The sequence below is a fragment of the Thermomonas sp. genome (assembly GCF_029945965.1).
Lineage (GTDB): Bacteria > Pseudomonadota > Gammaproteobacteria > Xanthomonadales > Xanthomonadaceae > Thermomonas.
This window is the reverse complement of sequence record NZ_JAQSDO010000008.1, coordinates 57672-115342: the sequence shown is the minus strand read 5'-3', so window position 1 is coordinate 115342 and position 57671 is coordinate 57672. Positions and strand designations below refer to the sequence as shown.

47 protein-coding genes and 1 pseudogene (2 of these 48 cut by a window edge) are annotated in these 57671 nt (G+C 63.5%); 36 read left to right on the top strand and 12 right to left on the bottom strand.

From position 1 onward, the window contains the following. Positions 1-836, bottom strand: partial view of an FAD-dependent oxidoreductase gene (locus PSV05_RS03645; protein WP_300061621.1) — the 5' portion only. 685 nt of this gene lie to the left of the window's left edge; only the first 836 of its 1521 coding nucleotides appear in the window; it begins with the start codon at positions 834-836; the stop codon falls past the left edge of the window. 165 nt (positions 837-1001) lie between these two features. Between PSV05_RS03645 and folE (PSV05_RS03640) the strand changes: the two genes are divergently transcribed. The 4 genes from folE (PSV05_RS03640) to PSV05_RS03625 are packed head-to-tail and all read left to right on the top strand — an operon-like array spanning position 1002 to position 3171. Beyond that, positions 1002-1625 carry a GTP cyclohydrolase I gene (gene folE, locus PSV05_RS03640; protein ID WP_300061618.1) on the top strand — a complete coding sequence of 208 codons (624 nt, stop codon included), beginning with the start codon at positions 1002-1004 and terminating at the stop codon, positions 1623-1625. A 19-nt stretch (positions 1626-1644) separates the two neighbouring features. Beyond that, positions 1645-2358, top strand: a complete 714-nt coding sequence (locus PSV05_RS03635; protein ID WP_300061615.1) for an RNA polymerase sigma factor — start codon at positions 1645-1647, stop codon at positions 2356-2358. Positions 2359-2404: 46 nt separating this feature from the next. After that, entirely contained in the window at positions 2405-2746 is a 342-nt protein-coding gene (locus PSV05_RS03630; RefSeq protein WP_300061612.1) for a hypothetical protein, read from the top strand. Then, complete coding sequence (locus tag PSV05_RS03625) at positions 2743-3171, top strand: DUF2231 domain-containing protein (RefSeq protein WP_300061609.1); 429 nt, start codon at positions 2743-2745, stop codon at positions 3169-3171. Before PSV05_RS03630 ends, PSV05_RS03625 begins: the two co-directional genes overlap by 4 nt. Here PSV05_RS03625 and PSV05_RS03620 read toward each other — a convergent pair. Beyond that, positions 3172-4086, bottom strand: a pseudogene (locus PSV05_RS03620) (patatin-like phospholipase family protein); the annotation flags it as partial. 236 nt (positions 4087-4322) lie between these two features. On the opposite strand from PSV05_RS03620, the gene PSV05_RS03615 reads away from it, so the two are divergent. After that, complete coding sequence (locus PSV05_RS03615) at positions 4323-4985, top strand: DUF2238 domain-containing protein (RefSeq protein ID WP_300061606.1); 663 nt, start codon at positions 4323-4325, stop codon at positions 4983-4985. Between the two features lie 11 nt (positions 4986-4996). Here the strand turns inward: PSV05_RS03615 and PSV05_RS03610 are convergent, their stop codons facing one another. Together PSV05_RS03610 and PSV05_RS03605 are read right to left on the bottom strand one after the other, a co-directional pair. Continuing rightward, on the bottom strand, positions 4997-5782 hold the full coding sequence (locus tag PSV05_RS03610; RefSeq protein WP_300061604.1) for a rhomboid family intramembrane serine protease: 786 nt from the start codon (positions 5780-5782) through the stop codon (positions 4997-4999). Between the two features lie 51 nt (positions 5783-5833). After that, positions 5834-6805, bottom strand: a complete 972-nt coding sequence (locus PSV05_RS03605) for a TerC family protein (protein WP_300061601.1) — start codon at positions 6803-6805, stop codon at positions 5834-5836. Between the two features lie 254 nt (positions 6806-7059). Here PSV05_RS03605 and PSV05_RS03600 point away from each other — a divergent pair, with 254 nt between their 5' ends. From PSV05_RS03600 to PSV05_RS03575, 6 genes are all read left to right on the top strand, one after another. Further along, positions 7060-8229 (top strand): class I SAM-dependent rRNA methyltransferase, encoded by a 1170-nt coding sequence (locus PSV05_RS03600; RefSeq protein WP_300061598.1) that lies wholly within the window; start codon positions 7060-7062, stop codon positions 8227-8229. Positions 8230-8233: 4 nt separating this feature from the next. After that, positions 8234-8941, top strand: a complete 708-nt coding sequence (locus PSV05_RS03595; protein WP_300061595.1) for a VIT family protein — start codon at positions 8234-8236, stop codon at positions 8939-8941. Continuing rightward, positions 8938-10272, top strand: a complete 1335-nt coding sequence (locus PSV05_RS03590) for a patatin-like phospholipase family protein (protein ID WP_300061592.1) — start codon at positions 8938-8940, stop codon at positions 10270-10272. Before PSV05_RS03595 ends, PSV05_RS03590 begins: the two co-directional genes overlap by 4 nt. 147 nt (positions 10273-10419) lie before the next feature. Next, the gene (gene rmuC / locus PSV05_RS03585) at positions 10420-11694 is read left to right on the top strand and encodes a DNA recombination protein RmuC (RefSeq protein WP_300062249.1); all 1275 of its coding nucleotides are present in this window, start codon (positions 10420-10422) and stop codon (positions 11692-11694) included. A gap of 166 nt (positions 11695-11860) precedes the next feature. Beyond that, a complete protein-coding gene (locus tag PSV05_RS03580) occupies positions 11861-12088 on the top strand; it encodes a hypothetical protein (RefSeq protein ID WP_300061589.1) in 228 nt (75 codons plus the stop codon). Between the two features lie 157 nt (positions 12089-12245). Beyond that, positions 12246-12707 carry a hypothetical protein gene (locus tag PSV05_RS03575; RefSeq protein ID WP_300061586.1) on the top strand — a complete coding sequence of 154 codons (462 nt, stop codon included), beginning with the start codon at positions 12246-12248 and terminating at the stop codon, positions 12705-12707. Between the two features lie 102 nt (positions 12708-12809). Here PSV05_RS03575 and PSV05_RS03570 read toward each other — a convergent pair whose 3' ends face one another. Beyond that, positions 12810-13970, bottom strand: a complete 1161-nt coding sequence (locus PSV05_RS03570) for an aminotransferase class V-fold PLP-dependent enzyme (protein WP_300061583.1) — start codon at positions 13968-13970, stop codon at positions 12810-12812. A 101-nt stretch (positions 13971-14071) separates the two neighbouring features. Here PSV05_RS03570 and egtB point away from each other — a divergent pair, with 101 nt between their 5' ends. Together egtB and egtD are read left to right on the top strand one after the other, a co-directional pair. Beyond that, a complete protein-coding gene (gene egtB, locus PSV05_RS03565; RefSeq protein WP_300061580.1) occupies positions 14072-15376 on the top strand; it encodes an ergothioneine biosynthesis protein EgtB in 1305 nt (434 codons plus the stop codon). Next, positions 15373-16335 (top strand): L-histidine N(alpha)-methyltransferase, encoded by a 963-nt coding sequence (egtD, locus tag PSV05_RS03560; protein WP_300061577.1) that lies wholly within the window; start codon positions 15373-15375, stop codon positions 16333-16335. Before egtB ends, egtD begins: the two co-directional genes overlap by 4 nt. A 36-nt stretch (positions 16336-16371) precedes the next feature. Here egtD and PSV05_RS03555 read toward each other — a convergent pair whose 3' ends face one another. Beyond that, a complete protein-coding gene (locus PSV05_RS03555) occupies positions 16372-17448 on the bottom strand; it encodes a type II CAAX endopeptidase family protein (protein WP_300061574.1) in 1077 nt (358 codons plus the stop codon). A gap of 63 nt (positions 17449-17511) precedes the next feature. Here PSV05_RS03555 and folE (PSV05_RS03550) point away from each other — a divergent pair, with 63 nt between their 5' ends. The 5 genes from folE (PSV05_RS03550) to PSV05_RS03530 all read left to right on the top strand — a co-directional run bounded on the left by folE (PSV05_RS03550) (position 17512) and on the right by PSV05_RS03530 (position 23032). Then, on the top strand, positions 17512-18105 hold the full coding sequence (gene folE / locus PSV05_RS03550) for a GTP cyclohydrolase I FolE (protein WP_300061572.1): 594 nt from the start codon (positions 17512-17514) through the stop codon (positions 18103-18105). A 75-nt stretch (positions 18106-18180) separates the two neighbouring features. Next, complete coding sequence (locus PSV05_RS03545) at positions 18181-18768, top strand: DUF2239 family protein (protein ID WP_300061569.1); 588 nt, start codon at positions 18181-18183, stop codon at positions 18766-18768. 58 nt (positions 18769-18826) lie between these two features. Continuing rightward, positions 18827-20089 carry a TCR/Tet family MFS transporter gene (locus tag PSV05_RS03540; RefSeq protein WP_300061566.1) on the top strand — a complete coding sequence of 421 codons (1263 nt, stop codon included), beginning with the start codon at positions 18827-18829 and terminating at the stop codon, positions 20087-20089. 125 nt (positions 20090-20214) lie between these two features. Beyond that, complete coding sequence (locus PSV05_RS03535; RefSeq protein ID WP_300061563.1) at positions 20215-22104, top strand: hypothetical protein; 1890 nt, start codon at positions 20215-20217, stop codon at positions 22102-22104. 106 nt (positions 22105-22210) lie between these two features. Beyond that, entirely contained in the window at positions 22211-23032 is an 822-nt protein-coding gene (locus tag PSV05_RS03530) for a murein L,D-transpeptidase catalytic domain family protein (RefSeq protein WP_345782232.1), read from the top strand. Between the two features lie 79 nt (positions 23033-23111). Here PSV05_RS03530 and PSV05_RS03525 read toward each other — a convergent pair whose 3' ends face one another. Further along, a complete protein-coding gene (locus PSV05_RS03525) occupies positions 23112-26822 on the bottom strand; it encodes an indolepyruvate ferredoxin oxidoreductase family protein (protein ID WP_300061559.1) in 3711 nt (1236 codons plus the stop codon). A 270-nt stretch (positions 26823-27092) separates the two neighbouring features. Here PSV05_RS03525 and PSV05_RS03520 point away from each other — a divergent pair, with 270 nt between their 5' ends. The 11 genes from PSV05_RS03520 to PSV05_RS03470 all read left to right on the top strand — a co-directional run bounded on the left by PSV05_RS03520 (position 27093) and on the right by PSV05_RS03470 (position 39197). Next, the gene (locus PSV05_RS03520) at positions 27093-28151 is read left to right on the top strand and encodes a hypothetical protein (RefSeq protein WP_300061556.1); all 1059 of its coding nucleotides are present in this window, start codon (positions 27093-27095) and stop codon (positions 28149-28151) included. A 90-nt stretch (positions 28152-28241) separates the two neighbouring features. Continuing rightward, on the top strand, positions 28242-29438 hold the full coding sequence (locus PSV05_RS03515) for an EAL domain-containing response regulator (RefSeq protein WP_300061553.1): 1197 nt from the start codon (positions 28242-28244) through the stop codon (positions 29436-29438). A gap of 9 nt (positions 29439-29447) precedes the next feature. Next, a complete protein-coding gene (locus PSV05_RS03510) occupies positions 29448-32363 on the top strand; it encodes an ATP-binding protein (protein WP_300062243.1) in 2916 nt (971 codons plus the stop codon). Between the two features lie 58 nt (positions 32364-32421). Continuing rightward, a complete protein-coding gene (locus PSV05_RS03505) occupies positions 32422-33051 on the top strand; it encodes a ParA family protein (protein WP_300061551.1) in 630 nt (209 codons plus the stop codon). A 42-nt stretch (positions 33052-33093) separates the two neighbouring features. Further along, positions 33094-33567 (top strand): histidine phosphatase family protein, encoded by a 474-nt coding sequence (locus PSV05_RS03500; RefSeq protein ID WP_300061548.1) that lies wholly within the window; start codon positions 33094-33096, stop codon positions 33565-33567. A gap of 7 nt (positions 33568-33574) precedes the next feature. After that, positions 33575-35515: a phospholipase D family protein gene (locus PSV05_RS03495; protein ID WP_300061545.1), complete on the top strand. Its 1941-nt coding sequence runs from the start codon at positions 33575-33577 to the stop codon at positions 35513-35515. Positions 35516-35612: 97 nt separating this feature from the next. Continuing rightward, on the top strand, positions 35613-36230 hold the full coding sequence (locus tag PSV05_RS03490; RefSeq protein ID WP_300061542.1) for a YkvA family protein: 618 nt from the start codon (positions 35613-35615) through the stop codon (positions 36228-36230). 82 nt (positions 36231-36312) lie between these two features. After that, positions 36313-36675 carry a hotdog fold thioesterase gene (locus tag PSV05_RS03485; RefSeq protein WP_300062240.1) on the top strand — a complete coding sequence of 121 codons (363 nt, stop codon included), beginning with the start codon at positions 36313-36315 and terminating at the stop codon, positions 36673-36675. Between the two features lie 46 nt (positions 36676-36721). Further along, on the top strand, positions 36722-37498 hold the full coding sequence (locus PSV05_RS03480) for a lysophospholipid acyltransferase family protein (protein ID WP_300061539.1): 777 nt from the start codon (positions 36722-36724) through the stop codon (positions 37496-37498). Continuing rightward, positions 37495-38577, top strand: coding sequence for an alpha/beta fold hydrolase (locus PSV05_RS03475; protein WP_300061536.1), 1083 nt, complete (start codon positions 37495-37497; stop codon positions 38575-38577). Before PSV05_RS03480 ends, PSV05_RS03475 begins: the two co-directional genes overlap by 4 nt. A gap of 11 nt (positions 38578-38588) precedes the next feature. Further along, the gene (locus PSV05_RS03470) at positions 38589-39197 is read left to right on the top strand and encodes a YbhB/YbcL family Raf kinase inhibitor-like protein (RefSeq protein ID WP_300061533.1); all 609 of its coding nucleotides are present in this window, start codon (positions 38589-38591) and stop codon (positions 39195-39197) included. 3 nt (positions 39198-39200) lie between these two features. On the opposite strand, the gene PSV05_RS03465 is transcribed toward PSV05_RS03470, so the two are convergent. Then, entirely contained in the window at positions 39201-40007 is an 807-nt protein-coding gene (locus PSV05_RS03465) for an undecaprenyl-diphosphate phosphatase (protein ID WP_300061530.1), read from the bottom strand. A 211-nt stretch (positions 40008-40218) separates the two neighbouring features. Here PSV05_RS03465 and glnA point away from each other — a divergent pair, with 211 nt between their 5' ends. The 3 genes from glnA (at position 40219) to PSV05_RS03450 (ending at position 45728) form a co-directional block, all read left to right on the top strand. Continuing rightward, positions 40219-41628, top strand: a complete 1410-nt coding sequence (glnA, locus tag PSV05_RS03460) for a type I glutamate--ammonia ligase (RefSeq protein ID WP_300061527.1) — start codon at positions 40219-40221, stop codon at positions 41626-41628. A 522-nt stretch (positions 41629-42150) separates the two neighbouring features. Next, complete coding sequence (gene amt / locus PSV05_RS03455; RefSeq protein WP_345782231.1) at positions 42151-43683, top strand: ammonium transporter; 1533 nt, start codon at positions 42151-42153, stop codon at positions 43681-43683. Between the two features lie 668 nt (positions 43684-44351). Beyond that, the gene (locus tag PSV05_RS03450) at positions 44352-45728 is read left to right on the top strand and encodes a tetratricopeptide repeat protein (RefSeq protein ID WP_300061524.1); all 1377 of its coding nucleotides are present in this window, start codon (positions 44352-44354) and stop codon (positions 45726-45728) included. 119 nt (positions 45729-45847) lie between these two features. On the opposite strand, the gene PSV05_RS03445 is transcribed toward PSV05_RS03450, so the two are convergent. Further along, positions 45848-47335, bottom strand: coding sequence for an FAD-dependent oxidoreductase (locus PSV05_RS03445; protein WP_300061522.1), 1488 nt, complete (start codon positions 47333-47335; stop codon positions 45848-45850). Continuing rightward, complete coding sequence (gltB, locus tag PSV05_RS03440) at positions 47332-51819, bottom strand: glutamate synthase large subunit (protein WP_300061519.1); 4488 nt, start codon at positions 51817-51819, stop codon at positions 47332-47334. The genes PSV05_RS03445 and gltB overlap by 4 nt, the downstream gene beginning before the upstream one ends. A gap of 160 nt (positions 51820-51979) precedes the next feature. Here gltB and PSV05_RS03435 point away from each other — a divergent pair, with 160 nt between their 5' ends. Continuing rightward, positions 51980-52744, top strand: coding sequence for an N-acetylmuramoyl-L-alanine amidase (locus tag PSV05_RS03435; protein WP_300061516.1), 765 nt, complete (start codon positions 51980-51982; stop codon positions 52742-52744). 26 nt (positions 52745-52770) lie between these two features. On the opposite strand, the gene PSV05_RS03430 is transcribed toward PSV05_RS03435, so the two are convergent. Together PSV05_RS03430 and PSV05_RS03425 are read right to left on the bottom strand one after the other, a co-directional pair. Beyond that, a complete protein-coding gene (locus PSV05_RS03430; RefSeq protein ID WP_300061513.1) occupies positions 52771-53526 on the bottom strand; it encodes a M23 family metallopeptidase in 756 nt (251 codons plus the stop codon). A 4-nt stretch (positions 53527-53530) separates the two neighbouring features. After that, a complete protein-coding gene (locus PSV05_RS03425; protein WP_300061510.1) occupies positions 53531-54523 on the bottom strand; it encodes a L,D-transpeptidase in 993 nt (330 codons plus the stop codon). A 113-nt stretch (positions 54524-54636) separates the two neighbouring features. On the opposite strand from PSV05_RS03425, the gene PSV05_RS03420 reads away from it, so the two are divergent. From PSV05_RS03420 to PSV05_RS03410, 3 genes are all read left to right on the top strand, one after another. Continuing rightward, the gene (locus tag PSV05_RS03420) at positions 54637-55716 is read left to right on the top strand and encodes an ATP-binding protein (protein WP_300061507.1); all 1080 of its coding nucleotides are present in this window, start codon (positions 54637-54639) and stop codon (positions 55714-55716) included. Beyond that, positions 55709-57133, top strand: coding sequence for a nitrogen regulation protein NR(I) (gene ntrC / locus PSV05_RS03415; protein ID WP_300061504.1), 1425 nt, complete (start codon positions 55709-55711; stop codon positions 57131-57133). The genes PSV05_RS03420 and ntrC overlap by 8 nt, the downstream gene beginning before the upstream one ends. A 76-nt stretch (positions 57134-57209) precedes the next feature. After that, positions 57210-57671: the 5' portion of a superoxide dismutase family protein gene (locus PSV05_RS03410; protein ID WP_345782234.1), read on the top strand. The gene runs 132 nt beyond the window's last position; only the first 462 of its 594 coding nucleotides appear in the window; its start codon is at positions 57210-57212; its stop codon lies beyond the right edge, outside the window.

Below are 57671 nucleotides of genomic sequence, written 5' to 3'. Positions count from 1 at the left end.
CCAATCACCGCGACCGAAGCGGCCTCGGCAACGCCTGCGATCAGTGCACGGGCATCGGCGAGCGAGCGCAGGATATGGACGTTGGGGTGATCGAAGCCGGGCAAGTGGAGCCGGATTGGCTCGGCGCCCTGGGCGAGCAGGAGTGCGTCGTATTCGAAAACGTTGCCGTCTTGTGTGGTCACGCTATGCGCAGCAAGGTCAATCGCGGTTACCTCGCAACCCACGCGCAGGTCGATGGCATGTTCGGTATAGAAATCCGCCGACTGCAACGGAATCCAGTCTTCCGACGCAGTCCCGGCGAGATAATCCTTCGACAGGTTCGGACGGTCGCAGGGTGGATCGCTATCTGCGCTGAGCATGCTCAAGCTGCCAGCAAAACCACGGCTGCGGAGTCGTTCAGCGGCGGCAAAAGCGGTCGCGCCGCCGCCCACCAGCACGATGCGCCCGGGATGATGCGGGCATGGCTGCGAGGCGTCGCGCACTATTGCAGGCGTCTCGGTGGAAGCGGGATGTACGAATACCTGCGCGCCGACAGTTTCCACCCGCCAGGTTGCCAGCGCCGCGAAAGCGGGTGCGTGCAATGCCTCACCCGTGCGCAGGCTGAAACAGGCGTGATGCCAGGGGCAGCGGATTTCATCGCCTACCCGCAAGCCTTCGGCAAGTGGCGCGCCGTAGTGCGTGCAGGTGGCGGACACGGCATGCAGCTCGCCAGCTACGCGCGCCAGCAGCACCGGCGTGTCATTGACGTGGCCCGCGAGGACGCCTTCATCGGGAATGTTCGATAACGGAATGCCCTGGCCGAAGTCGGGACCAGAAATGGCGGTTGGCTGACTCATGCTGCCTCCTAATGTTGCGCTTCACGCATCGTGTCCATGAAGTATTGGATGCGGCTGGTGCGAACAGGTTCCCGTGAGCGCTCGTCAAGCAAGTCATCGAAAGGGCGGGAACCTTTCATGCACTGCTGCATCTGCTGATATGAGATCGCAAGAACGGAACCCGCCATGCTTGAAACCCATCCACAATCTATCGTATCGCTGGCCATGCCCGATCCCGGTGACGACGACCCACGGCCCAGCCGCGAACAGGCGGAAGCGGCGGTCAGGACCCTGATTCGCTGGGCTGGCGATTCACCCACGCGGGAAGGCCTGCGCGACACGCCAGCGCGGGTAGTGCGTGCATACGAAGAGTGGTTCGCCGGTTATGCACGTGATCCCGCGTGCATCCTTGGGCGCCGGTTCGAGCGCGAGGGCTACGACGACATCGTCCTGTTGCGTGACATCCCGGTGCGTTCGGTCTGCGAACACCACATGGCGGCGATCGAAGGCGTTGCCCACGTGGCCTATTTGCCCAGCGATCGTGTGGTCGGAATTTCCAAGCTCGCACGGCTGGTCGATGCGTATGCGCGCCGCTTGCAGATACAGGAACGGTTGACTGTCGAAATCGCTGCAACCTTGCAGCGCGAACTGCAGCCGCGCGGAGTGGCGGTGGTGATCCGTGCCAGTCACGGCTGCATGACGACCCGTGGCGTATCCATCCATGGCACCACAATGATGACGCGCTCATTGCTCGGGGAATGCGCGACCGAACCCTATCGGCAAGAAATCCTCGCGGCACTGTCGGCCTAATCGAAACAAGCAGGACGCCATGAACACAACGCCCATGAACACCGCACCCGATTACGCCGCAATGGAAGATAGCGCGCTGGTCGCGCGGGTCCAGAGCGGCGATCGCGGTGCGTTCCGGCAGATCATTCAGCGCTGCAACCAGCGCCTGTACCGCGTCGTTCGCGGCGTGGTGGATGACGATGCGGAAGCCGAGGACGTGGTGCAGGAAGCTTATGTGCGTGCCTACGAAAAGATCGGCGGCTTCCGCGGCGATGCCTCGATCACTACCTGGCTGACCCGCATCGCGCTCAACGAAGCATATGGGCGCTTGCGTCGGAGGCGGCAGACGGTGGAGATCGAACATGTCGATGCCTTGGTGCAGGCGTCCGGCCGGGTGGTGATGTTCCCGAATCGCTTTGGTGGCGAAGATCCCGCCGCCGCCGCCGCGCGCGAGCAACTTCGCCACATGCTCGAGTGCGCCGTCGACGGGTTGCCGGAGGCATTCCGCATCGTCTTCGTGCTGCGCGAAATCGAGGGTTGTTCGGTTGAAGAGACCGCGACCTCGCTGGACCTGCTTCCTGAAACCGTGAAGACCCGCTTGCATCGTGCGCGCCGGCTGTTGCGCAAGGCATTGCACGAAAACGTATCGACCGCACTGACCGACGCTTTTCCATTCCTCGGGCCGCGTTGTGCGCGCATGACCGACAACGTCATGGCACGCATCGAGCGCGATGCAGGGCCGGCACCCTCCTGAAGCGTTTCCGCCGCACGTCCCCTACAACCTTGATCTGGAGACTCACATGTTGACGTACGCACTACTGGTATTTTTCATCGGCGCGCTTGGTGGCTTGGTTCTGGCGTCGTTTGTGTTGCGCGGCAAGTTCACCCCGTGGGTGGTCTCGTTGCTGCATGCGCTGTTGGGAGCCAGCGGATTGATCCTGCTGTTGCTGGCGGTGCTGCAGGGCGCAGGCACTATTGCCACCGTTGCGCTGGGGGTGCTGGTGGTGGCGGCGCTGGGCGGGTTCTATCTCGCGTCGCTGCATTTGCAAAGCAAGCTGGCGGTTAAGAAGGTCGTATTCGTGCATGCCGGCTTGGCGGTCACCGGCGTGCTGACCCTGCTCAGTGCCGTGCTGATGCAATGAAGCATCCACTGCATCCGGCGCTGGTGCATTTCCCGATCGCGTGCTGGTCGCTGGCTACGCTAGCCGACATCGTCGGCCAATGGTCAACCCGCTGGCCGTTTTGGCAGTGGTCGGTGGGAATGCTGGTCGTTGGTTGCGCCGCGGGGCTTGCCGCCGCAGGAGCAGGCTTGCTGGATTTCCTGAAGCTGTCGCCGGAACATCCGGCGACGGCAGACGCCTACCGACACATGGGCGTGGCATTGACGGCATGGAGCCTGTACGCCTTCAGTCTGTTGCTGCGCATGGACGGGATGCAGCCCGCGCCTCCCAACGGTCTCGCCCTGGCCCTGAGCGGATTGGGTTTCATCGCTCTTTGCACCACGGGCTGGCTGGGCGGCAAGCTGGTGTATGTATATGGCGTGGGCGCAGTAGGCCCGCGAAGTTAGTCAGTTCTGGCGGCAATCCGGGTCGCGGGTCAGGATATCCAGCCAGCCCTGCTGCTTGGCGCAGCGCGCAACGCGTTCGGTTTCGGCCTTGCGCGCAACTTCGGCATCGGCTTCTTGCCGCGCTTTTGCAACCCGCTGCGCCTGCAATTGCGCCAGCTTCGCCTTGATCTGCGGCAACGCGGCCAGCGCCGCGCGTTCGCCTTCGAGAATAGCGCGGTTCTTCAGTTCGAAATCGACCGGGCCAATGTCATTCACCTTCGGCCGGATCACGATGTCCGCGCGCTGCAATTCCAACGCACCGAGTTTCTGGCCCATGATCCGGATGCTCTGGTTGATGTTGCCGAGCATGCTGGTTGACGACGCGATGCCATTGGCCTTGCTGGAGATATCGACCGCGATCACGAACTCGGCTCCAAGCTGACGCGCAGCATCGACCGGCACCGGACTGGTCACGCCGCCATCGACGTAATGCGCCTTGCCGATTTCAACGGCCTCGAACACGCCAGGGATCGAACTGGACGCACGTACCGCCTGGCCGGTATTGCCGCGCACGAATACGGTGCGCTCGCCGGTCTCGAGTTGGGTCGCGACCGCGGCAAAGGGCTTGCGCAGTTTCTCGATCGGGCGACCGCCGACCAGTTGGTTGACGTAGTCCTGCAGCTTCTGGCCCTTCACCACGCCGCCGGAAAACAGGCTGACGTCACGGATCTTCGATTCGTCCAGCGCAAACGCGTTTTCCTGCATCGCGAATGCATCCATGCCGCTTGCATACAGCGCGCCGACCACGCTGCCGGCGCTGGTGCCCGACACCACCATCGGCTGGATGCCGTTGGCTTCGAGCATCTTGATCACGCCGATATGGGCAAAACCCTTGGCCGCGCCGCCGCCAAGCGCGATGCCGATCTTGACCGGTTCGACCTTGACCGGTGGCGTGCTTGGCACCACGGCCGCTGGCGCACGTACGTCGGGCGCGCTGGCACAGGCGGCCAGCAGGCAGGCGGCCAGCAGGCAGGCAGGACGGGTAACGGCGAACAAGCGCATTGGCATCGATCATTCAAACGGAACGTGCAGCTTAGTCGCCGCCAACCGAACACCGGCCAAACCGCCCGCCGTTCAAACCTATCGTTGGTCAAAAAGCTAGGATGCGATCCATGCACAAACCTTCGCATATTCAAGCGACAGCGCCCACGCGAATACCGGCCCGCGGCGAAGCCTGGTTGCTGGTCGCGATCACGCTGGTCGCGCTCGCGATTTCCGGGGTCATCGCCCGCGACCACCTGACCTGGTTGCTGGAAACGATCTGGGTGATGGTCGGCTTGGCGATAATCATGTGGCGCTGGTCGGGCTTCCCGCTGACACGCTTGCTGTGCTGGTTGCTGGTGTTGCATGCGTTGGTGCTGATCCATGGCGGCGCTTACACCTATGCACAGACACCCGCCGGATTCTGGCTACAGGATCTTCTGGGCACCCAGCGCAATCCCTGGGATCGCGTCGGGCACCTGATGCAAGGCTTCGTCCCGGCGATCCTGGCGCGTGAATTGTTCCTGCGCCTTACTCCGTTGCGTCGCGGCGGCTGGCTTGGTTATTTCGTGATCGCCGCGTGCCTGAGTTTCTCGGCATTCTTCGAATTGATCGAATGGTGGAGTGCGCTGATCTACGGCGCCGATGCGGACGCGTTCCTGGCTACCCAGGGTGACCAGTGGGACACCCAATGGGACATGTTCCTGTGCCTGTGCGGCGCGATTGCATCCCTAGTGCTGCTGTCGCGCTGGCACGACCGCCAGTTGGGTTCTGCTGTGCTGGATGGCAAGTAGCGCGAAGTAGCTCAGTCGTCGCGTTTGTCGTGCGAGCGGAAAGGCAGCACCTTGCCGCGCTCTTCCTGCTCGTCACGCTGCCACAGTACCGGCACGTCATCGGGTGCGCGTGGTTCGAACGTGTCATGAGCGGCGGCGGCGCGTTCGCGCTCGAGTTCTTCCTCGATTTCCCAGCTGTACTTGCGCCGCTGCGGCATTGGATCGCTGCGACGGAATACGAACGCAGCCACTACGCCGGCAAGCGCGCCGCCCAGGTGCGATTCCCAGGAGACGCCGACTTCGTGCGGGAAGATCGTCAGCAGCATGCCGCCGTAGAACAGGAAGGCGAGCATGCCCGCTGCAATGGCCGCGCTGTCGCGGCGCAGCAGGCCAAGCACGAACACCAGGAAGCCCAGTCCGTGGATGACGCCGCTGGCGCCGAGGTGGTGCGAACCCGGCTGGCCCAGCAACCACGCGCCGAGCCCGGCACCCAGCCACAGCAGCGGCAGCGCGCGCAGGGTTGCGCGCGGATAGACCGTCATCGCCAGCGTGCCCAGCATCAGCAGGGCGGTGGCATTGGCCAGCAAGTGGCCGGGTGAGCCGTGCAACAACGGCGCGGTCAGCACGCCGAACAGGCCGGCAGCGCTGCCCGGGTTCACGGTCAACGCTTCCAGTGACAACCAGCCCTGCAAGGCGAACACCACGGTCAGCACCAGCACGCAGGCAAGGCTGTATTGCACAGCCCGGCGCAGGCGCTGGCCATCCAGCTGGCGTTGCAGGCGGGTGGTGGTCACGACGGGCGGTTGCGGCGGGGTCATTTCCTGTAGATGGCGGCGCCTGGCCCGGGTTCAAGCCGGGCATGCTTGGGGCTAGGCATCGGCATCTTTGGCGCCCTTGGCAGGCGGTGGCAACAACAGGCTGAGCACCACTGCCGTTCCGATGATGAGCGCCACCACCAACAGCGCCCACAGCACCGGGATCTTGTAGACGTCGACCACCAGCATCTTGCCGCCGATGAACATCAACACCAGTGCCAGCCCATACGGCAACAGGTGGAAGCGGCTGGCCATGCCCTGCAGCAGGAAGAACATCGCGCGCAGGCCCAGCACCGCGAACACGTTCGAGGTCAGCACGATGAAGGGGTCTTCGGTGATCGCGAAGATCGCCGGGATCGAGTCGACCGCGAAGATCACGTCGGTGATCGCGATCATCATGATCACCATGAACAGCGGCGTGTACCAGCGCTTGCCGTCACGCAAAAAGCTGAGGTCGTTGCCGTGGTAGCCGTCGGTCACGCGCAGGTGCCCGCGCATCCAGCGCAGTGCCGGGTTGGCTTCCAGGTCTGGCTCCTTGCCCGCGGCCAGCATCATCTTGATCCCGGTCAGCAACAGGAAGGCGCCGAACAAATAGAGGACCCAGTGGAACTTCGCCAGCAGCAGCGCACCGGCAAAAATCAGGATCGCGCGCAGGAAGATCGCACCGATAATCCCGATGATCAGCACCTTCTGGCGCTGCACTTCGGGGACTGCGAAATAGCTGAAGATCATCAGGAACACGAAGATGTTGTCGACCGCCAGCGCCTTCTCGACCAGATAGCCGGTCAGGAACTCCATGCCGATCAGGTGGCCGGTTTCGGCGCCGTATTGCTGGCCTGCGTACCACCACAGCCCCGCGTTGAACATCAGCGCCAACGCCACCCAACCCAGGCTCCACCAGGCGGCTTCCTTGAACGTCACCTTGTGCGGGCCACCGTGGCGCATCAGCACCAGGTCCGCCAGCAACGCGCCAATCACCACCAGCGCGAACACGGCCCACAACATTGGGGTTCCGATCGTTTGCATGCACAACTCCACAACAGCGAGGCCTTGCGGCGGTTGTGGCGTAGGACAATGCTTGGTCCGATGGAATGGAAGGGCACGGCTTCGCCACGGTGGGCGAAGGTCTCACTCACAGGCATGAAGCCTGCCACGGCGCCGGGGCCGATGTCGTATTGACAGCGTACCCGTGTTGACGACGACCGTGCGCGGAGTTACTCCCCTTCTTCGGCGACAATGGTGCGTTGGGCGTTAATGCCCCGTCAACAAGATTCGCGCACATGAATGAGCCGCTGCCCGTCGTCCGCCTGAAAAATGCCTGGAAATCCACCCACCCGTGGATTTTCCAGCGCCTGGTCGAGAAGCCGGCGCAGCGTCCGAAACCCGGCAGCGTGGTCGATGTGGTCGGCGTGGACGACGTCTGGATTGGTCGCGGCTTCTACAACGGGCACTCGCGGATCGCGCTGCGGATGCTGGAAGGCGATCCGGACGTGGCGGTAGACGAGGCGTGGTTCTCGCGCCGGATCGCCGATGCGGTGGCGCTGCGCCGCGAGCTGCTCAAGCTGGATGAGGTCGGCAATGCCTGGCGCGTGCTGCATTCGGAAGGTGACGGCATCAGTGGCCTGGTGGTGGACCGTTACGACGACCTGCTGGTGGTCGGGTTCTTCAGCGCCGGCGCGTGGCGGTATCGCGAATGGATCTTCAACGCGCTGCGCGAACAGTTCCCGGGTTGCCGCTTCCACAGCTTCGCCGACGAACACGTGCAGAAGCAGGAAAGCTTCGACTACAAGGACACCATGGGCACGCAGCCGGCGTTGATCCATGAGCACGGCATCGCATTCAACGCCGATCCTGCCGGCGCGCACAAGACCGGCTTTTTCGCCGACCAGCGCGAGAACCGGCAGTGGCTGTCGCAGTTGTGCGCCGGCCAGCGCGTACTCGACCTGTGCTGCAACACCGGCGGTTTCGGCGTGTATGCGGCGGTGCGCGGCGCCAGCGAAGTGGTTGGCATCGACATCGACGCGGATGTGCTCGAGATCGCCCGCGCCAATGCGAAGTTGAACCATGTCAAGCCGAAGTTCATCCAGGCCGACATCTTCCCGTGGTTGCGCGATGCCGGGCTCAACGGCGAGCAGTTCGACGTGGTGATCCTGGACCCGGCCAAGATGACCCGCGACCGCGAGCAGGTCATTCCCGCGCTGAAGAAATACCTGGACATGAACAAGCTGGCATTGGGCGTGGTCAAGCCGGGGGGGCTGTTCGCGACCTTCAGCTGCACCGGCCTGGTCAGCGAAGAGCAGTTCACCGACATGCTGCGCCGCGCCGCGTTCTACGCCGGACGCACGGTGCAGGTGCTCAAGGTGGCAGGTGCCGGCCCGGACCACCCGTGGCTGGCGCAGGTGCCTGAATCACGCTATCTGAAGGCGGTGTTCTGCAGGGTGGTGGACTAAAGCCATGATCAAACTTGCCAAGCCACACCACGAGGGACATCGCACCAAGCACATCGGTTGGTTGCGCGCATCGGTGCTGGGTGCCAATGACGGTCTGATCTCCACCAGCTCGCTGCTGGTGGGCATGGCGGCTGCCAATGCCACGCCGCAGATCATCCTGATCACGGCGGTTGCCAGCCTGACTGCAGGTGCGCTGTCGATGGCCGCGGGCGAATATGTCTCGGTCAGTTCGCAGGCCGACACCGAAGCGGCCGATATGGCCAAGGAACGCCGTGAGCTGGAGCATGCGCCGGAAGCAGAACTCCTGGAGTTGACCCACATCTACGTGCAGCGCGGGTTGGACAAGGCGTTGGCGCACCAGGTGGCTGAGCAGCTGACCGCACACGATGCGCTCGGCACCCATTTGCGCGATGAGCTTGGCATCAGCGAAGCACTCGCCGCGCGGCCGGTACAGGCGGCGCTCGCTTCGGCTGCGGCGTTTTCGGTCGGCGCGTTGCCGCCGATCCTGCTGGCCTGGCTCTGGCACGGCAGCAGCCTGCCGATAGCCATCAGTGTCGTGACCTTGATCCTGTTGGCAGTGCTCGGCGCACTCGCGGGAAGGCTGGGTGGCGCCTCGATGACCAAGGGTGCGCTGCGCGTGCTGTTCTGGGGCGCGATGGCGCTGGGTGCAACCGGCTTGATCGGCCGTTTGTTTGGAGTGGCGACCGGATGAACCGGGTGGTGCGCGTCGGTCTGCTGGCGGGTTTGCTGCCCTTGCTGGTTGGTTGCGCCACCTATGCCAGCATCGACAACCAGCCCCGGTATGGCGCGCTGACGCAGGACGACACTGACGCCTACAGCATCGGCCGCCAGCGACCCGGCCAGCATCCGGACGAAATCACGGTGGCGCTGGCGTTCTCCGGCGGCGGTGCGCGTGCGGCAGCGCTTGCCTATGGCGTGTTACTGGAATTGCGTGACACCAAGGTGCCGGCCAAGAACGGCAGCGCGACCTTGCTGGACGAAGTGGACGCGATCAGCGCCGTGTCCGGCGGCAGTTTCACCGCGGCGTATTACGGGCTGCATGGCGATGCCACCTTTCCCGCGTTCGAGCAGCAGGTCCTGCGCCGCGACCTCAATGCAGACCTGCTGCGCCAGGTGCTCAATCCGCTGCGCTGGTTCACGCCGCAAGGACGCAGCGCGGCGGCGGCCCAGCTATATGGCCGCACGATCTTCCAGGGCGCACGCTTTGCCGATCTGCAAAAGCGCAATGGTCCGCTGGTGATCATCAATGCATCGGACCTGGAAAGCGGCAACCGCTTTGCTTTCCTGCAAGGCCAGTTCGACCTGCTGTGCTCCGACCTGTTGAGCTTCCCCATTGCCGATGCCGTCGCCGCATCGTCAGCGGTGCCGGTCTTGTTCGAGCCGGTCGTGCTGCAAAATTACGCCACCTGCAGCCCGGCCAAACAGGTTTCGAAGGTGAAGGACGACGAATCACCGCAGCTGCAACAGGCGATCGATGGCCTCCAGGGTTATCGCGACAAACAGACGCGCCGCTATATCCACTTGGCCGATGGTGGACTGACCGACAACCTCGGTCTGCGCGCATTCCAGGAAGGGATCGACCTGGCCGGTGGTTTGTCGGCCTTCCTGCGCCGCATCGACCGCACGCCGGCCGCGCACATGGTGGTGATATCGGTGGATTCATCTGCGAATGCCGGCGCCGGCCTCGGACTCAGCCGACGCGCGCCATCCATCGCACGTTCCATCGATGCGATGACCGACATCCAGTTGCAACGCTACAACGCAGCCACCCTTGAGCTGATGCAGGACAGCCTCAAGCAATGGACTGCTGACGTGTCCACGCCCTCGCGCCCGGTGCAAGGGCACCTGGTCGCGGTGTCCCTGCGCGACCTGCCGGATACGGACTTGCGTGCGCGGCTGGAAGCGGTGCCGACCGGCTTCAGCCTGAGCCCGCAACAAGTCGATGAACTGGTCGATGCTGGCCGCCGGTTGTTGCGGGAACACCCGCAATTCCAGGCCCTGCTGCAGGCACTGGGGCCGTAGCCCAGTCCAGGTCACAGCTGCTGCGACGCCTGCCGCTACACTGGCGCAATGCCTGACTCATCCCTGCTGTTGATCCTGTTGCTGCTGGCGGTGGCCGTCGCCATCGTTCTGCTGGTGGTGTTGCTGCTGCGCAAGCCGGATGCGGCGATGGCACGGTTGCGCGAGCCATTGGAACAGGCCCTGCGCAACGAACAGCGCGATGGCCGCAGCGAGTTGCGCGCGCAGCTGGACAGCATGGCCAAGGCGCAGGAACAGCGCATCGAAACCTTCGGCCTGCGCCTGAATGATCTCACCGAACGCACCGACCAGCGCCTCGACGTGCTGCGCGGCAGCCTGAGCGACGACGCGCACAAGGGTCGCCAGGACGCGGCGATCCGGCAACAGCAGTTTGCCGATGGGTTGGGTGCGCAATTGCGCGAACTGACCCAACGCAATGAGCAACGCATCGGCGAGATGCGTGACACGCTGGAAGCGCGCTTGAAGGAACTGCAGGCCGACAACGCGCAAAAGCTCGAGCTGATGCGCGCGACGGTCGACGAGAAGCTGCAGACCACGTTGGAAACCCGCCTCGGCGAATCGTTCCGACTGGTGTCCGAACGGCTGGAACAGGTGCAGCGCGGGCTGGGTGAAATGCAGTCGCTGGCGACCGGCGTCGGCGACCTCAAGCGTGTGCTCGGCAACGTCAAGGATCGCGGCACCTTCGGCGAAACCCAGCTGGGCGCGTTGCTGGAACAGATCCTTACAATCGAGCAATACGCCACCAATATTGCGACGGTTCCGGATTCCAATGAGCGCGTGGAATTCGCGATTCGCCTGCCCGGTGGCCCGGATGGCGGCACCATCTGGCTGCCGGTGGATGCCAAGTTCCCGCGCGAGGACTACGAACGCCTGCTGGAAGCCCATGAAAATGCCGATGCCGCCGCCGCCCAGCAGTCGGGCATGGCGCTGGAACGCCGCATCCGCGATGAAGCGAAGAAGATCCGCGACAAATACGTCTCGCCGCCACACACAACCGACTTCGCCCTGCTGTTTTTGCCTACCGAAGGCCTGTACGCCGAAGCGCTACGCCGCCCCGGCTTGTTCGACACACTGCAGCGCGAGCACAAGGTCACCTTGGTCGGCCCGACCACCTTGCTGGCTGTGCTGAATGCCCTGCAGATGGGCTTCCGCACGCTGGCCATCGAAGAGCGTTCCAGCGAAGTCTGGCAATTGCTCGGCGCCGTGAAGACCGAATTTGGAAAGTTTGGCGCCGTGCTGGACGCAACCCACAAGCAGCTGGCCACGGTGCAGAACAGCATCAAATCCGCCGGCGTGCGCACCCGCGCGATTGAGCGCAAGTTGCGTGGCGTGGAGTCGCTTTCATCCGAGGCGAGCGGGCGGTTGCTGGAGATTGGGGATGATGAGTTGAGTGACGACGAATAGTCGAAACGGAAACAAGACAATCAACGCGCCTTGATTCCTTCCGGTCTCTTTTCGAAGCCTCCATCGCCCCATACCTCGTTTCATCGCATTCCGCTTGCGTACCCCGGCCGCAACCACGACGCTTGAAACTGCTGCGCGTGCAGCGTTGTGAGACGGAGCGCCAATCGTGAAGACCTTGATCACCCTGATGCTGTGGTGCGTGCTGTTGGTGTTGTGCTGGCCGCTGGCATTGCTGGCGCTGGTGCTGTGGCCGCTGTTCTGGATGCTGTCGTTGCCTTTCCGTCTGGTCGGCATCACATTCTCGGCGTTATTCGCGTTCCTGTATGCGCTGCTCACATTGCCGGCGCGTTTGCTTGGCTGGAAGCCGAACAATAGCGGGCATGCGATTGCCTGATTGCCGGACTTGACGCCGCAATCACCTAGCTGATCGCTTCCTGACTGTGAACACGCTACCAACATTTTTTTCATCTCGATTTGATGCGCATGCACCGATGCTGATCGCGTCGGCAAGGGATTGAGGCCGGCTTCTCACACCAGACGGAGCACAACACATGAGTGACATCAAAAAAGACCACAGCATCGGTGAAGGTACTGGCGCAGTTGCAGGCGCTATCGCGGGTGCCGCAGTGGGTTCAGTCGGCGGTCCGGCTGGTTCCGTGATCGGCGCGATTGCCGGCGGCGTTCTGGGTGCCAAGGGCGGCGATGCGGTCGCGGAAGCGGTCAACCCGACCGAGTACGCCACCCACTTCGAAAGCAACTACAAGTCGGCGCCGTACTACGTGAGTGGCAGCGAGTGGCGCGATTACCAGCCTGCCTACAAGTATGGCTATGACACCTACGGCCAATACCAGGGCAAGAAGTTCGAGGACGTGTCGGACACACTGGAGCGCAACTGGGATACCGCCAAGGCGGATTCTCGCCTGGGCTGGGCCGAGGCCAAGAGCGCAGTACGCGATGGCTGGCATCACATCGAACGCAAGATGCCGGGTGATGCCGACGGCGATGGCCGCTAAGGTCGCGCATTCCCCAAGTACGTGACGCATGCAATACCGAAGGCCGCCGCAAGGCGGCCTTCTTCATGCACCGCGCAGCGCGGTCGTGTCACGTTTGGTGCTTCAAAGCGCCTTGGCGATGATCTCGATGGGTCGGGACATTTCATCGATGCCAGCATGCAGGTGCGGAGCAATGCGTACGCAGTCGTTGCGAATGGTAGTGATGATGCCCGCGTCGGATAGCGCGCGGGCCACCGCATCGGTTCGCTGCGGCGGCAACTGCACACCGCAGATGTGATGCGCGTGGTTGTGCGTGCGCAGCGAACCCAGGCCATGCATCTGCAACGCATGATCCAGTGCAGCGGTACGTCGCTGCAGTTGCACGGCGATATCTGCAATGCCCCAATCCAGCACCTGCTTGAGAGCCGTCTCGGCCATCGACAATCTCAGTGCATCGCAGACGCCGCCGGCGTCGTATCGGCGCGCACCGGCCAAGGGCATCACATCGCCATTGCTGCCCACCTGCCATAGCGCATCGCGGTCGTGCGCCATCCAGCCTTGCTCGAGTGGCTGGCCGTGGTCGCGCCATTGTGATGCTGCCCAAAGCCAGGCCAGTCCGTAACCGCCAAGCAGCCATTTGTAGCCGACAGCGACGACGAAGTCCGGACGCCAAGCCTCCAGATCCACCGGCATTGCACCAAGGCTCTGGCTCAGGTCCAGGACCAGACTGGCGCCACGTGCACGTGCACGATCCGAAATTCGCGCAAGGTCCAGCAGGCTGCCATCGCGCCAGTGCGCCTGCGGCAGGGCGAGCACATTGATCCCGGGATGCGCATCCAGCGCGTCCAATACGGCGGCGGTCCAATCCTGGTCGTCGTTGCGACGGGCGAATACGAGATTGGCGCCGACCTCGGCACAGCGTTGCCGCCATGGCAGCAGGTTGGACGGGAACTGGCCTTCGAGCACCAACACCGATTGCTGCGCCTGCAGCGGGATGTTGCGCGCTGCAATGCTCAGGCCATATGCCGCCGACGGGATCATCGCGATGGCATCTGCGTCGTGGTCGAATAATTGTGATGCCAGCGCGCGCACGCGTTCCACGTCATCGCGCCAACGTGCTCCCCCGAACCAACTCGTCGTGCTTTGCTGCAATGCGGCGGTCGCTGCCGCCCGCACCGTTTTCAAGGGCGGTCCGTGCGCGGCGCTGTCCAGGTAAAGCATGTCATCGGGCAATGCGAATAACCCGCGCAAGCTCGTCTGGTCACTGGCGTGTTGGGTCGGCATCATCGGACTTTAGCGTTCATGAGCCTTCATGCGTGCACGCGGCCATCACTAGCGCTGATTAATCGTTACTTATTGCGCCTTCCAAACGTATACCTTCCTGCATGCCTGACACCACGACCACCCTTGGCTCTTCCCGACCAGATGCTGTCGTTGATGACGCAACGCCCGCTTCGCGCTATGACGTAGCGCGCGCGAGGACACAGGCGCTCGCTGCACCGCTATCGCCGGAAGACGCGACTGTGCAGAGCATGGACGACACCAGCCCGAGCAAGTGGCACCTGGCGCACACCACCTGGTTCTTCGAGCAGTTCGTGCTCGGCATGCGCGACGGATACCGCGTCGTGCACGACGATTGGGATTACCTGTTCAACAGTTACTACAACAGCGTCGGTCCGATGCATGCGCGGCCGCAACGTGGCCTGCTGACCCGGCCTGGCCTGGCGCAGGTGCTCGCCTATCGCGAGGAGATCGATGCGCGAATGGCGCAGGGATTCGAACGCGGCGACTTCGGCGATGAGGCCTTGCAACGAATCACCCTCGGCCTGCACCACGAGCAGCAGCACCAGGAACTGTTGTTGACCGACATCAAGCACGCGTTCTCGCGAAATCCTTTGCATCCTGCTTATCGGGAAGATTTGGAACACGTCGGCGGTGGCATGGCGTCATCGCATCCGTTGCGCTGGATCACAGGTAGCGAAGGTATTGTCGAGATCGGCGCTCCGGCTTGGCCGCAGCACCAAGCCTTCGCCTTCGACAGCGAAACACCGCGGCATCGCGTGCTGTTGCACCCCCATGTACTGGCCCATCGCCCGGTGAGCAACGCCGAGTACCGCGAGTTCATCGACGACGGTGGCTATCGCAATGCGAGCTTGTGGATGAGTGAAGGCTGGTCGCGTGTGCAGGACGAGGCGTGGGCGCACCCGCTCTATTGGGACGATGACTGCGACCGGGAGTTCACCTTGGGTGGCCAACGCGAGTTCGATCCGAACGCGCCGGTCAGCCATCTCAGCTATTACGAAGCCGACGCCTTCGCGCGCTGGGCCGGCGCGCGCTTGCCGACCGAGGCCGAGTGGGAGCACGCCGCGGCGGCGCTTCCGGTACGCGGGAATTTCGTCGAAAGCGACGCATTGCATCCGCTGGCTGGCGAAGACTGCGGCGGCCTGCAACAGATGTTCGGCGACGTCTGGGAGTGGACCTCCAGCGCGTACATGCCTTACCCTGGATTCCGCACCCTGCCCGGTGCATTGGGCGAATACAACGGCAAGTTCATGTGCGGCCAATGGATATTGCGGGGTGGCAGCTGCGCCAGCCCAGCCGGCCACTTGCGCGCCAGTTACCGCAACTTCTTTCATCCACCAGACCGTTGGCAGTTCTCCGGCCTGCGCCTGGCGAAGGACCTGCCGTGAACGCCACTCTCAAGCTCACCGACCTGCATCCAAGCCCCGACGACATCACCGGCGATGTGCTGGCAGGCCTGTCGCGCATGCCCAAGCGCCTGCCGTCGAAATATTTCTACGACAAGCGCGGCTCCGAACTATTCGAACAGATCACCCATCAACCCGAGTACTACCTAACGCGTGTCGAGCTGGCGCTGCTGCAAGCCAGCGGCGCGGAGATCGCCGACGAAGTCGGGCCGCGCGCGCATGTAGTCGAGTACGGTAGTGGCAGCGGCCGCAAGACCCGGATCCTGCTCGACGCGCTCGACGATCCGGTCGCCTATACGCCGATCGAGATCTCGCGCAGCGCACTTCTGGCCAGCGTCGAGCGCCTGGACCGCGAGTTCGGCGATGTCGAGGTATTGCCGGTGTTGGCCGATTTCACCCAGCCGGTGCCGCTGCCCAAGCCTGCGCGCAAGGCCGAACACGCCTTTGTATTCTTCCCCGGCTCGACCTTGGGCAACTTCACCGCTCCCGAGGCGTTGCGCCTGCTGCGAGCGATGCACCAGACCATGGGCGACCGCGGCGGTGCGCTGCTCGGCATCGACCTGCAGAAATCGCCGCAGATCCTGGAAGCCGCCTATAACGATGCCGCCGGCGTCACCGCGGCATTCACCCTCAACCTGCTGGCGCGGCTCAACCGCGACATCGGCAGCGATTTTGATCTGGAAGGGTTTACCCATTGCGCGCACTACGCGGCCGAGCGTGGCCGCATCGAAACCTTCCTGGTCAGCCAGAAGCAGCAGACCGTCCAGGTCCAGGGGCGCAGTTTCGATTTCTCCGAAGGCGAGGCCATGCAAGTGGAATACAGCCACAAGTACACCGACGCGGGCTTCGCTGCGATGGCCGCCGAGGCGGAATTGAAGGTGGTGCGTGGCTGGAACGATCCGCAGGACTGGTTCGGCCTGCGGCTGCTGCAGCGCGTCTGACGTCCTGCACATTTTGCAGGAGCGGCTTCAGCCGCATTAGGGTTCTTGCCATTTCTTTTCGATCGGTGCGAGGAACGCCCCACGCCGCGATGCAATGCGCAGCAACAGCACCACTGCCACGCTCATCGTCGCGATCACCAGCAGTGAAGTTTCCGGGCCGAACATTCCGCCGGTCAGCCAGTCGGGTCCGGCATACCGACTTTCCAGCGGCGCCAGCGCACGCCAGTCCTCTATCCCGGAGAGCGGCACACCGCTGAGCAGGATGGTGAAGTTCCACGCCGCGTGATTGGCGACCGTCGCCCACAGGTTGCGCGTCAGGATGAACACTGCGGCCCACAGCAGGCCCCCCAGAGTCACCGACACGAGCATCGTCGCCACATCGACGGCGCTACCTTGGGCGACGTTCTCCAAGTGCTGCAGGGCGAACAGCACGGCTTGTGCCGCCAGTGCAATGCTCGTTCCCCAGTGTCGCTCCAGCACCTGGAACAGCAGGCAGCGGAAGGTCAGTTCTTCCAACGTGGCGGCGATGACCAGGAGTCCCGCCACCCCCATCAGCGAAGAGGAGACGCCACGGAACTGCACCACTTGATAGGCGCCGAGTGCGAACAGCACAGCGATCGGAAGCGCGATCAGCGCGACACCGCTGGCACCGCCCAGCAGCAACGGAGCCGGCCGCAACCGCAGTTCGGTTGCTTTGCGCTTCTCATGCCAGTGCACATAGGCCCAGTAGCCGGCTGTGACTGCGAGGAAGATGCAGCTGCGTCTGAAAACGCTGAGCACATCAGGCCCGGGATGGAACAACGTATCGACCAGCGGCACCAGTCCCTTTCCGACGATCACTACCGAACCCCAGATTGCCATCCAGCCGAGTAGCAGCGATCCCAACATGCGAAAGACGAGGCGGACATGCCGTCGCCCGTTGCCTTCCACTATCGCGGGAAGGGCGGGGTCTGGATTGGGATATTCGTGCGACATGGCCTCTCCACGGAATCGAAGCGATTTGAAGTGCTGGGAATATATCGCGGGCGCGTCGCCTGCCACGCGGGATTGAGACCAACGTCGGCATGGTGTGATAGAACCGGGCACGCAAGGCGTCAAGGTGGGTTTCTTCATGAGGCCGCCAAGTGGCGCTGGTTTACCATGCGCCACCACAGACACGTTTCCGCCGGAGCCAACATGAGCGACACCCGCCACGATGTCAGTCGCGAAGCGGCCGAAGAAGCCGTGCGCACCTTGTTGCGCTGGGCGGGCGAGGATCCGGCGCGGGAAGGATTGCTGGATACGCCCAAGCGCGTCGCCAAGGCCTATCAGGAATGGTTCAAGGGTTACGACCTCGATCCCGATGAATACATGGCACGCACCTTCAAGGAAGTCTGCGGCTACGATGAGCTGATCGTGTTGCGCGATATCGAATACGAATCGCATTGCGAGCACCACATGGCGCCGATCATCGGCAAGGTGCACGTGGGCTACCTGCCGAACGGCAAGGTGGTCGGCATCAGCAAGCTGGCGCGGGTGGTCGAGGCCTACGCCAAGCGTTTCCAGGTGCAGGAAAAGATGACCGCGCAGATCGCCGGCTGCATCGAACGTGCGCTACAGCCGTTGGGTGTCGGCGTAGTGGTGGTGGGCTCGCACGAGTGCATGACCACTCGGGGCGTGCACAAGCGCGGGGTCTCTATGATCACATCCAAGATGCTGGGCAGCTTCCGCGAGGACGCCCGCACCCGTGCCGAGTTCCTGCGTTTCATCGATGTCGGCCTGGGGCGGTGATTCGTCGAAACTCTTGAGGGGCTTGCCCGGCTAATTTAACCCGGGTAATATGCGTCTCTGCTCCGGAGACTCGCCATGCCCACGCCTGCCCTGCGCTGCACCGCCTTCGCCGGCACCCAACGGATCGCCAGCGGCGAGCTACGCCATGTCGCCCTGAAAGCCAAGCAGGTGTTCGACAGCGAACCCGGCCAGCCGATCCTGGTGTTCGAAGACGCCACGGGCGTGGTGGTGGAACTACCGCTGGAATTGGCGGCGGCCGATCTGTTGCGCACACTCAATGCCCAGCCCACCGAAGCCGATGAGGCACCCGCGCCAGCGCGAGGTCCCGGGCGCCCGCGACTGGGCGTGGTCGCCCGCGAGATCACCTTGCTGCCTCGCCATTGGGATTGGCTGTCTGCACAACCTGGTGGTGCTTCGGTGACGTTGCGGCGCCTGGTCGAGGAAGCGCGCAAGGTGACCGCCGATGGCGGCCGCCGCCGCGTGGCGCAGGAAGCCGCTTACCGGTTCATGCATGCGTTGGCCGGCAACCTTCCGGATTACGAAGATGCGACCCGTGCGCTATTCGCCGGCGACATCGCCCGCTTCGAGGAAACCCTCGCGCAATGGCCCGATGACGTGCGCGAGCATGCATCATTGCTGGCTGCCGACGCCTTCGTGCACTGACCCGTCAGCTTGGATCGCACTTCGATCGCTTGCTGCGACACCCTATCGAGACCATCCCTTGAATGCATCCGTAGCGCCGGCCGCCCGCAAGGCGGCGCTGGCTTTCATTTTCATCACCGTGCTGATCGACGTGCTGGCATTCGGCGTGATCATTCCGGTGCTGCCGCACCTGGTCCAGCAGATGGTGGGCGGCAACATTTCCACCGCAGCCTGGTGGGTGGGTGGATTCGGGGTGGCGTTCTCGCTGATCCAGTTCGTGTGCTCGCCAATCCAGGGCACCTTGTCTGATCGCTATGGCCGGCGTCCGGTGATCCTGTTGTCGTGCCTGGGGCTAGGCCTGGATTTCGTGTTCATGGCGCTGGCGCCGTCGCTGGCGTGGCTGTTCGTGGGGCGGATCATATCCGCCGCCACCTCGGCCAGCTTCACCACCGCCAATGCCTATATCGCCGATGTCACCACGCATGAAGATCGCGCCAAGGGCTTTGGCATGATCGGTGCGGCGTTCGGCCTGGGCTTCATCATCGGCCCGTTGATCGGTGGCGTGCTCGGCGATATCGACCTGCGCCTGCCGTTCTGGTTCGCCGCCGGACTGGCATTACTGAACTTCTGCTACGGCGTGTTCGTGTTGCCGGAGTCGCTTCCCGTTGAAAAACGCACCATGCGCTTTGACTGGTCGCATGCAAATCCGGTGGGCTCGCTGAAGTTGCTGCGCAGCTATCCGCAGGTATTCGGGCTGGCTGCAGTCATTTTCATCGCCAACCTCGCGCACTACGTGTATCCCAGCATCTTCGTGCTGTTCGCCGACTACAGCTATGGCTGGGGGCAGAAGGAAGTCGGCTATGTGCTGGCGCTGGTTGGCGTGCTCAGCGTGATCGTCAACGTGCTGCTGGTTGGCCGCATGGTCAAGGCGATGGGCGAGCGTCGCGCGGTGCTGTTGGGCCTGGCCTGCGGCGCGGTCGGGTTTGCGGTATATGGCGTAGCCGGGCAGGGCTGGATCTTCCTGCTGGGCCTGCCGATCAGCGCGCTGTGGGCGATCGCCGCGCCAGCCACGCAGTCCTTGATCACCCGTCAGGTTGGCGCCGACGCGCAGGGCCGGATCCAGGGTGCATTGACCAGCCTGGTATCGCTGGCCGGCATCGTCGGGCCGGCGATCTTCGCGGGTTCGTTTGGCTGGTTTGTCAGCGATGCGGCGCCTGTGAAGTTGCCGGGCATTCCGTTCCTGATCGCTGCCGCGCTGCTGGTGGTTGCCTGGCTGGTGACGCTGCGTTTCACCGATGCCGCGCATATGGCGGCGGCCATCGAACCCGAAGTTGCGGGCTGACGTCTCGAATTGGGCCATGCAGGGTGAACTGTGATGCTTAACCCAGCATCCATGGCTTTCGGCAGAGGCGCTGGCGGCGCGTTTGCGTAGGATTCGGGAATTGTCCCGTGTCATTGGAGTTGCCGATGTTGCGCCCGCGCCTGTTGTGTCTCGCCCTTGCCTCCCTGCTTGCTGCCGGTGCTTCGGCGCAGGAAATCCCGCCGCCACGCGATGTGCCGTATCCCGGCACGATCAAGATCGAGGTCGATGCCACCAACCTCGCCCAGCGCATCTTCCGGGTCAAGCAGACCATCCCCGTGCAGGCAGGCCCGCTGACCCTGCTGTACCCGATGTGGGTGCCGGGTGGGCATTCGCCGAAAAATTCCATCGACAAGATTGCCGGCATCACCTTCAAGGCCAACGGCCAGAAGCTGGACTGGAAGCGCGACACGCTGGATGTGGCCGCCTTCCACATTGATGTGCCTGCAGGCGCGACTGAAATCACCGCCGAGTTCGACTTCCTGACGCCCACCTCCGGGTCGCAGGGGCGGGTGGTGATGACCCCGAACATGCTCAACCTGCAGTTCTTGTCGGCTGCGCTGTACCCGGCCGGGTATTACACCCACCAGATCATGTTCGACGCCCACGTCACCTATCCCGCCGGCTGGACCGCGTTCACCGCCCTGGACGAGGATGCCCGCAGCGGCAGCACCGTGGATTACAAGGATGTGCCGTTCGATATCCTGGTCGATTCGCCGGTTTATGCGGGCCGCTACACGAAGAACATCGACCTGACCCCACCCGGCAGCAAGGTGCCGGTCAAGCTGGGCGTGGTGGCCGATGCCGCCAAGTTCCTGGAAGCAAAACCCGAACAGGTGAAGCTGCATCAGGCGATGGTCGCGCAGGCGCTCAAGTTGTATGGCGCGCAACACTACGACCACTACCAGTTCCTGTTCTCGCTGTCCGAGCAGATGGGCGGAAATGGCCTGGAACACCAGCGTTCCAGCGAAAACGGCGTGGGCACCGACTACTTCACCGACTGGAAAGAGAAGAAGGGCTTCACCGACTTGCTGGCGCACGAATACACCCACTCATGGAACGGCAAGTACCGGCGCGGCAAGGACCTGTGGACGCCAAACTTCAACGTGCCGATGCAGGACAGCCTGCTATGGGTCTATGAAGGGCAAACCCAGTACTGGGGCAACGTGCTGGCCGCGCGCAGTGGCATGCGCCCGCTGCCGGCCTCGATCGACGCGCTGGCACTGGTGGCGGCCACCTATGCCGAAAACCGCCCGGGCCTGGGCTGGCGCAACGTGCAGGACACCACCAACGACCCGATCATCGCCACGCGTGCGCCGCGCGCGTATCGCAACTACCAGATGAGCGAGGACTATTACTCGGCCGGGCAGATGATCTGGCTGGAGGCCGATGCGCTGATTCGCGCCAAGACCGGCAACAAGAAGTCGCTGGATGATTTCGCCCGCGCCTTCTTCGGCGTCAATAACGGCGAATGGGAGGTGCAGAACACCTACACCTTCGAAGACGTGGTGGCGACCCTCAACGGCGTGTATGCCTATGACTGGGCGAGCTTCCTGCGCACCCGCCTGGACGGCAAGACCAGCCTGACCGGCGGCATCGAGGCCAGCGGTTGGAAGCTGGTGTTCAAGGACAAGCCCAGTGACTTCGCCAAGGGCAATACCCGCGGCGGTGCCGACTTCGTGTATTCACTTGGCCTGTCGATCAGCAAGGACGGCAGTATTGGCGATGTGCGTTGGGACAGTCCGGCGTTCAATGCCGGCATTGGCAGCGGGGCCACTGTCATCGCGGTCAATGGCCAGGCCTACGACGGCGATGTGCTGGAGGACGCGGTGAAGGCGGCCAAGGACGGCACGGCACCGATCGAATTGATGCTCAAGGAGTTCGACCGCTACCGCACGGTGAAGCTCGACTACCACGGCGGCCTGCGCTATCCGCACCTGGAGCGGATCAAGGACAAGCCGGATTACCTGACGCAGATTCTCACGGCGCGCAAGTAGTTGCATGCCTTGAAGCAAGGCATGCGTTGATGCGCGCACCGAAGCATTCAGCTTCGGTGCGCGCATTCAGCGACATCAAGGCGCGATGCCGGTTAAGGTCGCGCCTATGCGTCGTTTTCACATCTTCCTCACCATGACCACGATGAGCCTGCTGGCAGGCTGCGCCGGGCCTGATCGTCGTCCCGAGCCTGCACGCATCGCCGCGGTCGTGCCAGCAGCGCCGAGTCCGCACGCCATGACCATCGATCCGCGGCCGCGCGAACTCAGTGAGTTGCTGGTGCTCGCACCGGATGCCGATCCTGGCGTACTGGCGCTTGCGCTGGAAGCGCGCAGTTGCGCGGTCCGCAACGGGGATGCCGACGCCGATGCACGGCTTGCGGTGATCGACTATTCGCGGCCGTCGAGCGAACAGCGGCTATGGATATTCGACCTGGTCGAAGGCCGTTTGCTGCATCGCGAATATGTCGCGCATGGTTCCGGCAGTGGTGAAAATTTCGCCAAGCATTTTTCCAACAACGAAGGCAGTTACCAGACCAGCCTGGGGCTGTACCGCACCGCTGAGACCTATATCGGCAAGAACGGCTATTCGTTGCGCATGGATGGGTTGGATCCCGGTTTCAATGACAACGCCAGGCCCCGCGCGATCGTCATGCATGGTGCGTGGTACGCAAACCCCGACTTGATCCGCACCCAAGGCCGGCTTGGCCGCAGCCAAGGATGCCCGGCGCTGCGCGAGCAGGTCGCCAAGGTGGTGATCGACGAGCTCAAGCAACGCAACCTGGTGTTTGCCTATGCCGACGACGCGGCATGGCTGCGCGACGGGCGCAGCTTCGCCTGCGATGGTCGAAGCGCTGCGCAGATCCTGGCGATGGGGCGTGCACCGCGGTCCGATGGGCATCGGGTCGCCAGTCTTGGCGCATCATCCTAAGCAATTCCATAGCTTCGACCGTTACCCAAAGAAAGCCCCGCCGAAGCGGGGCTTTCTGATGCAGCGGTGGCTTTGATCGTCAAGCCGCCTGCACGATCCGCAGCGGATTCGCCCATTCCTGCAGCAATGCCGCCTCGCGCGCCTTGGCGGCTTCAAGATGTGCGTGCTTGATGTGGCCGTAGCCGCGGATGTGTTCGGGAATACTGGCGATGGCGGCGGCCAGGTCTGCGTTGCCACCATCAAGCTTGTCCAGCAGGCTCGATACGGTCTTCTCGTAGTCGCCGATCAGGCGACGCTCGCCGCGTCGTTCTGATGTGTAACCGAACATGTCCAGCGGCGTGCCGCGCAGCCCACGCAACTTCGCCAGTACGCCGAACGCGTGATAGACCCATGGGCCGAATTCGCGCTTGATCAATTCACCCTTGGCATTCTTCTTTGCGAGCAATGGCGGCGCGAGGTGGAAACGCAGCGTGTAGTTGCCTTCGAATTGCTGCTGCAGACGCCGCTTGAAATCGCCGCTGGTGTACAGGCGCGCGACTTCGTATTCGTCCTTGTAGGCCATCAGTTTGAAGAAATATCGAGCCACCGCTTCCGACAGGTCGGTACTGCCGGGTGCCTTCGCGCTTTCGGTCGCGCGCACCTTGGCAACGAAGTCCGAATAGCGCTTCGCGTAGCGCGCGTTCTGGTAGTCGGTGAGGAACACGACGCGGCGCGCGATCACCTCATCCAGCGAACGCGACAGGCGTGCGTCATCCAGCGGCAGGAAGGCGACATCACTGCCGGCGTTGGCCGGTACGTGACGCAATTCGTCTTCGCTGCGCAAGTCGGCGGCGAGCGACGACAGTCCGGACTCGTGCGCTTCATTGGCAGTCGCACCGAGCATCGGCAACACATGCGCGGTGGCCTCGGCCTTGGTCGGGGCATTGCGCACGATACCCGCGGCATCGATCACCGCCGGCATGTCGATGGCGGCCAAGCGGCCCCAGGCGAATGCGGTCCTGTTCATTTCCACTGCAGCGCCGTTAAGTTCGACCGCACGCATCAGTGCATCCAGCGACACCGGCACCAGGCCCTGCTGCCAGGCATGGCCAAGCATGAACAGGTTGGAGGCGATCGCATCGCCCATCAGCGCCATCGCGATCTGGGTGGCATCGACCTGTTGCGGCGCCCCGCCTTCCAGGGCGGTGCTGACCGCTTTGATGATGTCGGCGGCTGGAAACTGCATGTCCGGGCGAGTCGTGAATGTGCCCGGCATCGCCTCGTAGGCATTGAGCAGCACGGTCGTGCGGCCGGCGCGGATCTTGGACAGTGCCCAATAGTCGTTGACCACCACCATGTCGCAACCCAGCACCAGGTCGGCCTCGCCGGCGGCAATGCGAACGGCGTGGATGTCGGCCGGTGTTTTCGCAATACGGATATGCGTGGTGACCGCGCCGCCCTTCTGGGCCAGGCCGGTCTGGTCGAGCACGGAGGAACCTTTGTTTTCCAAGTGTCCAGCCATACCAATCAGCGCGCCGATGGTGACCACGCCGGTGCCACCGACGCCGGTGATCAGGATGTTCCACGGCTGGCAGAGGTCACTGGCGAACTGCGGCATCGGCAAGTCGGCCAGACGTTCCGCAGTGGATGCTCTGCTCTTGCCGGGAACGCTGCCCTTGCGCGGCTTGCCGCCGTGCACGGTGACGAAACTTGGGCAGAAGCCTTCGACGCAGGAAAAATCCTTGTTGCAGTTGGATTGATCGATGTCGCGCTTGCGACCGAACTCGGTGTCCTTCGGCAGCACGCTGACGCAGAAACTCTTTTGCCCGCAATCGCCACAACCTTCGCAGACCAGCGAATTCACCACGACGCGTTTCTGCGGATCGACGATCTTGCCGCGCTTGCGGCGACGGCGCTTCTCGGTGGCGCAGGTCTGGTCGAAGACCAGGATGCTGGTGCCGGTCACTTCGCGCAGTGTCTTCTGCACGTCATCGAGTTCGCGGCGGTCGTGGAAGCTTACGCCCGATGGAAAAATCGTCGGGTCGGTCCACTTTTCGATGTCGTCGCTGACGATCGCGATGACCTGCACGCCTTCGGCACGCATCTGGTGGGCAATCTGCGGCACGCTCAAGGTGCCGTCCACCGGCTGGCCGCCAGTCATCGCCACCGCATCGTTGTAGAGGATCTTGTAGGTGATGTTGACGCCTGCCGAAACGGCTTGGCGGATCGCCAGCGAACCGCTGTGGAAATAGGTGCCATCACCCAGGTTCTGGAAAATGTGGCGGGTGTCGGTGAAGGCCGCCTGCCCGGCCCAGGTCACGCCTTCGCCGCCCATGTGGGTGAAGGTGTCGGTGTCGCGGTCCATCCACGTCACCATGTAGTGGCAGCCGATCCCGGCCTGCGCACGTGAGCCTTCCGGCACTTTGGTGCTGGTGTTATGCGGGCAGCCACTGCAGTAATGCGGCACGCGCGGGAAGTTGGCGCGCGGCAATGCGAGCTCGCCTTCCTTGGATTCCATCCACGCCAGCACAGTGCGGATGTGTTCTGAATCATGAAAACGCTGGATGCGTTTCGCCATCACTGCGGCGATCCGTGCCGGCGTCAGCTCGCCAGTCGAAGGCAGGATCCATTCGCCGGATTCGTCGTACTTGCCGACGATGCTGGGACGCTCGCCGTCGAAGTTGTAGAACATTTCCTTCATCTGCGACTCGATGAAGCTGTGTTTTTCCTCGACCACTAAAATGTCCTGCAACCCGCGCGCGAATGCGTGGATGCCGACCGGCTCCAGTGGCCAGGTCATGCCGACCTTGTACACGCGGATGCCAAGGTCGAAGCAGGCGCGCTCATCAAGGCCCAAATATTCCAGAGCCTGCAACACGTCGAGGTAACTCTTGCCGGTGGTGACAATACCCAGTCGCGCGCTCGGCGCATCAATCACGATGCGGTCAATCTTGTTGGCCCGTGCGAAAGCCTGTGCCGCCTTCACCGCATAACGATGCAGGCGCATTTCCTGGTCCAGCGGCGGATCCGGCCAGCGGATGTTGAGGCCGCCTTCCGGAATTTCGAATTCGTCATCGCCCGGCAGCACGATCTGGATCGCTAACGGATCCACATCAACCGAGGCGGAGGATTCCACGGTTTCGGCAATCGTCTTGAAACCGACCCAGCGGCCAGTGAAGCGCGACATCGCGAAACCCAGCAACCCCATGTCCAGGATGTCCTGCACGCCGGCCGGGTTGAGCACCGGCATCATCGCGCTGACGAATTCCTGTTCACTGCCATGCGGCAGGGTCGAGCTTCGGCAGTTGTGATCGTCCGCTGCCAGCGCCAGCACGCCACCGAGCCTTGAGGTACCGGCTGCGTTGGCGTGCTTGAACACATCGCCGCAGCGGTCCACGCCCGGGCCCTTGCCGTACCACATGCCGAACACGCCCTCGACCTTCGCGCCTTCGAACAGATTGGTCTGCTGGGTGCCCCAGACCATGGTCGCGCCAAGGTCCTCGTTGAGGCCCGGCTGGAATTTCACCTGCGCTGCGTCCAGCTGTTTGCGTGCGCGCCACAGTTCCAGGTCGAAGCCGCCCAACGGCGAGCCGCGGTAGCCACTGACGAAACCGGCGGTGTTCAGCCCGGCGCGTTCGTCACGCAGCTTCTGCATCAGCGGCAAGCGCACCAGTGCCTGCACGCCGCTCAGGTAGATCCGGCCCTGGATGCGACGGTATTTGTCATCCAGCGTGTAGTCGCGATCAACCACGTCATGCGTCAGCGAGGTATTGGCCGAGGCCGGGGACGAGAGTTCGGCGGTGCTGGTCATGGCAGGTGTTCCGGACAGGCGAAAACGCCGCGGTTGCGGCGTTCGGGCAAAGACTCGGCATTTTAGCAGTGGGGCAGGATGGCCAGCAGTAGGCACGAGGCGATTAATATCAGTGCCATGAAGACACGTCCGAAGCGTATTGCCCTCACTGCCATCGTGCTGCTGCTTATCGGCGCTGGAACATGGTGGTGGTGGAACCGTTCCGCCTTGGAGCCGGCCCTCCTGCCGAGCGGTTCCGCCATGGCATCACCTAGTGAGGAGCCTAGGACGATGCATCACCCGCTGAGTGCGTCGCCTCCGGAAATATCTGCAGATAAAGGGCCTGATCGCTGCGGTATTGCGATTCGCGATGCGTTCAACGTTCGCGCACGCGCACTGGCACAGCGTGAAGACGCGAGTTCGCAGTTGGCTTATGCGTTGGCAGTGCCCGTTGACGAAACGGTCGATTTCGAGCGCATGGATCCGGTCGCTCTCCAACGCATGCTGGAGCAACGCACGGCCGATGGACAGCGCGCGTTGATGCGTGCTGTCGAGTTGGCGCCAGACAAGCCCGATATTCTGTTCATGGCCGCAACGCAATGTAGAGGTGGCGATGCGTGTCGTGGGGTGCAAAAAGCCTTGCTTGCGGCAGCGCCTGACAACATGGCGGCGTGGCTGCTTGAGATGAGCTGGGCGAAGATGCGCAACGATCCGGAGGCCAGCGAGCGCGCTTTTGAGCGAGCGGCGAAGGCGACACGCTATGACACGTATGCAGAGAGCGCCTTGAAAGCGTTGGTCGAAGCATATGGCGGCATGCCAATGCCGGTGGAGTGCTCAAGCGATGCAGCAAAAGCGGCACTGCGGCGAGCAACCGGGATGGATCATGACTTCCGCATGCTGGATCAAGCGCTGCTGATGGGCAACGCGTCTCGGGTCTTACCTGCATACAACGACATCCGCGTTCGTTGTATGCCGCAACCCGGCAAAACGATGGGAGCCGCAACCCGGGAGGGCTGTCGAAATATCCTGACCAGGATGGCCGATGGCGATACCTTGATTGAGCGCGCGATCGCGGTGAGCACCATGGTGCAACTTGCGGCGGATGACCCGGATGCGTCGGCTTGGCGTGAGCGGTATCGCGGGGATCGCTGGATGCTGGCGCAATTGGGGAACAGTGACATCCAGCGCATATTGCAACCCGAGGACTATTGGATAGATGAAGCCCGCTCGCTGCAGGCGGCGCTTGAAGTCTTGGGCCGCTGGCCACCGCCCGCCGATTGGCTGCCAGAGGACGAGCGCTCACGCAGCCTGATCCAGACCGGCCGTCCGCCACCGCCGAAGCAACGCTGAGCCATGCTGACCGGCCTGCCTGCCACATCGCGTACTGGCTGGAGTAGGCTGGCTGTTCGCAGCATGCGCCTCAGGGGGAGCGTACGTCGCATGGCATGGAATGACCTGCAGGTGATGGTGGTGGAAGACCACGGCTTCCAGCGCCGGATAGCGGTGCGCCTGCTCGCCGAGCTTGGCGTGAAGCAGGTGCTGGAATGTGCCGATGGCCTGCATGCGATGGAAATATTGCGCCTGCAACCGGTACCACCCGATGTGGTGCTGGTGGACTTGGACATGCCCGGCATGGATGGCATCGAATGCATCAGCCACATCGCGCATGAACATCTGGCGCGCTCGGTGGTGGTGGTCAGTGCGTTGGATCCAGCACTACTCAACACCGTGCAGACCATGGCGCGTGCGTATGGATTGCGCGTACTTGGCAGTGTCGAAAAACCGCTGACCCGCGACAAGCTCGAAGCCGTGCTCAATCGCTTCGATGAGCATGCAGGCGAAGATCCGGACGATGCGGTGGAAGACTTCACCGCGCAGGACCTGGCCGATGCGCTCGCCAATGGCGAGATCGTGGCATGGTTCCAGCCGCAAGTGGAATTCGCCAACGGCCAGGTGATCGGTGCCGAAGCGCTCGCGCGCTGGGAGCGCCCGGACGGCAGCGTGGTACGTCCGGACCTGTTCGTTCCGATCCTGGAGCGCGAAGGCATGGCCAACGCGTTGACCGACTGCATGCTGGAAGAGGCCTGCCGTTGGAAGCAGCACTGGGACCATGGCGGCACCCGGATCAAGATGTCGGTGAATGTGTCGGCAGTGGCCTTGGCGGATCCTTCTTCCGCCGATCGCTACCAGGCGATCGTGGAAAGCCATGACATCAAGCCTGAGGAAATGATCCTGGAAATCACCGAGAGCACGGTCATGACCGATGCGGCGCGCGGGCTTGGCCTATTGGCACGGCTGCGGCTGAAGGGCTTCGGTTTGTCGATCGACGATTTCGGCACCGGCTATTCCTCGCTGGCCCATCTCTCGCAGATCCCGTTTACCGAATTGAAGATCGACCAGGGCTTCGTGATTGGCGCACATGCGCAGCCGCGCAAGCGCGCGGTGGTGGAGGCCAGCTTGGACCTTGCGCATAAGCTCGGCCTGACGACTGTCGCCGAGGGTGTGGAAAGCATCGAGGACTGGCAGATGCTGGCCGAAATCGGTTGCGACATCGCCCAGGGCTACCTGATCGGACGGCCGGTCCCGGGCAGCGAGTTGCAGGCTGCGATCGGGCGCTGGCGCAGGCCGGTCCACTAGTCCGTGGCGATGCAATTCGATCCGTCGAAATTCGGCATCCGCCACCAGCTGTTGGGCTTGTTCGGCTTGTTGCTGGTGACCGGCGCCCTGGTGCTGGTGCTGGACGAGATCGGCCAGTACTACGCACGCCAGTCGCTGGTCGGGATGAGGGACGATGTGCTGTCCGGCATGCGCCGGGTCCGGCGCCTGTCCGATGTCTACAGCCATGACTTGGTCAATACCACCTTCCGCACGCGCAACCATCTGATTGGCTGGGGTGAAGGCCTGGCCGACCTGGACCAGGCGCAGACCACCACCGAAACCGAATGGACGGCCCTGCAGCAGACCGAGCTTGGCCTTGAAGACCGTGTGTTGCTTGACCAGGCCTTGCAGGCGCGTCCGCGCGCCGATGCGGCGATGGCGACCTTGCGCAAGGCGCTGGAGAGGAAGGACATCCGCGCACTCGGCAAGTTTGCCGATACCGAGTTGTACTTGGCGGTTGATCCGCTGAGCGAGCGCCTGCAGTTGATCGCGGATCATTCCCAGCAACGTGCAGACGAACTGGTGCAGGCCGAGATCGGCCGTGGTCAGCTGGTCGGCTGGCTGCGCATCGGGTTGTCGTTGCTGTGCTTTGCCTTGGTGGTGGTGTTCGGGCGACGGATCCTGCGCAATGGCTACCGCGGGGTGGAGAGCCTGACCGAGCTGTCGCGCAATATGGTCGCGCATGACTTCGAGGCCGAACTGGATTACCGGCCGACCGGCGAGCTCGGTGAGGTGATGGACAGCTTCTTGCGGATGCGCGGGCATGTGCAGCGGATCGAAACCCAGCTGACCGATCAGTTGATCAGTAATGATCGCGTGCGCATTGCCTTGGAACGGCGCGAGAATTTCCAGCGCCTGTTGCTGGAAGCGGCGCAGACCGCGATTTTCGCGGTGGACGAGGACGGCATGTTCTCGCAGGTCAATCCCTTCGCCGAGAAGATGCTGGGCTGGCCGGCGGGTTCCCTTCTCGGCCACGAGCGGATGGACGTGATCCTGGATTCGGAAGCCCTGCAGTCATTGTCGCGCCATTTGAGCGATGCCTACGGCCAGCCAATCGCCGCCGACTGGACCGCATTGCGGGCGCTGGCCCAGCACCGTGAACCGCCACGCGAGTTCGTATTGCGTCACCAGCGGGGACGCACCTTGCCGGTGTTGCTGGCGTTGTCGCCGATGCGTGACGACACCGGGGCCGTGGTGGGCCTGCTGGTGGTGGCCACCGACCTGACCGAGCCCAAGCGGCTGGAGCGTGCATTGCGTGACAGCGAGGTGCGTGCGCGCGACGCCAGCAAGGCCAAGAGCGCGTTCCTGGCGGCAATGAGTCATGAAATCCGCACTCCGATGATCGGTGTGACCGGCATGATCGAAGTGCTCAGCCTGACTCCGCTGGATGCCGAGCAGCGGCGTTCGCTGGACGTAATCCAGGCTTCGGCGGAAGCCCTGCTGCGGATCATTGGCGACATCCTGGATTTCTCGAAGATCGAGGCGGGTCGGCTGGAAATCGAAGCGGTGGCAATTTCCCTGCCCGAGTTGCTGCGCAGCGTGGCCGCGAACCATGCGGGTTCGGCTTCGAGCAAGGGCCTGTTGCTGGAATGCCAGATCGACCCGAAGGTGGGGCCGGCGCACATCGCGGATCCTGTGCGGCTGCGGCAGATCGTCGGCAATTTCCTGTCGAATGCGATCAAGTTCACCGACCATGGACGGGTCCTGGCCGTGCTCGAAGTTGCCGGCAGCGACCCGAATGAGGGCACGCATGGCAGCGACGAGTTGGTGTTCCGGGTCACCGATACCGGAATCGGGGTCAGCGAAAAGGCGCAGGCCCGCCTGTTCCAGCCGTTCTCGCAGGCCGAGGCCAACACCACGCGTCGTTTTGGCGGCACCGGCCTGGGCCTGGCGATCAGCCGGCGCCTGGCCGAGCTGATGGATGGCACGGTGGAAATGGAGTCGGCGCCCGGCACCGGCACGACCATGCGCCTGCGCATGAAGCTGCCGCGCGCGCCGGCTCCCGTAGCGAGTGCATCGGGATCGGCAACCATGACACCGGGCTTCAGCCCGCGACGGTTGCCGACGCTAGCTGCTGCGGAAGATGAGCGCAGCCTGGTCTTGCTGGTGGACGATCATCCGACCAACCGCCAGGTAATCCAGCGCCAGCTGGCCTTGGCCGGTTATGTTTCCGAAACGGCCGAAGACGGCATGGATGGCCTCGAGCGCTGGCGCAGCGGGCGCTATGCCCTGTTGCTGAGTGACGTGCACATGCCGCGCATGGATGGGTACCAGCTGGCGCGCACGATTCGCGAAGAAGAGGCGCGCAGCGGCAAGCCGCGCACGCCCATCGTCGCGCTCACCGCGGCTGCCATGAAAGGCGAAGCGGAACGCTGCCTGGATGCCGGGATGGACGATTACATGGCCAAGCCGGTCAGCATCCCGACCATGGGCGCCTGCCTGCAGCGCTGGTTGCCACATACCGCGTCGGCGCAGCCGATGAGCGCGGAGCTTGGGGTGACGATCCAGACCGCGAACAACCAGCAGGTGGCCCTGGCGGAAGCCGGCCTGCCGCAGCTGGCGCAACCGCCGACCCTGGACATCGCAGTGCTCACGGAGTTGACCGGGGAAGTTCCGGCCGAGGCGCGCAGCTTGCTGCACGAATTCCTGGACAGCATGCGCGACGACTTGGCACAGCTGGAAACAATGCGTCGCGATGGTGACCTGCATGGGCTGACCCGGCAGGCGCACAAGGTCAAGGGCGCGGCCAAGATTGTTGGTGCGATGGAATTGGCCGACGCAGCAACGATGCTGGAAGCCGCCGGTCGTAGCGGCAATTGGGCCGGCATCCTGCCCTTGGCGGTGGACGTGACCACCGCCGCTGAACGCCTGCGGCTGGACGTGGCGGAGCGCTACCCGGCCTGAGCCGACGGCCAGCCCGCTTGCGTGTACGCTTGGGTCATCAGGTCGAGGAAGCGCAGCGATGAAGACATGGCTGGTGGCGTGTTCCAAGGGCGGCGTGGGCAAGACCACGATCGCCACTCATCTGGCCGCGGAGGCTGCGGTGGCTGGGCAAAACGTAGTCCTGGTCGATGCCGACCCGCAGGCATCGGCGACCCGTTGGTGCCAGCGCCGGGCGGGCATGGCCAGCGCCGTGTTGCCGGTCGATGGCAGCCGCAAATCTTGGCAAAAACATGTCCCGGATGGCACCCAGCGAGTGATCGTGGATGCGCCAGCCGGCGCGATGGGCAGCGCGCTCGAGGGCTTCCTCGACATCGCCGACGCGGTAGTCGTACCGATTCAACCGTCCGCGCTGGACCTCGAAGCCAGCATCGGTTTCCTCGAATCGTTGGGCAAGCACCCACGGGTGCGCAAGGGAAAGCTGCGGGTGGGTCTGGTCGGCAATCGCCTGAAGCCCAATACCAATGCTACCCAACAGGCGTTGGACGTGCTGCGCAGCTGGCCGTTCCCGCTGGTCGCGCAATTGCGCGACAGCCAGGCCTACGTGGTGTTGACCGGGCTGGGCAAGAGCTTGTTCGATTACCACTCGGCACAGATTCGCGAGCACCAGGCCGATTGGCAGCCGCTGCTGCACTGGCTACGCAAGGATTAGTTGTTGCAGCGTAAGCTGCAGGAAACGCCACGAGGAGATGCAATGAGGGATTTGATCCTGCTGCGCCACGCCCATGCCGAACCCGCCAGCGCGGGCCAGGATGATCGCCAGCGCGGCTTGTCCGCCACCGGACTCGCGGAGGCACATGCGGCTGGTGAATGGTTGCGGGCGCATGGGTTGATGCCGGATCGCATCCTGTATTCCAGCGCGGCCCGTACCCGGCAGACACTGGATGCGGCGGGCGACCTGGGCGGCGTTCAGGGGCGCGAGGAGGCCTCGATCTATGAGGCCAGCCCCGGCATCCTGGCGGCCCTGGCCGATGCCAACCGCGACGCCGAACGCCTGCTGCTGATTGGCCATAACCCCGGGCTGGAACAGCTGGCCGCACTCTTGCACAGCGGCCAGACTGGCGATTACCGCGGGATGCCGCCTGGCGGCATCGCGGTGCTCAGCCTGCCGGAGGATGCTTCCATCGAACCCGGGATTGGCACCCTGACCCAGTTCTGGTGGCCGTGAACCGATGATGGGTGCGCGCGGCCGCCCTTGGCTGGCGCTGGCCGCGCTGCTATTGCTGGGTAGCAGCCTGGGCGGCTGCGCGACCATGTCCACGCCGCAGCGTGAGGATGCGGAAAGGATTGCCAACAGCGCGCGTTCGACTCAAGTCGACTGCACGGCCGCCGATGCCTGTGCGTTGGCCTCGCCGTTGCATGATTTGGCCGATCGCGCACTGGCCGAATCCACATCCAAGTCCCCGCGGCACTACGTCGTGCTGCTGGACAAGGGCCCGGACGCCCTGTTGGCACGGGTCCACTTGATCCGTAGCGCGCGCCGCAGCATCGATTTGCAGACCTACATCTTTGATGAAGACGATTCCGCGCAACTGGTGCTGGACGAACTGCAGGCGGCAGCGTTTCGCGGGGTCAAGGTGCGTCTGCTGCTGGATCAGCTGTCGGCTCTGGAGAAAGTGTCGACCCTCGCCGCCCTGTCTGGCCTGCACGCCAATTTCGAGCTGCGGTTGTACAACCCGGTGCTGGATCGGGCGCGGCTGTCCACGCCGATGTATGTGGTGGCTTCAGCCTGCTGCTGGCGCACGCTCAACCGGCGCATGCACAGCAAGCTGTTGCTGGTGGACGATGCGATCGGGATTACTGGTGGGCGCAACTATCAGGACGATTATTTCGATTGGGATGCGTCCTATAACTTTCGTGATCGCGACCTGCTGATCGTGGGTCCGGTGGCGGGCGACATGGCCAAAAATTTTGCGGCGTTCTGGAATTCGCCGCGCAGTGTGCAGGCCGAGCGTCTGGGCGATGTGGCTCACTATCTGCGCACCCATGGCGTGCCGCCGCCGCCGCATCAGCCGTACACCAAGCCTGGGCGCGTGCGCGCGCTGCTCGCGGATGTCGAGGACACTGCGGTGATCCGCGATCGCTTCGTTACGCCTGCACTGGCTGTGAGCGGTGTGCAATTCATCGCCGACTTGCCGGCCAAGCATCGCGACAGCGCAACCGACGAGTACCAAGCGCCGGCTTCCAATGTCCTCCAGCAATTGATCGCTTCCGCGCAGGACGAAGTACTGCTGCAGACGCCGTACCTGGTGCTGTCAAAGCCTGCGCAACGGGTGTTCCGCGCATTGCACCGGCAGCCGGATCCGCCGCGGGTGTTGATCTCGACCAATAGCCTGGCCTCGACCGACGCCTTCATCGCCTACGCGATTTCCTATAAATACAAGCGCCGCTACCTGCGTGACTTCGGATTCGAAATCCACGAATTCAAGCCATTTCCGGAGGATGCCCCGTTCGAGCTGGGCCCCACCGGCGCCGACCTTGGCGAAGTGGATGCTTCCGCGCCTGCGCCGGAACGTCGGCCGACACGCCTCGAGCGCCGATTGGCGGAACGTGGGCTGCACAGCGATCCGGGTGGGGAATCCAGCATGTTGGGCAGCTTGTTAGGCTCCTCGGGCTCGCTACCAGTGCGGCTCAAGCGTGCCGGCATCCGAATGGGCCTGCATGCCAAGTCGATGGTCGTGGACGGGCGCGTTGGTGTGGTCGGCACCCACAACTTCGATCCGCGCAGCGACAACTACAACACCGAAAGCGCGGTGGTCATTGCCGATCCGGCGTTCGCGCAGCTGCTGGCTGCCAGCATCCGCCGCGACATGGAACCCGGCAACGCCTGGGTGATTGGACGGCGCGATCCCTCGCCGGTCCTACCGGGCATCGAGTTCACCCTGGCGCGGATTTCCGAGCGCATGCCGATTTTCGACCTGTGGCCGGTGAAATACGCCACCAGCTACGAGTTCGTGCCCGGCCCTGGCTGCACGCCGCCGCCATCGCCGTTCGCCGCCGATTTCCGCCATTGCCACAAGCCGGTCGGCGACTTCCCGGAAGTGGACCTGGGCCTGAAGTGGCTGGGGGTGCGGGTGTTCACCGCGTTTGGCTCGGGATTGGCGCCGATCCTGTAGTGAGTGCTGGCCGCAGCTAGCCGTGTTTGCCGTCGGATTGACGCGAAGCGGCGCGCGGCCTAGGCTTCGCGTCTCACTGCACGCGCCGGGATGGCACATGTCGATTACTCTGAATTTCCACCTTAACGATCAGGATCTTGCCCATTTCGAGAAGGCGATAGAACGCTCGAAGAAGGCGGCGGAAGGCAAGAGCAACGAGGAAATCGTTGCCAGCGCGGTGGAGATGCTCGCCGACGCGCAGAAAGTGCACATCCCGGACTTCATCAAGGATCGCCTGCTGCGCCTGGACGACATGATCGCGATGGTCCGCGACGAGGCTTGGGCCTTGCCGGATGCCGACAAGGAGCGGGTGCTGTCGGCGCTGATGTATTTCTGCGATCCGGATGACGTGATCCCGGACAACGTCGAGGTGCTGGGGTTCCTCGACGACGCGGTGATGATCGAACTGTCGGTTCGCGAGCTGAAGCACGAACTCGACGCCTACGACGATTTCTGCGATTACCGTGCTAACGAGGCCAACCGCCGTGGCGTGGAGCCGTCGACCCTGGGCCGCACCGACTGGCTGGATGGCCGCCGCGAGGAGCTGATCGACCGCATGCACCAGCGCCGCGAGCGCGATTTCGGCACCGGCTACGGCAGCAGCAGCGGCTATGCCTCTACGGAACGCAGCTCTTATGTGCGCGGCTGGCGCCCAGGTGTGTTCAAGTTCGGTTGAGCCGGGTTTGAGCAAGCCCGCATTCGCCTGGCCCGAAGGCGCCAGTGTAGAAGCGCTGAACGCGCGTTCGGCGGGCACCCTGATGCAGACGCTTGGCATCGAGTTCATCGAACTCGGGGCCGGCTATCTGCGCGCCACCATGCCTGTGGATGCCCGCACCCACCAAATCTATGGCTTGCTGCACGGCGGTGCATCGATGGCGTTGGCGGAAACCCTGGGCAGCAGTGCCGGCGTCTTGATGGCCGGCGATAATGCCGTGGTCGGGCTGGAAATCAATGCCAACCATTTGCGTGCGGTGCGCTCCGGCCTGGTCACCGGCACGGCGCGGCCCGTGCATATAGGCCGCAGCACCCAAGTATGGGAAATCCTCATCGAAGACGAGGCGGCCAAGCCGGTCTGCATCAGCCGGATCACCCTGGCGGTGTTGCCGCAGCCACCCGGTTGACCGGGTTTTGGGTTGCGGCACTAGCCGCATCGACTAAGGTGCGGCCATGAATGCGACGCCCCCCGCGGCCGAACCCATCCTTCGCGCCTGCCGCTACCTGTATCGGCTGCCACTGCTTGCCTGGCATGTGTTGGTGCATCTGCCGGTCCTGCTGCTGCTGCTGGCAGTGGGCGAAGTCGGCGGCCGCCAGGTCGGGCATGCGGCGCTGCGCTGGTGGGCGCGCTGGTTCCTGCGGATCTTCGGCATGTGCCTGCGCCGCGAAGGCGTGCCATTGGCCGGCGGCACGATGTTCGTGGCCAATCATGTCAGCTGGGTCGACATCGTCGCCCTGCATTCGCAGCACATGATGGGCTTCATCGCAAAGCACGAAATCCGCAGCTGGCCAGTGATCGGCTGGTTGACTACGCATACGGATACCATCTATCTGCGGCGCGGCAATGCCGATTCGCTGGGTGGCGTGATGGAGGAAATGGCGATGCGTCTGCGTGCCCGGCGCGCGGTGGCTGCGTTCCCTGAAGGCGGCACCCGTGACGGCAGCGTATTAGGCCCGTTCCACGCGCGGATATTCAGTGCGGCGGTTGCCGCCGATGCGCCGGTGCAGCCGGTGGCGCTGTGTTATGGCGCGGGCTGCGAGGCACAGTCGATCGTGGCGTATGCCCCGCGCGAAAGCTTCATGGCCAACCTGATGCGCCTGCTTGGTGAGCCTTCGCGACCAGTTCGGGTGTGTTTCATGGAACCGATCCTGCATGCCGAACATGAGGGCCGGCGCGGCATCGCGCAATTGGCGCGCAGCCGGATCAAGCACGCGATGCAGTCCGCATGAGCCCCACCATTCCGACCTGCACCACGACCACCAGCGCCTATCGCGCGCCGCGCTGGCTGCGCAATCCGCATGTCCAGACCCTTCTGGGCAGCAGTCCGATACGCGTGCTGCGCGGGGCGCGCGAATTGCGCAAGCTCGGTGCAGTGCACGCAGAGCACTTGGTCGATGCCGGTGGCGATATCCGCCTGCATGGCGTGCACAGCACGCTGCCGGGACGTCCGCCGCGCGGCCTGGCCCTGCTGCTGCATGGTTGGGAGGGCAGCGCGGAATCGGGCTACATGCGCCTGACCTGCGCTCGCCTGCTTGAACGCGGCTTCGATGTGTTCCGCCTGAACTTCCGTGATCACGGTGACACCCACCACCTCAACGAGGACCTGTTTCATTCCAACCGGCTGGAGGAAGTGCTGCAGGCGGCACTGACGATCTCACGGAGATGGTCATCGCAGCCATCGCTGCCGATGGTGCTCGCCGGCTATTCGCTCGGTGGCAATTTCGCCTTGCGGGTGGCATTGCATGCGCCGCGCGTGGGCCTGTGCCTGGCACGGGTGGCGGCGGTCTGTCCGGCCCTCGATCCGGAACACACCACCACCGCGATGGAGCAGGGCCTGCCTGCGTACGAGCGCTATTTCATGCGCAAATGGACGCGCTCGTTGCGACGCAAGCAGGCGTTGTTCCCGGAGCAGCATGCGATCGCCGAGGAGCAACTGCGCAGCCATCGCCTGCGCGAACTGACCGCGTGGCTGGTGGCGCGGCACACCGATTTTGCTGACGTCGATGCTTACTTCGACGGCTACCGCATCAGCAAGGACCGCATGAGTTGGTTGCAGGTGCCAGCCGACATCCTGACCTCTGCAGATGACCCGGTGATCCCGATCGATGACTTCCACGACTGGCAGCTTCCGGCCGATGCCACGGTGGAAATCGCCGCGCACGGCGGTCATTGCGCCTTCCTGCACGATGCCAGCCTGCGCGGTTACGCCGAGGATTGGGTGGCGCAGCGTTTGTCCACGGCGCTTGAACCGGCTTCGGTGCAGACTTCGATTCAAAATCTCGGCAACGCACCTGGAGAACCAGGATGAGGAGAGCTGGCATGAAAATCCACAGCGACAGTTTCGAACACCACCAGCCGATTTCGGCCGAATTCGCGATGGGCACGCCCGATGGATTCGGCGGCAATCGCAACCCGCAGCTGGCATGGGAGGACGTTCCCGCGGGCACCAAATCGTTCGCGCTGCTGTGTATCGACACAGATGCGCCGACCAATGGCGCGCTGGTCGCCGACAGCGGCACGCCAATCCCGGTCGCACATCCGCGTAGCGAGTTCGTGCATTGGGTAGTCGCCGATATTCCTGCGGATACCCGCCAGATTCCAGCTGGCAGCTGCAGCGATGGCGTGACCAAAGGTGGCAAGGGCGCGGGCCCCGATGCAGGTGGCCGACGCGGCCTGAACGACTACACCGGCTGGTTCGCCGGCGATGCCGCGATGGGCGGCCAGTATTTCGGCTACGACGGCCCGTACCCACCTGCGCACGACCTGCGCGTGCACCGCTACTTCTTCCGCCTTTTCGCGCTGGATGTCGAAACGCTGGCATTGCCGCAGGCCTTCACCGCCGGCGACGTGCGCAAGGCCATGCACGGCCATGTGCTGACGGAATCGGCGATCTACGGCACCTACGCGCTGAATCCGGACGCCGGTTGAAACTCAGGCGGCGGCAGGCAGCCAAAGCAACAAGGCGATGCCGACGATCGCCCGGTACACCGCGAACATAGTGAAGCGGTGGCTCTGGATGTAATGCAGCAGCCATTTCACTGCGACGAAGGCGGTGATTGCCGAAGCGAGGAAAGCCACCGCCAGCGCGCTCCAGTCCTCGTTGCCGATGCCGCCATGGCGCACCAGCGACAGCAGCTCGTAGCCGGTGGCCGCAAACATGGTCGGGATGCCGACCAGGAAGGCGAACTCGGTGGCGGCGGCGCGGCTGGTGGTGCCGGCAAGCAGGGCCACGAAGATCGTGGCCGCACTGCGCGACGTGCCCGGGAATACCCCGGCCACGACCTGGGCGACGCCCACCAGAATCGCGGTGGTCCAGGAGATTGCGGTGCGCTCGCCTTCGCGCGCTGCGCGCTTGGCGGCGAAATGTTCAGCCACGACCATCCAGACCGCGCCAATCACCAGCGCCCAAGCAATCGGCCGCACATTGTCAGGCAGTTCCCAGCCCATCGCCTTGACCAGCAGGCCGAGCACGGCGGTGACCATGAATGATGCGGCCAGCTTGAGCGCGTAATCGCGGTTGTCGGGCTTGGCCAAGCCGACCAGCAGGCCCCACAAGCGCTGCCGGTAGATCGCGACCACGGCAAGGATCGCGCCGGCCTGGATGGCGATGTTGAACAGATCGCTGCGATGGCCCAGCCAGCGCTCGGCGATCAGCAGGTGGCCGGTACTGGAGACAGGCAGGAATTCGGTAATGCCTTCGATGATGCCGAGCAGCAGCGCGGCGAGCAGGTCATTCATGCGATGGGTGTCTGGTTAGCAGTGGCGACGGCGAAGGATAGCGCAGGCCGTGATGCACCATAAAAGTGCATGTTGCGTAGCAGCAAGCACTTAATTGGTGATTATCGAAATTCGTAGTTCAATAATACATCTAATAAACAATGACATATCACTTGGCACGGCTATTGCATAGAACAATGATATCCGTCATTCATCAGACCCCGGAGTTCCCATGTCGCTCGAAAACATCGAAAAACTGATCAAGGACCACAAGGTCGAATTCATCGACCTGCGCTTCGCCGACATGCGTGGCGTGCAGCATCACGTGAGCTTCCCCAAGTCGATCATCGAAGCCTCGTTGTTCGAGGATGGCAAGATGTTCGATGGCAGCTCGATCGGTGGCTGGCGCGGCATCCACCAGTCGGACATGGTGCTGTTGCCCGATCCGTCCACCGCGCTGCTGGATCCGTTCACCGCCGACCCAACCCTGATCCTGATCTGCGACGTGCTCGACCCGACCACAATGCAGCCGTATGAGCGTGACCCGCGCGGGATTGCAAAGCGCGCCGAGGCCTATCTGAAGGCCAGCGGCATTGCCGAGCAGGCGTTCTTCGGCCCGGAACCGGAATTCTTCATCTTCGATTCGGTGCGCTATGCCAACGAGATGGGCCATACCTTCTTCCATGTCGATTCCGAGGAAGCGGCGTGGAACTCCGGCAAGGAATACGAAGGCGGCAATACTGGCTATCGCCCGGGCGTGAAGGGCGGCTATTTCCCGGTCGCGCCGCTGGATTCGCTGCACGACATCCGCGCAGAGATGTGCAAGACGCTGGAAGCAGTCGGCATCGAAGTTGAAGTGCACCATCACGAAGTGGCCAACGCCGGCCAGTGCGAGATCGGCACCAAGTTCAACACGCTGACCCGCAAGGGCGACGAACTGTTGACGATGAAATACATCATCAAGAACGTTGCCCATCGCAATGGCAAGACAGCGACCTTCATGCCCAAGCCGCTGGTGGGCGATAACGGCAGTGGCATGCACGTGCATCAGTCGCTGGCCAAGGGCGGGGTCAACCTGTTCTCCGGCGATGGCTACGGCGGCCTGTCGCAGATGGCGCTGTGGTACATCGGCGGTGTGTTCAAGCATGCGCGCGCGATCAATGCCTTCGCCAACTCCACCACCAACAGCTACAAGCGCCTTGTGCCTGGTTTCGAGGCGCCGGTGATGCTGGCGTATTCGGCTTCGAATCGTTCTGCCAGCTGCCGCATTCCGTACGTGGCCAATCCGAAGGCACGCCGCATCGAGTTCCGCTTCCCGGATCCGATGAACTCCGGCTACCTGATCTTCACCGCGCTGATGATGGCCGGCCTGGATGGCATCAAGAACCAGATCGATCCGGGTGGCCCCAGCGACAAGGACCTGTACGACCTGCCGCCGGAAGAAGAAAAGGGCATTCCAACCGTTTGCCATTCGCTCGACCAGGCACTGGACGCACTCGACCAGGATCGCGAGTTCCTCAAGGCCGGCGGCGTGATGAGCGACGATTTCATCGACGCCTACATCAAGCTCAAGATGAAGGAAGTCAGCGCATTCCGCGCCGCGACCCATCCGCTCGAATACCAGATGTATTACGCGATCTGATGCCGCGCGCAATGCAAATTGCACGGGCTTCGGGTCGGCGGGTGTCCGGCCCGACGCAGTGCGTCGGGCGTTCGGTCGGGATGCGCGGCAGTGCCGCGCAAGTATCCCGCCCTCACCCGCTGGAATACCAGATGTACTACGCAATTTAGAGCGGCGCGATCTAGCGCGGCGCTCGCGGTGCATGCACCGCTTCTGCACTAGATGATTCAAGACACGATCTGATGGGGCGAATGCATCAGGACGAAGCGAGCTGATCCTTGCTTTGCTCCCTCCCCGGCGAGGATCGGACCGGACCGGGAGCGCGTACCGACGGGGACGCGCCTCCCGGCCCTTTTGACGGAGAGGGTGCGATTCAGGATATGCGCGGCGGCGCCGCGCGAAGTGAAGTGGCACCAACTGACGACAAGGAGCGCACAACGCGATCGACGCTCGCAGCAAGCAGGCTGAAAATCAGCTCTGCGATGCAGAAATAAAGCGGAACCAATGACCGGGGAGGGCTGCCGCATTTGAGGAGCCTGTGTCATGTCGTCCAAATCCTTCGTTACACACAACCTGTGCACGGACGCGACCACGCGCAAGCTTTCTCGCCCGCGCCGCGTACGTACCCGCATCACCCCCGCAATGGTCGGGATGCTTGTTCTTGTAGGAACTTCTACCGGCGCGCATGCCGGCACCAACGGCGACGTGTTCGGTGGCATATGGGCGGTAGCACCTGCGGCATTCGCACAGGACGTGGCCGTGCCGTTCGCCAACAAGGGCGACATCGCCTGGTTGCTGATGTGCTCGGCGCTGGTGATCTTCATGACCTTGCCGGGGCTTGCGCTGTTCTACGGCGGGCTGGTGCGCAGCAAGAACGTGCTGTCGATCCTGATGCAATGTTTGCTGGTGTTTTCTCTGGTGGCGGTGCTGTGGGCGCTGTACGGCTATTCGCTCGCGTTCACGCCTGGCAACGCCTTCATCGGCGGTTGGGACCGGCTGTTCGCCAACGGGCTGACGCCCGCCGCGATGAGCGCGACCTTCAGCAAAGGCGTGGTGATTCCCGAGCTGGTGTTCTTCGTGTTCCAGGGCGCGTTCGCCTGCGTCACCTGCGCGCTGATCGTCGGTGCGTTCGCCGAACGCGTCAAGTTCGCTGGGGTGCTGGTATTCACCGTGATCTGGTTCACCTTCGCCTACCTGCCGATGGCGCATATGGTCTGGTTCTTCCCGGGCCCGGATGCGTTCACCAGCAATGAGGTGGTGCCGGCCGTGCTGGCGCAATCGGGATTCCTGTTCGCCAAGGGCGCACTCGATTTCGCCGGTGGCACCGTGGTCCACATCAATGCCGCGGTCGCCGGACTGGTGGGCGCGTACGTGATCGGCAAGCGCGTCGGCTACGGACGCGAGGCGATCAAGCCGCACAACCTGACCCAGACCATGGTCGGTGCATCGATCCTGTGGTTCGGCTGGTTCGGCTTCAATGCGGGCTCGGCGCTGGAAGCAAATGGCGTGGCTGTACTCGCCTTCGTCAACACCTTCCTCGCTACTGCCGCGGCGGTGCTGGGCTGGACCACCGCAGAGTGGTTGGGCAAGGGCAAACCGTCGATGTTGGGCGCAGCATCCGGTGCGGTGGCAGGTTTGGTGGTGATCACGCCTGCGGCAGGATTCGTCGGCCTGTGTGCTGCGCTGGTGATGGGTGCACTGGCCGGCGTGGTCTGCCTGTGGGGCGTGAGTGGGTTGAAGCGATTGCTTGGTGCAGACGACGCGCTCGACGTGTTTGGCTTGCACGGCATCGGCGGGATTTTGGGTGCGCTGCTCACCGGCGTGTTCGCATCACCCGCACTCGGCGGTGCCGGCCTGTGGGACTACGTCACCGAAACCACGTTGCCGGATTACTCGATTGCCTCGCAGGTCTGGATCCAGGCGCAGGGCGTGCTGGTGACCATTGCGCTATCGGGTAGCGTCTCGTTGCTGGCGTTCCTGCTGATCAAGCACACCATCGGGCTGCGAGTCGGCGAAGAGGCAGAACGCGAAGGTTTGGACATCAGCTCGCATGGCGAGACTGCTTACGAGTCCTGAACGAGTCAGGGGAAGGCGACGGCAAGGATGCCGTCGCTGTTTTTGAAACACACGATCCGGGAGGACAACCGCACGTGCGCAGGCCGATTGTTCGTTTGGCGAAGCGTTGCAAAAGCAGTATGTGCATTTGTCGGCTCTCGACCCATAACTGCCGGTCGCGAACGACCGTTTCGCGGCTGTTCGATTGAACGGCAGGAAAGGGGCGGCCAGGTTGGGTCGATGCAGGGCAGGAATGAGTACTGAAAGGCTACACTTGACCATCTGCAAGCTCTCCGGGGATGTGGTGCGTGGGGGATTTCTTAGAGCGTCTCAAGCAGCGCAAGCTGGTGCAGTGGGCTGTGGCCTACGCGGCAGGAGCGTGGGTGTTATTGCAGGGATTGAGTCTGCTTGCCGAAACATACGGTTGGCCGCCGCTGGTCATGCAAATTGCGGTCGCGATCGCGTTAATCGGTTTCTTGGTTACGCTGATCCTGGCGTGGTACCACGGCGAGCGTGGCGAGCAGCGATTGACGCGCAATGAGTTGCTGTTGCTGACCGTGTTGATGATTCTGGGTGGCAGCTTGCTCTGGCATATGGCACATGCACCGCAACCAGTACAGACCCCGGCCGTTCCGATGCCGGCGGCATTGGCTCCGATCCCGACCGTCGAGAAGGATCCGTCAATTGCAGTGCTGCCGCTGGTCAACATGAGCGATGACAAGACCAACGAATATTTTTCCGACGGCATCTCCGAAGAACTGCTGAATCTGCTGGCTAAGGTGCCGAAGTTGCGAGTCATCGCCCGCACTTCCAGCTTTGCCTTCAAAGGCAAGGAAGTCGACATCCAGGACATCGCCCGCAAGCTCAACGTCGCCGCCATTCTCGAGGGCAGCGTGCGCAAGTCCGGCAACACCGTGCGCATCACCGTGCAGTTGATTCGCGCCTCCGACAACTCGCATCTGTGGTCGGAAAATTACGACCGCACGCTCGATGACATCTTCAAGGTACAGGACGAAATCGCCGCCACCGTTGTGGCTAAGCTCAAGATCAGCCTGTTGGGCGCGGCCCCGACCGTGCGGCCGGTCGATGCCAGAGCCTATCCGCTGATCCTGCAGGCCAAATTCTTCAGCGATCAACAATCGACCGCCAGCCGTGCACAGGCGGTCACGCTGTACCAGCAGGCACTGGCGATTGCGCCCGGCGAGCCGCGCGCCTGGACCGGGCTGGTGAAGGTGTACATCAATCAGGGCGGTTATGGTGATCGCCCTGCAGCCGAAGCTTATGGGCTGGCGCGGCAAGCGGCCCAGCAGGCGCTGGCCAGCGATCCGGACAATGCGGTGGCACACTCTTTTCTGGGCCGGATTGCCTCCGACGTTGATGGCGACCTCGTCGTGGCCGCGCAGCAGATTCAACAAGCGCTGGCGCTGGATCCTTCCGACCCGCAAGTGCTCAATAACGCCGGGGTCTTCTTGGCTGGCCTCGGCCGACTGGACCAATCCACTGCGCTTGATCAGTACCTGGTCGCGCACGATCCGGCCAACCCGCTCGGGTACAACAATCTGGGTAGTACCTACTACTTAGCCGGTCGCTGGGATCAGGCCATCGCCTCCCTACGCATGGCACTGGCCTTAAGTCCGGGCTTCAGCAGCGCGCATGAGACCCTCGGGCTGGCTTTGCTGTTCAAGGGCGACACCGCCGGTGCCTTGCTAGAAATGCAAGCCGAGGCGGATGAGTCGATTCGCCTTGAGGGCTTGGTGCCGGTGTTGCACGCGCTGGGGCGGAAACCGGAGTCCGATGCCGCGCTGGCCACGCTGATCGCCAAATACGGCAAGGACCAGGCTTTCTTTATCGCCACAGCATTGGCTTACCGCGGCGAGGCGGATCGGGCCTTTGAATGGCTGGATAAAGCCAGCGCCAATCACGACCCCTACCTGTCCACGATCACCATCGAACCGATGCTGGCCAAGTTGCACAGCGATCCACGCTGGCTGCCGCTGCTGCGCAAACTCGGCAAAGCGCCGGAGCAACTGGCCAAGATCGAGTTCAAGCTGACGTTGCCGCAGTAGGCTTGGTCCTCACTCAAGCTTGCACTCCCTTCGGTTCACTCGAACGTCCGCTTTCCGGAAGGCAACCTGCTAGTGCGACCGTCCGCTTTTGGCCGGAAGGCGACCTTGTCGTTGCGGCCTCAGCCGAGCAGCATCATCGCAATCCCCGCAGCCGCCTCGCGCCCCTCATACGTCGCGGTGACCACAAGATCGGCGCCACGCACGCCATCGCCACCGGCGAAGACCTTCGGATTGCTGGTCTGGTAAGGCAGCGCTGTTGATGCACTCGTGCGCGTCTTGCAAGTGGGCGCTGGCGTCACCTTGATGCGGCCGTTCGCTTCCAACGCGATGTCGTGCGCTGCCAGCCAATCTGGCGGATCCGGTTGGAAGCCGAACGCGATGATTACCACATCGGCGTCCATCACCGATTCGCTGTCTGGGACGATCTCTGCCGACTGGCGGCCACGCGCATCGGGTTCGCCAAGCTGGGTCTGTGCGACTTGCACGAAAGTCACCGTGTCATCGCCAAGCAATGCGAGCGGCTGGCAATTGAACAGGAACTCGACGCCTTCCGCGCGCGCGTTGGCGACCTCGCGCGCGGAGCCCGGCATGTTCGCTTCGTCGCGGCGATACAGGCAAGCGACGCTGGCCGCGCCGAGGCGCACCGCGCTGCGCACGCAGTCCATGCCGGTATCGCCGCCGCCGAGCACCACCACGCGCTTGCCGTTGAGGTCAGGCAGTTCGACCTGGTCTTCCCAGCCGGCAATCGGCCGCCCTTCGCCGCTTTCATTGGTAACGGAGTCGCCGATCACGATCCGCCCGTTCTGGACCAGGAATGGCAGCGCCGGCAACACATTGCGCAAGTCCTGTCCCGGCAGCTTGCCGTCGGTGTAGCGATAGCTGCCCAGCCCGAGGAACACGGCATCGAAATCACGCAGCAATTCATCCATGCCGATGTCGCGCCCAATCTCCACGCCGAGCCGGAACTCGACGCCCATGCCTGTCAGGATTTCGTGGCGGCGGTCGATCACCGCGCGCTCCAGTTTGAACGTGGGAATGCCGAATTGCAGTAGCCCGCCGATGCGTTCGTAGCGATCAAACACGGTTGCCTGGATACCGGCACGCTGCAGCCGATCGGCGCAGGCAAGCCCAGCCGGTCCGGCACCGACCACCGCGACGCGCTTGCCGGTGTCGGGTGCGTGACTCAGATCAGGTTTCCAGCCTTCGGCCAGCGCGGTGTCGACAATGTATTTTTCGACCGCGCCAATGGTGACCGCGCCGAAGCCATCGTTGAGCGTGCACGCGCCTTCGCACAGGCGATCCTGCGGACACACGCGGCCGCAGATTTCGGGCAGCGGATTGGTTTCATGGCACAGCGCCGCCGCTTCATGGATGCGACCCTCGCGGGCAAGTTCCAGCCATTGCGGAATGCGGTTGTGCAGCGGGCAGCCCCAGCTGCAATAGGGATTGCCGCAGTCCAGGCACCGGCCAGCTTGTTGTTTGGCCTCGACTTGCCCGAAGCGCCCGTAAAGTTCGCCCCAGTTGCCTTGCTGGCGCAATTCCAATGGAATGCGCACGGGCATCTCTCGCGACTGATCACGGAAGCCGAAAAGCGGTCGCTTACTCACGCTGCATTCCTCAATGTTTCCACCAGCGACTCCAGGCTTGCCGCCTTCGGCTTGACCAGCCAGAACTTGCCCAGGAAATCGCGGGTGTCATCGAGAATGCGTTGCCCGAACACGCTGCCGGTATGCGCCACGTGCGCTTCCAGCAAGTCGTTGAGATGCGATCGGTGCGCCTCGAAGCCCTCGTTGTTGATGCGCAAGATATCGATGAGCTCGTGGTTATAGCGATCGACGAAATCGCGATCCAGGTCGAGCACATAGGCCATACCACCGGTGAAGCCGGCGCCGAAGTTCAGGCCGGTGCGGCCAAGCACCGCGACCACGCCGCCGGTCATGTATTCGCAGCAATGATCGCCAACGCCTTCGGCCACCGCGACCGCGCCGGAATTGCGCACCGCGAAGCGTTCGCCGGCATGGCCAGCCGCGTAGAGTTCGCCACCGGTCGCGCCATACAAGCAGGTGTTGCCCAGTATCGGAGTATCGCAAGCCACGAAGCGCGCATCACTCGGCGGCTTGATCACGATGCGGCCACCGGTCATGCCCTTGCCGACGTAATCGTTGGCTTCGCCTTCCAGCGACAGTCGCAAACCGCTGGCAAGAAACGCACCGAAACTCTGGCCGGCGGTGCCATTGAAATTCAAATTGATCGGCGCATCGCGCATGCCGTGGTCACCATGCTGGCGCGCGATGCGTCCGGACAGGCGCGCGCCGATGCTGCGGTCGGTATTGCTAATGCTGTAATCGAACTGCCCACCGCGCGAGTGCGCGATGACGTCTTCGAGATCGTGTTCGAGCTGAGCAGCCAGACCTTTCGGATCGACGGCCAATGCCGGCGTGCCGCAATGACCGCCATGCACCAGTCCATCGCTGGCCAGCAGCAGCGACAGGTCGATGCGCTCGCCGGTGGCTTCCATCGCGTCGATCTGATGCAGCAGGTCAGTGCGACCGACGATTTCGCCCAGCGTGCGCACGCCGAGTTGCGCAAGATAGCCGCGAACCTCTTCGGCCAGCCCACGGAAGAAGTTCTCGACGCGTTCGGGCAGGCCGGTAAAGTGTTTGGCGCGTAGTTGCGGATCCTGGGTGGCGATGCCGGTGGCGCAGTTGTTGAGGTGGCAGATGCGCAGGTACTTGCAACCCAGCGCGATCATCGGCGCGGTGCCAAAGCCAAAACTCTCCGCGCCCAACAGTGCAGCCTTGATCACGTCCAAACCGGTCTTCAGGCCGCCGTCGGCCTGCACGATCACGCGGTCTCGCAGGTCGTTCGCCAGCAACGCCTGGCGTGCTTCGGACAGGCCCAGTTCCCAGGGCACGCCGGCATAGCGGATCGACGACAGTGGACTGGCGCCGGTGCCACCGTCGTGGCCGGAAATCGTGATCAGGTCGGCGCCCGCCTTGGCGACGCCGGTCGCAATCGTGCCGACGCCGGCATGGCTGACCAGCTTCACCGACACCAGCGCCTGTGGATTGACCTGCTTGAGGTCAAAGATGAGCTGGGCGAGATCTTCGATCGAATAGATGTCGTGATGCGGCGGTGGCGAGATCAGGCCGATGCCGGGCTTGGCATGGCGCAGGCGCGCGATCAGTTCGTTGACCTTGTGGCCGGGCAACTGGCCGCCCTCGCCGGGCTTCGCGCCCTGCGCCATCTTGATCTGCAGCACTTCGGCATTGACCAGGTATTCGGGCGTGACGCCAAAGCGCCCCGACGCAATTTGCTTGATCTTCGAGACCTTGTTGGTGCCGTAACGCGCCGGGTCTTCGCCGCCCTCGCCGGAATTACTGCGCCCGCCCAGCCTATTCATCGCGATGGCCAACGCCTCGTGCGCTTCCGGCGACAACGCACCCAGGCTCATCGCCGCGGTGTCGAAGCGGCGCACGATGGCACTGATGTCTTCGACCTGGTCGATGTCGATTGGCTTGCAGTTGTCGGTATCCAGCGCCAGCAGGTCGCGCAGCGCGGCAGGCGGCCGATTGTTCACGGCATCGGCATAACGCGTCCAATCCGAGGTGTCACCCGTCTGCGTCGCGCGCATCAGGGCCTGCACCACGTCGGGATTGAACTGGTGGTATTCGCCGTCCGGTGAGTACTGCAGCAGACCACCGATGTCCGGCAGTTGATTATTGTCCCAGGCCTTCGTGGCCAGTTGTTGCGCATCTTCTTGCAGCACGTCGAAATCGGCGCCACCGATCCGCGAGGGTGTGTCGGCGAAGCACAAGTCGACAACTTCGCGGTCCAGTCCAACTATCTCGAACAGGCGTGCGCCGCGATAGCTGCCAATGGTGCTGATACCCATCTTCGAGATGATCTTGAGCAGGCCCTTCTTGATTCCGCGCCGGTAGCTGCGGCCGATTTGCGCCGTCTCTGCCGAAGGACGGTCGCCATGTTTGGTCAGCAGGATCCCGCGCACGCCAAGATCGTGCAGGGTTTGGTAGGCGAGATACGGATACACCGCCGTCGCGCCGAACCCGACCAGGCAGGCGAAGTGGTGCGCATCGCGCGCGGTGCCGGTTTCCACGACCAGGTTGATGTCGCAACGCAGGCCCTTGCGCACCAGGTGCTGGTGCACCGCGCCGGTGGCCAGCAATGCATGCAGCATCAACTGCCCGCGGCGTGGACGACGGTCGCTGAGGATCAGCAGCAACACGCCTTCGCGAGCCGCTGTTTCGGCTTGTGCGCACACGCGTTCGATTGCGCAGCGCAGGCCTTCGCCGGCATCGAAGCCGAGCTCGATGTAGCGATGCGCGTCCTGGTAGGGCGGCATCGCCAGCAGTTGGCGCAGCTTGCGTTGCGACAGCACCGGCGAATTCAGGTGCACGTGGTGCACGGTATCGGCGGCATCGACGAACACATTGCCCTCGCGCCCCAGCTGGGTCGCGAGTGACATCACGCAGTCCTCGCGCAATGGGTCGATTGGTGGATTGGTGACCTGCGCGAAGGCTTGCCGGAAACGGTCGTAGAGCGGACGCACGTGCTGCGAAAGCGTCGCCATCGGTACGTCGTCGCCCATCGCGCCGATCGCTTCCTGTTCGGCTTCGGCCAATGGACGCAAGACTTTTTCGCGTTCCTCGCGGGTGAGCTGGAACAGTTTCTGGTAACCCGCCAACGTGCCGACATCGAATGGCTCATCGACCAGGCCGGGATCGATCAGTTCGCTGTGCAGGTACGTCATGCCTTGCCGCAGCCAGCGCTTGTACGGCGCGCGCGCGCGGTTGATCGCATCGATTGCATCGCTGTCGAGCAGGGTGCCGTCGCGCAGGTCGGCGGCGATCATCTGCCCGGGTCCGAGTTTGCCGCGCGCCACGATGTCGGATACCGGCACGTCCCACACGCCGGCTTCCGAAGCGATCATGAAGTGGCGGTCACGGCCCAGCTGCCAGCGCGCCGGGCGTAGCCCGTTGCGGTCCAGCGTGCAGGCGGCGTAGCGACCATCGAACAGGACGATGCCAGCCGGCCCGTCCCACGGCTCGCTGTTGAGCGCGTAGTACTCGTAGAACGCGGCGAGATCGGCGTCCTTGTATTCCAGCGATTGGGTCGCCGGCGGAATCAGGATGCGCATCGCCTTCAGTGCGTCCATGCCGCCGGTTTCCAGCAGTTCGAGCATGGCGTCGAGGCTTTGCGAATCCGAGCCGTCGCATTCGATCACCGGGTCGAATTCGCGCGGGTCCAGTCGTTCGCTACGCCAGGTATGCGCACGCGCCTGTGCCCAGCCGCGGTTGCCTGCAATCGTGTTGATCTCACCGTTGTGGGCGAGCATGCGGAACGGTTGCGCCAGCGACCAGCGCGAACTGGTATTGGTCGAGAAGCGCTGGTGGAACACCACCACGCTGGTTTCCAGTTCGGCGCGCTGCAAGTCCGGGAACAATTGTGGCAGTCGGTCCGGCAGCACCATGCCCTTGTAGCCAATGCTGTCCGGCGACAGGCTGACCACATAGAAATCCATCACATCACGCAATCGCTGGCTGGCGCGGCGACGTGCCAGGTACAGCGCCAGCCGGAATGCATCCGGCGTGGGGCGTGCGCCTTCGACATCGAGCAAGGGCGTGACGAACACCTGTTCGATGCGCGGCATGGTCTTGCGTGCGGATGCGCCGCAGGCGTCGCTGTCGAGCGGTGGTATGCGCCAACCGGCAATCGCCAATTGCACTTCGGCCAATTCAGCGCGAAGTGTTTCGCGTGCCTGCGCTGCCAGCGCCTCGTCGTGCGACAGGAATACCAGGCCGGCTGCGAACTGGCTGCCCAGCGGAATCTTGGCTTCACGCGCCAGCGTGCGCAGGAACCGATCCGGCTGCTTCAATAGCAGGCCGCAGCCATCGCCACTCAGTCCGTCCGCGGCCACGCCACCGCGATGGGTCATGCGCGCCAAGGCCACCAGCGCAGCATCGACCAGCGCGCGGCTGGGCGCATCGTCAAGCTGTGCAATCAGTCCAAAGCCACACGCGTCCCGCTCGTCGCGGGGGTCGTACAGCCCAGTTGGGGATGCTGCTTTCATCGCGCTCCCAAGAGTTGCGCTGCAGTGCAGCATTTCCCGAGCTTAGTCGATGAAAGCACCACGTGCGCAATCGTTGCGGACGAAACCGTTTGACTTGGATGTGCGGTGGTAACGAGACCTCGTGGTTGCAATACATGGCATGCGCCGCTTCAATGCTGAGATGAACAAGCCCTTGTCCATTGCCCTGCTGTCGTGCGCCGCACTGCTGGCCGCCTGCGCGCATGCACCGCCCACCCACAACCCGATGGCGACCTGGGTGCCGTCGCCGAACTTCGACGAGCGCCGCCCAGTCATTATTGTTTTGCACGCCACTGAGCAAAAATCGGTCAAGCAAAGCCTGGATACCCTGCGCAGCGCTAATCGCGGCGGCAAGGTCAGCGCGCACTATCTGGTTGGCGACGACGGCCACATCTACCAGCTGGTCGACGACAGCAAGCGCGCCTGGCAGGCCGGTGGTGGCTCGTGGGGTGCGATCACCGACCTCAACTCGGCATCCATCGGCATCGAGATCGACAACGAACGCGGCGAGGCCTACACCGACGCGCAGATCGCCTCGGTCATGCGGCTGCTGGACGACTTGTGCACGCGCCTGAACATCCCGCGCAGGCAGGTGATTGGGCATTCGGACCTGGCGCCGACCCGCAAGGTCGATCCGGGCGCACGCTTTCCGTGGAAAACACTGGCTGATGCCGGCTTCGGTCGCTGGCCGCAAGGCGAACTGGTCGATCCACCATCCGGGTTTGATCCATGGCTGGCGATGGCGGCAGTCGGCTATTCAGTGCGTGATCGGGCGGCGGCGGTTCGCGCGTTCCATCGCCATTACCGCGCGCAAGACGATGGTGATGACCCACAGGCGACGTTCGATTCACAAGACCTGCGCATCTTGTACGCGTTGAATGCCTCGGTGTTCGCGACAACCCCTTGATCAGCCCGCGCCGATCCGCTGCTGGGTCAGTGTGGCGCGCCACCCAGCCGCGGATACGGATTGACCGCCTCACCCTTCCACCACTGTTTTTCCGGGCCGAGCACGAAGATCGCGAAGTGCAGGTGCGGCGCCTCCGGATTGGCATTGCCGGTGGAACCGACATAACCGATCACCTGCCCGCGCGTGATGGCCTGTTGTTCGGACAGGCCGTCGGCATAGCGCTGCAGGTGGGCGTAGTAATACGCCAGTGAGCCATCGCGGTTGAATTCGTAGATGGTCAGTCCGCCAAGTTTGCTGGTGAACAGTTTTTCGACATGGCCATCGGCGACCGCAAGCACCGGCGTGCCGGCTGGCGCCATGATGTCGATCGCGTCATGCGAACGGCCCGCGCTGCGTGCATCGGTGAAGGTATCGCTCAGTTGCGACGCGGCGATGCCCTGCACTGGGATCAGTAAACTGTTGCCCGGAGCCACGGGTGTCGTCGTCGTGAGAGCAGGCTCGACAGCCATCGGCGTGCCGCGCATGTTGGCTACGGGTGGCGGCAATATCGGTCCGGAATCGTGTTGGACCGAATCGGTATCGCCTGGCTTGATGGGCGGTGGCTTGCCAGCTATTGGTGATGGCGCTTTCGCCTGCCCGCTTTCGGAGATAATGGCCGCGACAGGCTGCTTCGGCATCGCGTTGCGCGTCATGACGAAGTAGGTGGCGTTGGCGCCCACCAAGCCACCCAACAGGAACAGCAGCAATCCGCGAAGGGGCGATGCCTGGCGTCGGGCCCGCATCGAATTATTCCTGCATGCTCACGGTCATGCCCACGCTGACCGCCTTGGAGACCGCATTCGCGCTCCAGTTGGTCAGGCGCACGCAACCGCTCGACTGGGTGCGTCCGATCAGGCCAGGTTCGGGCGTGCCGTGGATCCCGTAATGCGGCTTCGACAAGGCCATCCACATCGTGCCGACCGGTCCGTTCGGTCCGGGAGGAAGTAGCGCCTTGGGGTCGTTCTTGTTCGCACCGACGATCAGCTTCGGGTCATAGCTGTACCAGGGATCTGGATTGATCGACTCGATTTTCCACTCGCCGATCGGCAGCGGGAATTCCGAAGAACCACTGGTGATCGGAAACTCCGCATATGCCTTGCCGTCGGCATCCAGCAGGCGCAGCACGGAATCGGACTTGTCGATGACCACCTTCGCGGCCACTGCCAAGGGCGCGAGGTCTTGCACGTTCGGCATCTTGAGGATTCCACCGGCCACGTCCAGCGGCACGCCCGGATTCAGAGCGCGCAGCAGCGCCGGACTGGCGTGGAATTTTTCGCCCAGGGCTTCGGCTGCTGATTGATAGGGAAGCGACTTCATCTTCGACTTCGCCTGCGGGCCGGCCGGTGTCGGCAAGAACGGACCGGCAACATCCGCCTCGGAAATCGTGTAACTGACCAATACCTGCGCAGCGTCCACATCCAGTGCGGCCAGGCTGGCTTCATCGGGTGTTTCGGTCATCTCCAGGCCATGTGCCTGCTGGAAGCCGGCCAGAGCCATGCGGCTCTTGCTACCCCATTTTCCGTCGATCTCACCCGGCGAAAACCAGGCGCGCTCAAGCAGGATCTGCGCGCGCAGTTCAGGAGTGACAGTGACTTCGGGGACCGCGACCGGCGTCGCCGGAATGGCAGGTTCACTGTTAGCAGGTACGTCCTTGGCCGGCACATCTTGTGCGAATGCCGGCAGTGTGGCGAGCATGGCAGTGATGGCGATGACGATGGCAGTGCTCAAACGCAGCTTCATGCAGATACCCCAAGTAATTGTCCACAGGCTGCATGGCACTTGATCGCCGCAATGTGAATGCCGCACCTCGTACGTTCCCGGCATTCAGCCGGCGTTTGCACTAAATTAGTGCAATGCAGCCCGATGCCATTCCCGATCCACTCCTCGACGCGCTAGCCACGCCGGTGTTGCGGCTGAATGCGGCGGGTTTGATCAGCAGTGCCAACAGCGCGGCAGCACACTGGCTCGGGGTCGGGCGTCGGCGCCTGGTTGGCCTGCCGGCGTCGGCGCTGGAACGCGAGAGCCAGCGGCTGGCGTCGGCGCTGGAACAGGCTGGTGGCGATGCCCTGCGCCTGCGCCGGATGCAGATGGCTTTTCCCGGTCACGACGAGCTGCATTTCGCTGATTTGCTGTTGAGTCCGATGGTCGATAAAGCCGGTGATGCCGGGTATTGGCTGGAGGCACACCCGGTCGATGAATTCCCGGGCGACGATCCGGCGCGGCTGCTGCCTTCGGCGCTGTCGGCCTCGCTCAAGGGGTTGGCGCATGAACTGCGTAATCCACTGGCCGGGATCAAGGGTGCGGCGCAGTTGCTGGCGCGGCGCAGCGAGGGTGATGCGCTCGAACTCACCGAGTTGATTGAAGGCGAGGTCGAACGGCTGGCCACATTGGTCGATCGCTTGCTGTCGCCGGCACCGCCGCGCGCATTCGAGCCGCTCAACATCCATGCCGTGCTCGAGCGCGTATTGCGCCTGGCCGAAAGCGATGCCGGCTGGGCCACCCGTTTGCAGCGCGATTACGATCCTTCGCTGCCTGAATTTCCCGGCGATGCCGACCGCCTGAGCCAGGCACTGTGGAACCTGGTGCGCAATGCGATTGAATCCGGCGCCACCAATGTGCAGCTGCGCACGCGCGCCGAGCACCACATCCTGATCGGCGATGCACCGCATCGGCTGGCCGTGCGCATCGAGATCGCAGACGACGGCCGTGGCGTGCCAGAGGACCTGGCCGAGCGCATCTTCCTGCCGTTGGTATCGGGTCGCGTCGAAGGCAGTGGCTTGGGCCTGGCGCTGGCCCAGCAGATCGCGCGCGAACACGGCGGCTCGCTGAGCTATCGCTCGCGCCCCGGGCACACCGTGTTCACCTTGCTGTTGCCATTGCCCCTTGATGACGATGCCGATATCACCGACGCAGGAGCTCACGACGATGGTTGACACCGCCCGGGTCTGGGTCATCGACGACGATCGCAGCGTGCGTTTCGTGCTGGCGCAGGCGTTGCGCGATGCCGGCTATGCGGTGCTCGCCTTCGACGGCGCGGCCAAGGCGCTGCAGGCGCTTGAAGACGAATTGCATCCGGACCTGGTGTTCACCGACGTGCGCATGCCAGGCATGGACGGCCTCGGTTTTCTTGATGCACTCAAGGTGCGGCATCCGAAATTGCCGGTGGTGGTGATGTCGGCCTATACCGACGTGGCCAGCACTGCCGGCGCGTTCCGTGGCGGCGCGCATGATTTCCTGTCCAAGCCATTCGACCTGGATGAAGCCGTCGCGGTGGCGCAGCGCGCCTTGCCAGAGCGCGCGTTGCTACATGGCGAGTCGAAAAAAACGATACCGCTCGAACAGGCGCCGGATGTTGGTGATGCACGGCTCATCGGCGAAGCGCCGGCGATGCGCGCGTTGTTCCGCGCGATCGGTCGTCTGGCTCAAGCGCCATTGTCGGTGCTGATCACTGGCGAAACCGGCACCGGCAAGGAACTGGTGGCGCGTGCGCTGCATCGCGAATCGCCGCGTGCATCACGTCCGTTCGTCGCGCTCAATACCGCGGCGATTCCGTCCGAGCTGCTGGAGTCGGAATTGTTCGGCCACGAAGCCGGCGCGTTCACTGGCGCCAGCAAACGCCACATTGGCCGCTTCGAACAGGCCAATGGCGGCAGTTTATTCTTGGACGAGATCGGTGACATGCCGCTGGCACTGCAGACGCGCTTGCTGCGTGTGCTGGCCGAAGGCGAATTCTTCCGGGTCGGTGGCCGCGAACTGATCCACGTCGATGTGCGGGTGATCGCCGCGACCCACCAGCCGTTGCAGACGCTGGTCGAACAGGGTCGTTTCCGCGCCGACCTGCTGCATCGGCTGGATGTGGTGCGCCTGCCGTTGCCGCCGCTGCGCGAGCGCCGCGAGGACATCCCACGACTAGCCGCGCGCTTCCTCGCCAATGCGGCGGTGCGCCTGAAGATGCCCACGAAAACACTCGGCAAGGCTGCGCTGGAGCGCATGCGCGTGCACGACTGGCCGGGCAATGTGCGCGAGCTGGAAAACATCTGCTGGCGGTTGGCCGCGCTGGCCCCGGGTGACAGCATCGGCCTGGCCGATCTTGCCGATGCCTTGCCGCCGGCACGCCAAGCGGATGGCGACGCTGCGACTTGGCAACGCGAGCTGGACGTGTGGGCGCGCGCGCGCCTTGCCGCAGGTGCGCAGGACCTGCATGCCGATGCCAAGCGCGATTTCGAGCAGGTGTTGCTGCAGGCCGCGCTGGACCATTGCGATGGTCATCGCGGCGATGCGGCGTTGCGACTTGGCCTGGGCCGCAATACGGTGACCCGCAAGCTGGGCACATCACGCAAGCGTCGCTGATGCGCCGCTTTCATCCACACTGAACTGCGTACCTCGCAGACTTGCCGGAACCGCAACAAGGAGCCTCGCCATGCAGATGCACACGCATCGCCACCTTCACATCCTGACCGCCGCGTTGATGCTCGCACTGGCCGGCTGCGCGAGCACGAGCACCGCGCCGACGGCAAAACCGGCCGCCACATCGCCGATGAAACCCATGACCGGGCCCAGCACCGCGCAGCGAGCCGTGGCCAATCTCGCCAGCGCATCCGGCAGTTTGGTCAGCGGCCGGCTGACCTTGGTGCCGCGGGGTGATGGCGTGGATGTCAGTGGCGAAATCGGTGGCTTCAACCCCGGCAGCAGCCATGGCTTCCACATCCACGAGAAAGGCGATTGCAGTGCCGCCGACGCATCCAGTGCTGGCGGTCATTTCAATCCTGCCGGGCAACCGCATGGCCGCGCGATGCAGGGCACCCACCATGCTGGTGACAGCGACAACCTCGTCGCCGACGCCAATGGCGTGGCGAAGATCAATACCCACTTCATGGGTGTCAGTCTC

Excerpts from the sequence above, each read along its gene's own strand:
- folE (WP_300061618.1), top strand. The coding sequence starts at position 1,002 with ATGCTTGAAACCCATCCACAATCTATCGTATCGCTGGCCATGCCCGAT.
- PSV05_RS03635 (WP_300061615.1), top strand. The coding sequence starts at position 1,645 with ATGAACACAACGCCCATGAACACCGCACCCGATTACGCCGCAATGGAA.
- PSV05_RS03630 (WP_300061612.1), top strand. The coding sequence starts at position 2,405 with ATGTTGACGTACGCACTACTGGTATTTTTCATCGGCGCGCTTGGTGGC.
- PSV05_RS03625 (WP_300061609.1), top strand. The coding sequence starts at position 2,743 with ATGAAGCATCCACTGCATCCGGCGCTGGTGCATTTCCCGATCGCGTGC.
- PSV05_RS03615 (WP_300061606.1), top strand. The coding sequence starts at position 4,323 with ATGCACAAACCTTCGCATATTCAAGCGACAGCGCCCACGCGAATACCG.
- PSV05_RS03610 (WP_300061604.1), bottom strand. The coding sequence starts at position 5,782 with ATGACCCCGCCGCAACCGCCCGTCGTGACCACCACCCGCCTGCAACGC.
- PSV05_RS03605 (WP_300061601.1), bottom strand. The coding sequence starts at position 6,805 with ATGCAAACGATCGGAACCCCAATGTTGTGGGCCGTGTTCGCGCTGGTG.
- PSV05_RS03600 (WP_300061598.1), top strand. The coding sequence starts at position 7,060 with ATGAATGAGCCGCTGCCCGTCGTCCGCCTGAAAAATGCCTGGAAATCC.
- PSV05_RS03595 (WP_300061595.1), top strand. The coding sequence starts at position 8,234 with ATGATCAAACTTGCCAAGCCACACCACGAGGGACATCGCACCAAGCAC.
- PSV05_RS03590 (WP_300061592.1), top strand. The coding sequence starts at position 8,938 with ATGAACCGGGTGGTGCGCGTCGGTCTGCTGGCGGGTTTGCTGCCCTTG.
- rmuC (WP_300062249.1), top strand. The coding sequence starts at position 10,420 with ATGGCACGGTTGCGCGAGCCATTGGAACAGGCCCTGCGCAACGAACAG.
- PSV05_RS03575 (WP_300061586.1), top strand. The coding sequence starts at position 12,246 with ATGAGTGACATCAAAAAAGACCACAGCATCGGTGAAGGTACTGGCGCA.
- PSV05_RS03570 (WP_300061583.1), bottom strand. The coding sequence starts at position 13,970 with ATGCCGACCCAACACGCCAGTGACCAGACGAGCTTGCGCGGGTTATTC.
- egtB (WP_300061580.1), top strand. The coding sequence starts at position 14,072 with ATGCCTGACACCACGACCACCCTTGGCTCTTCCCGACCAGATGCTGTC.
- PSV05_RS03555 (WP_300061574.1), bottom strand. The coding sequence starts at position 17,448 with ATGAAGAAACCCACCTTGACGCCTTGCGTGCCCGGTTCTATCACACCA.
- folE (WP_300061572.1), top strand. The coding sequence starts at position 17,512 with ATGAGCGACACCCGCCACGATGTCAGTCGCGAAGCGGCCGAAGAAGCC.
- PSV05_RS03545 (WP_300061569.1), top strand. The coding sequence starts at position 18,181 with ATGCCCACGCCTGCCCTGCGCTGCACCGCCTTCGCCGGCACCCAACGG.
- PSV05_RS03535 (WP_300061563.1), top strand. The coding sequence starts at position 20,215 with ATGTTGCGCCCGCGCCTGTTGTGTCTCGCCCTTGCCTCCCTGCTTGCT.
- PSV05_RS03530 (WP_345782232.1), top strand. The coding sequence starts at position 22,211 with ATGCGTCGTTTTCACATCTTCCTCACCATGACCACGATGAGCCTGCTG.
- PSV05_RS03525 (WP_300061559.1), bottom strand. The coding sequence starts at position 26,822 with ATGACCAGCACCGCCGAACTCTCGTCCCCGGCCTCGGCCAATACCTCG.
- PSV05_RS03520 (WP_300061556.1), top strand. The coding sequence starts at position 27,093 with ATGCATCACCCGCTGAGTGCGTCGCCTCCGGAAATATCTGCAGATAAA.
- PSV05_RS03515 (WP_300061553.1), top strand. The coding sequence starts at position 28,242 with ATGGCATGGAATGACCTGCAGGTGATGGTGGTGGAAGACCACGGCTTC.
- PSV05_RS03510 (WP_300062243.1), top strand. The coding sequence starts at position 29,448 with ATGCAATTCGATCCGTCGAAATTCGGCATCCGCCACCAGCTGTTGGGC.
- PSV05_RS03505 (WP_300061551.1), top strand. The coding sequence starts at position 32,422 with ATGAAGACATGGCTGGTGGCGTGTTCCAAGGGCGGCGTGGGCAAGACC.
- PSV05_RS03500 (WP_300061548.1), top strand. The coding sequence starts at position 33,094 with ATGAGGGATTTGATCCTGCTGCGCCACGCCCATGCCGAACCCGCCAGC.
- PSV05_RS03495 (WP_300061545.1), top strand. The coding sequence starts at position 33,575 with ATGGGTGCGCGCGGCCGCCCTTGGCTGGCGCTGGCCGCGCTGCTATTG.
- PSV05_RS03490 (WP_300061542.1), top strand. The coding sequence starts at position 35,613 with ATGTCGATTACTCTGAATTTCCACCTTAACGATCAGGATCTTGCCCAT.
- PSV05_RS03485 (WP_300062240.1), top strand. The coding sequence starts at position 36,313 with ATGCAGACGCTTGGCATCGAGTTCATCGAACTCGGGGCCGGCTATCTG.
- PSV05_RS03480 (WP_300061539.1), top strand. The coding sequence starts at position 36,722 with ATGAATGCGACGCCCCCCGCGGCCGAACCCATCCTTCGCGCCTGCCGC.
- PSV05_RS03475 (WP_300061536.1), top strand. The coding sequence starts at position 37,495 with ATGAGCCCCACCATTCCGACCTGCACCACGACCACCAGCGCCTATCGC.
- PSV05_RS03470 (WP_300061533.1), top strand. The coding sequence starts at position 38,589 with ATGAAAATCCACAGCGACAGTTTCGAACACCACCAGCCGATTTCGGCC.
- PSV05_RS03465 (WP_300061530.1), bottom strand. The coding sequence starts at position 40,007 with ATGAATGACCTGCTCGCCGCGCTGCTGCTCGGCATCATCGAAGGCATT.
- glnA (WP_300061527.1), top strand. The coding sequence starts at position 40,219 with ATGTCGCTCGAAAACATCGAAAAACTGATCAAGGACCACAAGGTCGAA.
- amt (WP_345782231.1), top strand. The coding sequence starts at position 42,151 with ATGTCGTCCAAATCCTTCGTTACACACAACCTGTGCACGGACGCGACC.
- gltB (WP_300061519.1), bottom strand. The coding sequence starts at position 51,819 with ATGAAAGCAGCATCCCCAACTGGGCTGTACGACCCCCGCGACGAGCGG.
- PSV05_RS03435 (WP_300061516.1), top strand. The coding sequence starts at position 51,980 with ATGAACAAGCCCTTGTCCATTGCCCTGCTGTCGTGCGCCGCACTGCTG.
- PSV05_RS03430 (WP_300061513.1), bottom strand. The coding sequence starts at position 53,526 with ATGCGGGCCCGACGCCAGGCATCGCCCCTTCGCGGATTGCTGCTGTTC.
- PSV05_RS03425 (WP_300061510.1), bottom strand. The coding sequence starts at position 54,523 with ATGAAGCTGCGTTTGAGCACTGCCATCGTCATCGCCATCACTGCCATG.
- PSV05_RS03420 (WP_300061507.1), top strand. The coding sequence starts at position 54,637 with ATGCAGCCCGATGCCATTCCCGATCCACTCCTCGACGCGCTAGCCACG.
- ntrC (WP_300061504.1), top strand. The coding sequence starts at position 55,709 with ATGGTTGACACCGCCCGGGTCTGGGTCATCGACGACGATCGCAGCGTG.